The organism is Streptomyces sp. WM6386 (assembly GCF_000972385.1).
Lineage (GTDB): Bacteria > Actinomycetota > Actinomycetes > Streptomycetales > Streptomycetaceae > Streptomyces.
Genome location: NZ_JXTE01000050.1, coordinates 1 through 55,956, shown reverse-complemented (window position 1 = coordinate 55,956; position 55,956 = coordinate 1). Strand labels below are relative to the sequence as shown.

At 69.4% G+C, this 55,956-nt stretch carries 53 protein-coding genes, 1 tRNA gene and 2 pseudogenes (1 of these 56 only partly in view); 30 read left to right on the top strand and 26 right to left on the bottom strand.

Annotation, left to right across the window (positions count from 1 at the left end; all coding sequences use genetic code 11):
- The 3 genes in view from TN53_RS27295 to TN53_RS27285 are tightly spaced (each overlapping or abutting the next) and all read right to left on the bottom strand, a layout consistent with a single transcriptional unit that may run on beyond the window.
- Positions 1-783 carry the 5' portion of a DUF2637 domain-containing protein gene (locus TN53_RS27295; protein ID WP_063776277.1) on the bottom strand. The gene continues 108 nt to the left of window position 1, outside the view, so 783 of the gene's 891 nt are visible here — the first part of the coding sequence; it begins with the start codon at positions 781-783; its stop codon lies beyond the left edge, outside the window.
- Entirely contained in the window at positions 780-1,112 is a 333-nt protein-coding gene (locus TN53_RS27290) for a hypothetical protein (RefSeq protein ID WP_046261325.1), read from the bottom strand. Before TN53_RS27290 ends, TN53_RS27295 begins: the two co-directional genes overlap by 4 nt.
- Positions 1,109-1,399: a hypothetical protein gene (locus TN53_RS27285; protein WP_046261324.1), complete on the bottom strand. Its 291-nt coding sequence runs from the start codon at positions 1,397-1,399 to the stop codon at positions 1,109-1,111. Before TN53_RS27285 ends, TN53_RS27290 begins: the two co-directional genes overlap by 4 nt.
- 568 nt (positions 1,400-1,967) lie before the next feature.
- Between TN53_RS27285 and TN53_RS27280 the strand changes: the two genes are divergently transcribed.
- Positions 1,968-2,351, top strand: a complete 384-nt coding sequence (locus TN53_RS27280; protein ID WP_046261323.1) for a GntR family transcriptional regulator — start codon at positions 1,968-1,970, stop codon at positions 2,349-2,351.
- Between the two features lie 216 nt (positions 2,352-2,567).
- Here TN53_RS27280 and TN53_RS27275 read toward each other — a convergent pair whose 3' ends face one another.
- From TN53_RS27275 to TN53_RS27265, 3 genes are all read right to left on the bottom strand, one after another.
- Positions 2,568-3,077, bottom strand: coding sequence for a flavoprotein (locus TN53_RS27275; RefSeq protein ID WP_267886565.1), 510 nt, complete (start codon positions 3,075-3,077; stop codon positions 2,568-2,570).
- Positions 3,078-3,127: 50 nt separating this feature from the next.
- The gene (locus TN53_RS27270; protein ID WP_046261321.1) at positions 3,128-4,363 is read right to left on the bottom strand and encodes a helix-turn-helix domain-containing protein; all 1,236 of its coding nucleotides are present in this window, start codon (positions 4,361-4,363) and stop codon (positions 3,128-3,130) included.
- 942 nt (positions 4,364-5,305) lie between these two features.
- Entirely contained in the window at positions 5,306-5,872 is a 567-nt protein-coding gene (locus TN53_RS27265; protein ID WP_199924657.1) for an HD domain-containing protein, read from the bottom strand.
- A gap of 290 nt (positions 5,873-6,162) precedes the next feature.
- Between TN53_RS27265 and TN53_RS47460 the strand changes: the two genes are divergently transcribed.
- Both TN53_RS47460 and TN53_RS27260 read left to right on the top strand, forming a co-directional pair.
- The gene (locus TN53_RS47460; RefSeq protein ID WP_159038207.1) at positions 6,163-6,948 is read left to right on the top strand and encodes a trypsin-like peptidase domain-containing protein; all 786 of its coding nucleotides are present in this window, start codon (positions 6,163-6,165) and stop codon (positions 6,946-6,948) included.
- Positions 6,949-7,057: 109 nt separating this feature from the next.
- Positions 7,058-7,836: pseudogene (locus tag TN53_RS27260) on the top strand (transposase).
- 62 nt (positions 7,837-7,898) lie between these two features.
- Here TN53_RS27260 and TN53_RS27255 read toward each other — a convergent pair.
- Positions 7,899-8,213 carry a hypothetical protein gene (locus TN53_RS27255; RefSeq protein WP_046261319.1) on the bottom strand — a complete coding sequence of 105 codons (315 nt, stop codon included), beginning with the start codon at positions 8,211-8,213 and terminating at the stop codon, positions 7,899-7,901.
- Between the two features lie 302 nt (positions 8,214-8,515).
- Here TN53_RS27255 and TN53_RS47455 point away from each other — a divergent pair, with 302 nt between their 5' ends.
- A complete protein-coding gene (locus TN53_RS47455; RefSeq protein WP_159038206.1) occupies positions 8,516-8,662 on the top strand; it encodes a hypothetical protein in 147 nt (48 codons plus the stop codon).
- 230 nt (positions 8,663-8,892) lie between these two features.
- Here TN53_RS47455 and TN53_RS47450 read toward each other — a convergent pair whose 3' ends face one another.
- The gene (locus TN53_RS47450) at positions 8,893-10,485 is read right to left on the bottom strand and encodes a hypothetical protein (RefSeq protein WP_159038205.1); all 1,593 of its coding nucleotides are present in this window, start codon (positions 10,483-10,485) and stop codon (positions 8,893-8,895) included.
- A 105-nt stretch (positions 10,486-10,590) separates the two neighbouring features.
- Between TN53_RS47450 and TN53_RS47445 the strand changes: the two genes are divergently transcribed.
- A tRNA-Phe gene (locus tag TN53_RS47445) sits at positions 10,591-10,681 on the top strand.
- Between the two features lie 100 nt (positions 10,682-10,781).
- On the opposite strand, the gene TN53_RS27250 is transcribed toward TN53_RS47445, so the two are convergent.
- Positions 10,782-11,165: a DUF6083 domain-containing protein gene (locus TN53_RS27250; RefSeq protein WP_046261318.1), complete on the bottom strand. Its 384-nt coding sequence runs from the start codon at positions 11,163-11,165 to the stop codon at positions 10,782-10,784.
- Between the two features lie 733 nt (positions 11,166-11,898).
- Here TN53_RS27250 and TN53_RS27240 point away from each other — a divergent pair.
- Both TN53_RS27240 and TN53_RS27235 read left to right on the top strand, forming a co-directional pair.
- A complete protein-coding gene (locus TN53_RS27240; protein ID WP_046261316.1) occupies positions 11,899-13,191 on the top strand; it encodes an acyltransferase family protein in 1,293 nt (430 codons plus the stop codon).
- A gap of 144 nt (positions 13,192-13,335) precedes the next feature.
- Positions 13,336-15,180: a beta-ketoacyl-[acyl-carrier-protein] synthase family protein gene (locus TN53_RS27235; RefSeq protein WP_095046757.1), complete on the top strand. Its 1,845-nt coding sequence runs from the start codon at positions 13,336-13,338 to the stop codon at positions 15,178-15,180.
- 46 nt (positions 15,181-15,226) lie between these two features.
- Here TN53_RS27235 and TN53_RS27230 read toward each other — a convergent pair whose 3' ends face one another.
- Positions 15,227-16,303: a Ku protein gene (locus TN53_RS27230; protein ID WP_046261315.1), complete on the bottom strand. Its 1,077-nt coding sequence runs from the start codon at positions 16,301-16,303 to the stop codon at positions 15,227-15,229.
- 60 nt (positions 16,304-16,363) lie between these two features.
- Between TN53_RS27230 and ligD the strand changes: the two genes are divergently transcribed.
- Positions 16,364-17,245 (top strand): non-homologous end-joining DNA ligase, encoded by an 882-nt coding sequence (ligD, locus tag TN53_RS27225; protein ID WP_046261314.1) that lies wholly within the window; start codon positions 16,364-16,366, stop codon positions 17,243-17,245.
- A gap of 127 nt (positions 17,246-17,372) precedes the next feature.
- Here ligD and TN53_RS27220 read toward each other — a convergent pair whose 3' ends face one another.
- Entirely contained in the window at positions 17,373-18,179 is an 807-nt protein-coding gene (locus tag TN53_RS27220; protein WP_046261313.1) for a nuclease-related domain-containing protein, read from the bottom strand.
- A gap of 100 nt (positions 18,180-18,279) precedes the next feature.
- Here TN53_RS27220 and TN53_RS27215 point away from each other — a divergent pair, with 100 nt between their 5' ends.
- The 7 genes from TN53_RS27215 (at position 18,280) to TN53_RS27185 (ending at position 24,896) form a co-directional block, all read left to right on the top strand.
- Positions 18,280-18,786: a protein-tyrosine phosphatase family protein gene (locus tag TN53_RS27215; protein WP_095046756.1), complete on the top strand. Its 507-nt coding sequence runs from the start codon at positions 18,280-18,282 to the stop codon at positions 18,784-18,786.
- 100 nt (positions 18,787-18,886) lie between these two features.
- Positions 18,887-19,576, top strand: coding sequence for a hypothetical protein (locus tag TN53_RS27210; RefSeq protein ID WP_046261311.1), 690 nt, complete (start codon positions 18,887-18,889; stop codon positions 19,574-19,576).
- Positions 19,573-20,808, top strand: a complete 1,236-nt coding sequence (locus tag TN53_RS27205) for a sensor histidine kinase (RefSeq protein WP_046261310.1) — start codon at positions 19,573-19,575, stop codon at positions 20,806-20,808. Before TN53_RS27210 ends, TN53_RS27205 begins: the two co-directional genes overlap by 4 nt.
- 175 nt (positions 20,809-20,983) lie before the next feature.
- A complete protein-coding gene (locus tag TN53_RS27200) occupies positions 20,984-21,436 on the top strand; it encodes an SH3 domain-containing protein (RefSeq protein ID WP_046261309.1) in 453 nt (150 codons plus the stop codon).
- A gap of 41 nt (positions 21,437-21,477) precedes the next feature.
- Complete coding sequence (locus TN53_RS27195) at positions 21,478-22,839, top strand: FtsW/RodA/SpoVE family cell cycle protein (protein WP_046261308.1); 1,362 nt, start codon at positions 21,478-21,480, stop codon at positions 22,837-22,839.
- 20 nt (positions 22,840-22,859) lie between these two features.
- On the top strand, positions 22,860-24,317 hold the full coding sequence (locus tag TN53_RS27190; RefSeq protein ID WP_046261342.1) for a penicillin-binding transpeptidase domain-containing protein: 1,458 nt from the start codon (positions 22,860-22,862) through the stop codon (positions 24,315-24,317).
- 72 nt (positions 24,318-24,389) lie between these two features.
- Positions 24,390-24,896 (top strand): DUF3291 domain-containing protein, encoded by a 507-nt coding sequence (locus TN53_RS27185; protein WP_046261307.1) that lies wholly within the window; start codon positions 24,390-24,392, stop codon positions 24,894-24,896.
- A 3-nt stretch (positions 24,897-24,899) separates the two neighbouring features.
- Here TN53_RS27185 and TN53_RS27180 read toward each other — a convergent pair.
- Together TN53_RS27180 and TN53_RS27175 are read right to left on the bottom strand one after the other, a co-directional pair.
- Positions 24,900-25,798: pseudogene (locus tag TN53_RS27180) on the bottom strand (ADP-ribosylglycohydrolase family protein).
- A complete protein-coding gene (locus tag TN53_RS27175; protein ID WP_046261306.1) occupies positions 25,795-26,922 on the bottom strand; it encodes a ferritin-like domain-containing protein in 1,128 nt (375 codons plus the stop codon). Before TN53_RS27175 ends, TN53_RS27180 begins: the two are co-directional and overlap by 4 nt.
- Positions 26,923-27,011: 89 nt before the next feature.
- On the opposite strand from TN53_RS27175, the gene TN53_RS27170 reads away from it, so the two are divergent.
- From TN53_RS27170 to TN53_RS27155, 4 genes are all read left to right on the top strand, one after another.
- Positions 27,012-27,950 (top strand): AurF N-oxygenase family protein, encoded by a 939-nt coding sequence (locus TN53_RS27170; protein ID WP_046261305.1) that lies wholly within the window; start codon positions 27,012-27,014, stop codon positions 27,948-27,950.
- A 157-nt stretch (positions 27,951-28,107) separates the two neighbouring features.
- A complete protein-coding gene (locus tag TN53_RS27165; protein ID WP_046261304.1) occupies positions 28,108-28,755 on the top strand; it encodes a TetR/AcrR family transcriptional regulator in 648 nt (215 codons plus the stop codon).
- 10 nt (positions 28,756-28,765) lie between these two features.
- The gene (locus tag TN53_RS27160; protein ID WP_046261303.1) at positions 28,766-29,077 is read left to right on the top strand and encodes a hypothetical protein; all 312 of its coding nucleotides are present in this window, start codon (positions 28,766-28,768) and stop codon (positions 29,075-29,077) included.
- A 103-nt stretch (positions 29,078-29,180) separates the two neighbouring features.
- Positions 29,181-30,230 carry a C40 family peptidase gene (locus tag TN53_RS27155; RefSeq protein WP_046261302.1) on the top strand — a complete coding sequence of 350 codons (1,050 nt, stop codon included), beginning with the start codon at positions 29,181-29,183 and terminating at the stop codon, positions 30,228-30,230.
- Here the strand turns inward: TN53_RS27155 and TN53_RS27150 are convergent.
- The 5 genes from TN53_RS27150 to TN53_RS27130 are packed head-to-tail and all read right to left on the bottom strand — an operon-like array spanning position 30,209 to position 35,671.
- A complete protein-coding gene (locus tag TN53_RS27150) occupies positions 30,209-31,456 on the bottom strand; it encodes a styrene monooxygenase/indole monooxygenase family protein (protein ID WP_046261301.1) in 1,248 nt (415 codons plus the stop codon). The genes TN53_RS27155 and TN53_RS27150 overlap by 22 nt on opposite strands.
- Positions 31,457-31,481: 25 nt before the next feature.
- On the bottom strand, positions 31,482-32,126 hold the full coding sequence (locus TN53_RS27145) for a GTP-binding protein (protein WP_046261300.1): 645 nt from the start codon (positions 32,124-32,126) through the stop codon (positions 31,482-31,484).
- Positions 32,107-32,514, bottom strand: coding sequence for a DUF742 domain-containing protein (locus tag TN53_RS27140; protein WP_046261299.1), 408 nt, complete (start codon positions 32,512-32,514; stop codon positions 32,107-32,109). Before TN53_RS27140 ends, TN53_RS27145 begins: the two co-directional genes overlap by 20 nt.
- Positions 32,511-33,011, bottom strand: a complete 501-nt coding sequence (locus TN53_RS27135) for a roadblock/LC7 domain-containing protein (RefSeq protein WP_046261298.1) — start codon at positions 33,009-33,011, stop codon at positions 32,511-32,513. The genes TN53_RS27140 and TN53_RS27135 overlap by 4 nt, the downstream gene beginning before the upstream one ends.
- Positions 33,008-35,671, bottom strand: a complete 2,664-nt coding sequence (locus tag TN53_RS27130; protein WP_234441719.1) for a nitrate- and nitrite sensing domain-containing protein — start codon at positions 35,669-35,671, stop codon at positions 33,008-33,010. Before TN53_RS27130 ends, TN53_RS27135 begins: the two co-directional genes overlap by 4 nt.
- A gap of 369 nt (positions 35,672-36,040) precedes the next feature.
- Between TN53_RS27130 and TN53_RS27125 the strand changes: the two genes are divergently transcribed.
- A complete protein-coding gene (locus TN53_RS27125; protein WP_046261297.1) occupies positions 36,041-36,829 on the top strand; it encodes a protein phosphatase 2C domain-containing protein in 789 nt (262 codons plus the stop codon).
- A 78-nt stretch (positions 36,830-36,907) separates the two neighbouring features.
- On the opposite strand, the gene TN53_RS27120 is transcribed toward TN53_RS27125, so the two are convergent.
- Positions 36,908-37,402 (bottom strand): MarR family winged helix-turn-helix transcriptional regulator, encoded by a 495-nt coding sequence (locus TN53_RS27120; RefSeq protein ID WP_046261296.1) that lies wholly within the window; start codon positions 37,400-37,402, stop codon positions 36,908-36,910.
- Positions 37,403-37,634: 232 nt separating this feature from the next.
- Here TN53_RS27120 and TN53_RS27115 point away from each other — a divergent pair, with 232 nt between their 5' ends.
- Positions 37,635-38,468, top strand: coding sequence for a lysozyme (locus TN53_RS27115; protein ID WP_046261295.1), 834 nt, complete (start codon positions 37,635-37,637; stop codon positions 38,466-38,468).
- Between the two features lie 96 nt (positions 38,469-38,564).
- Here the strand turns inward: TN53_RS27115 and lon are convergent, their stop codons facing one another.
- Complete coding sequence (gene lon / locus TN53_RS27110; protein WP_046261294.1) at positions 38,565-40,979, bottom strand: endopeptidase La; 2,415 nt, start codon at positions 40,977-40,979, stop codon at positions 38,565-38,567.
- A 170-nt stretch (positions 40,980-41,149) separates the two neighbouring features.
- On the opposite strand from lon, the gene TN53_RS27105 reads away from it, so the two are divergent.
- Both TN53_RS27105 and TN53_RS49200 read left to right on the top strand, forming a co-directional pair.
- Positions 41,150-41,794, top strand: a complete 645-nt coding sequence (locus TN53_RS27105; RefSeq protein WP_046261293.1) for a GNAT family N-acetyltransferase — start codon at positions 41,150-41,152, stop codon at positions 41,792-41,794.
- A 54-nt stretch (positions 41,795-41,848) separates the two neighbouring features.
- A complete protein-coding gene (locus TN53_RS49200; protein ID WP_267886561.1) occupies positions 41,849-41,980 on the top strand; it encodes a hypothetical protein in 132 nt (43 codons plus the stop codon).
- Here the strand turns inward: TN53_RS49200 and TN53_RS27100 are convergent.
- Positions 41,977-42,747, bottom strand: coding sequence for a rhomboid-like protein (locus TN53_RS27100; RefSeq protein ID WP_046261340.1), 771 nt, complete (start codon positions 42,745-42,747; stop codon positions 41,977-41,979). The genes TN53_RS49200 and TN53_RS27100 overlap by 4 nt on opposite strands.
- Before the next feature lie 338 nt (positions 42,748-43,085).
- Here TN53_RS27100 and TN53_RS27095 point away from each other — a divergent pair, with 338 nt between their 5' ends.
- The 5 genes from TN53_RS27095 to TN53_RS27075 all read left to right on the top strand — a co-directional run bounded on the left by TN53_RS27095 (position 43,086) and on the right by TN53_RS27075 (position 50,503).
- Positions 43,086-43,763, top strand: coding sequence for a spermidine synthase (locus TN53_RS27095; RefSeq protein WP_046261292.1), 678 nt, complete (start codon positions 43,086-43,088; stop codon positions 43,761-43,763).
- A gap of 134 nt (positions 43,764-43,897) precedes the next feature.
- Entirely contained in the window at positions 43,898-44,638 is a 741-nt protein-coding gene (locus tag TN53_RS27090) for a response regulator transcription factor (RefSeq protein WP_046261291.1), read from the top strand.
- The gene (locus TN53_RS27085; RefSeq protein ID WP_046261290.1) at positions 44,635-45,741 is read left to right on the top strand and encodes a HAMP domain-containing sensor histidine kinase; all 1,107 of its coding nucleotides are present in this window, start codon (positions 44,635-44,637) and stop codon (positions 45,739-45,741) included. Before TN53_RS27090 ends, TN53_RS27085 begins: the two co-directional genes overlap by 4 nt.
- 302 nt (positions 45,742-46,043) lie before the next feature.
- Positions 46,044-49,835, top strand: coding sequence for a multifunctional oxoglutarate decarboxylase/oxoglutarate dehydrogenase thiamine pyrophosphate-binding subunit/dihydrolipoyllysine-residue succinyltransferase subunit (locus TN53_RS27080; RefSeq protein ID WP_046261289.1), 3,792 nt, complete (start codon positions 46,044-46,046; stop codon positions 49,833-49,835).
- A gap of 83 nt (positions 49,836-49,918) precedes the next feature.
- Positions 49,919-50,503 (top strand): hypothetical protein, encoded by a 585-nt coding sequence (locus TN53_RS27075; RefSeq protein ID WP_159038204.1) that lies wholly within the window; start codon positions 49,919-49,921, stop codon positions 50,501-50,503.
- Here TN53_RS27075 and TN53_RS27070 read toward each other — a convergent pair whose 3' ends face one another.
- Together TN53_RS27070 and TN53_RS27065 are read right to left on the bottom strand one after the other, a co-directional pair.
- Positions 50,504-50,686 (bottom strand): DUF6104 family protein, encoded by a 183-nt coding sequence (locus tag TN53_RS27070; protein WP_046261288.1) that lies wholly within the window; start codon positions 50,684-50,686, stop codon positions 50,504-50,506.
- 62 nt (positions 50,687-50,748) lie between these two features.
- Positions 50,749-51,600 (bottom strand): hypothetical protein, encoded by an 852-nt coding sequence (locus tag TN53_RS27065; RefSeq protein ID WP_046261338.1) that lies wholly within the window; start codon positions 51,598-51,600, stop codon positions 50,749-50,751.
- 150 nt (positions 51,601-51,750) lie between these two features.
- Here TN53_RS27065 and TN53_RS27060 point away from each other — a divergent pair, with 150 nt between their 5' ends.
- Positions 51,751-52,752, top strand: coding sequence for a DUF4097 family beta strand repeat-containing protein (locus TN53_RS27060; protein ID WP_046261287.1), 1,002 nt, complete (start codon positions 51,751-51,753; stop codon positions 52,750-52,752).
- A gap of 1 nt (position 52,753) precedes the next feature.
- On the top strand, positions 52,754-53,809 hold the full coding sequence (locus TN53_RS27055) for a PadR family transcriptional regulator (RefSeq protein ID WP_046261286.1): 1,056 nt from the start codon (positions 52,754-52,756) through the stop codon (positions 53,807-53,809).
- A gap of 66 nt (positions 53,810-53,875) precedes the next feature.
- Here TN53_RS27055 and TN53_RS27050 read toward each other — a convergent pair whose 3' ends face one another.
- The 3 genes from TN53_RS27050 to TN53_RS27040 form a co-directional block, all read right to left on the bottom strand.
- Positions 53,876-54,442 (bottom strand): Clp protease N-terminal domain-containing protein, encoded by a 567-nt coding sequence (locus tag TN53_RS27050; RefSeq protein ID WP_046261285.1) that lies wholly within the window; start codon positions 54,440-54,442, stop codon positions 53,876-53,878.
- Positions 54,442-54,651, bottom strand: a complete 210-nt coding sequence (locus TN53_RS27045; protein ID WP_007384656.1) for a helix-turn-helix domain-containing protein — start codon at positions 54,649-54,651, stop codon at positions 54,442-54,444. Before TN53_RS27045 ends, TN53_RS27050 begins: the two co-directional genes overlap by 1 nt.
- Before the next feature lie 114 nt (positions 54,652-54,765).
- A complete protein-coding gene (locus TN53_RS27040) occupies positions 54,766-55,731 on the bottom strand; it encodes a zinc-binding dehydrogenase (protein ID WP_046261337.1) in 966 nt (321 codons plus the stop codon).
- Between the last annotated feature and the right edge of the window lie 225 nt (positions 55,732-55,956).

The window sequence follows — 55,956 nt, the reverse complement described above, 5'->3', positions numbered from 1 at the left end:
CATCGCCATCGTCATGCGGGTCGTGCTCGGCTGCGTGAAGTCGGTGCCGTACAGCGCCCGCACCAACTGGTCCACCCGGTTCGCGTAGATCACCGGCAGGCAGAGGTCGACGACCGTCGACGACTTGGCGACGGGGACCGGATCCGGGGTGACGGGCGTCGACACGGTCTCGATCGCCACCGGCTCCACCGGAGCCGCGGACACCGGATCCAACACTGGATTCGCCGATGCGGTCGACACGGGCGGCAGCACGTCGACGGGCACCGTGACGGGTGTCGACGGTGCTTCGACGCCCGTCGGCGGGGTGGTGACGCCCGTCATCGCCCGTCGGGCGAGGTAGGCGTGCACCTGCCGCATCAGCGCGCCGAACGCCAGCAGAGCGGCCACCGGCGGGACCGCTGCAACCACGTAGTTGAGGGCGTTGGCGTCCTGCCCGACCCCGGCCACGTTCAGCGCGATGGAGGCGCCGTCCCCTGCGGTGACCAGGGCGATTGCCCACCAGTCGACCCGATGGGCGAGCGAGGCACGCAGGATCAGCAGTTCCCCGATCACGATGAACAGATCCACCGTGGCGGGCCAGGCCCACGACCGGGCCACCGCCTCCTGCATGCCGTGCCGGGCGGCAACCTCCTGCAAGTGCTCGTACGAGAGCCAGAACGCCACCGCGGTCAGCACCACCGTGAGCACCGCCGCGAGCGCGGTAATGGCGCGGTCTACATTGACGGGCGTCGACGGCGCCTTGCCGGGCGTCAACGAGGCGTCGACGCGAGCCGGGGCGTTCATGCCGCACCCGCTTCCGCGAGCACCGGGACGGCGATGTCGCCGTAGCCGACCAACTCCAGCTCTGCACCCGCGTAGGCAGCGATCGTGCGCAGAACGCTGGTTCGGCCGTCGCCCTGTACGCGGTATTCGACGTCGCCGGGGGCGGCATCAAGCGCCTCGCGCCAGGCCTCGAAGTCAAGCAAGCCGGAGTGGAGCGCAAGCTCCAACCGGTCGGGGTAGATGGGCGAGATGCTCACGGTTGGCGCGGGCAGGTGCCCGAAGTCGATGGCCAGCAGGCGCAGTGCGCGCATCGGCGCGGCCAGGTCCTCCAGCGTCAGGTTCTGGCTCACGCGGCCACTCCCGTCCGCAGGCTGCGGCGACGGGCGGCGTTGGGCGTGGGCAGGGGCGCCAGGCGGAGCAGGCCCGCCTCGTCCAGCGTCCGCGCAGCCACCTGCACCGCGCGGTCGGGAAGCTCGGGGTAGTCGGCGAGGATGTCGCGGGCCGCGTCCAGCCGGGCGGCGCGCTCCTCCTCGGTCTCCCCCTGGACTCCGAGCCACAGGTCAACCGGGGTACCGAGGGCAAGTTCGAGGAAGTCTTCCGTTGTGTCGGCCTGGTGGCCGGAGACGTAGCTATGCATGGCTTGCTCCTGAGTCGAAGGGACGGAGAGAGCCGGGGGCCGCGAAACGTTGGCGAGAGGGCGGCCAGCCCGAGAAGCGGCCACCACCGCAGAGGCGGCGGGCCGAAGTGCCCCGGTCGGGAGTCGAACCCGAACGTGCAACCAGCGGGGCGAGGAAGGGAACCGGCTTCGCCGGCCCGCCGCTTGCGGCGGCGGACTGGCCCCGAGCCGGGAAGGCCGGGTGCGTCATCGTCACTGCTCTGACGCCAGCAGGGCGGCGCACACCAGGTGGCATCCAACGGGTTGACCTCCCGTGAGGAAGGGATGATCCCGAGGGCTGTTCTCCAGAGCCGGTGCGCGGGGAAGTGGCCGCCGGCGGCCGTCACCCGGGCCGCTGCGGGAACGGGGAATCTCACCCCGTCGGCTTGTCACGCTGTGGAGTTGTCAAGGAACGACCAGCTCAGGGCCCCTGTGGAAGCGAGCTATCCCGTACCGGAACGACTTCAGATTGACCTAGGTCAATCTGACTGTCAAGAGGCTTCGCCACGCCCGGCCTGAGATTGACCTAGGTCCGGTTACCCTCGGGGCTATGGATTCGAGTCCCGACGCACCCAAGCCGACGGCTAAGGACATCGCTGCGAGATACCGCAGAGAGATCACAGATGGCGAGCGCGAACCCGGTTCCCGCCTGCCCGCAGCACGTCAGCTTGCCAAGGACCTCGGCGTGCAGCTCATGACCGTGCAGAGCGCGTACGGCCAGCTCCGCGAAGAGGGGCTTGTGCTCACTCAGCAGGGGCGCGGGACGTTCGTCCGCGACCCGTCGGTACCCCTCGGCACGGAGCCGGGAAGCAGCCCCGCCTACGCTGCCCTCTCCGAAGAGCTCAGCACGATTCATGACGCCCTCCGCTTGCTCGGTGAGCGCCTGGAGCGTCTTGAGCAACTCGTAGGCAGCAAGCCTCCGCCCTCACAGTGAGTTCGTCCGCGCGCTGCAACAGCCGCTCGACTGTGGCGCGCGCCTTGCTCAACCCCGCTTTGATCAAAGCGAGTTCTGCGGGCGTCAGCCCTCCCGACTCGTCGTTTCGCTCGTTGATCCCTGGCATGTCTACGAGCATGTGGCCACACACGGCAGAGGACCCGGACAGACTGTCCGGGTCCTCTTTCCTTGCAGGCCAGGCAGGTTGACGATGTGTCACCCCATGGCGTCGTCTACGGCATCCAGCACGGCGCGCCACGGAAGCTCCCGCCCTGCTGGCGCCTCCCTCGGCTCGTACAGCGGCCAGGCCTCTGGCCCATACACGAGGTGGACGCCTCCTGCCCGCAGGGCGTCGATGTGTCGCTGCCAAGCCGGGTGGCGGGCGTGAGCCGCGTTCACCCGAGGGAAGACGACGACCGGCAAGCCGAGCGTGCCGATGGCTTCGCCCACCTGCGTCAGCGCCTGGTTGTCCATCACACCCGAAGCCAGCTTTGCGACCATGTTGGCTGACGCCGGCGCAACCACGTAGCAGTCAACCGGCGGGTGCGGTCGAGTCTCCCCAGGAACCCGCGGTGCATCGCGGACGGGCAGCCCAGTCAGCTTCTCCAACCGTTCAACTTCGCCGGTCATCCGCAACCACTCACCAGCGGTTGGCGTCAGGGTCACGGCCACCTGCCAACCACGGTCTATCGCAGGCTCGACAAGGCCGGTCCGGAGCGCCTCCACTCCCCCAGCTGCCGAGCCGACGACTCCGAGCACCCCGCGCTTGCCTGAACTCACTGCACCGCCCTGCACCGTTGCGCCATCACAAACACCTCGGACGAACGCGAACCTCCGGTCACGGGGGACTGCTTGATCAGATCCCGCAGCGTCTCGCGCACCCTCGGATTGTTGCGTACAAGCTGCGGCGACGTGCGCTCAGCGGTACGCAGCTCCGCGAACGCGGCGTCGCCCTGGCCGGCGAGCGACAGGGCACGCGCATAGTCGATGCGGTGCGAGACGCTGCGCTCCTGCGGCATGTGGTCAACGTTGATCCGGCCGTGTTCCACGACGTACGAGACGTTGTCGAGATCCAGCTCAACGGACAGGCGATGGAGCAGGACGTTCGTCGGCCCGAACCCGGTGTGCCAGTAATTCTCATCCGACCCGAGGTCATCCGCGAGTTCTTCGGCACGGTCCAACAGCCCCGTAGCGGTGGAGCGGTCCTGATGCCGCGCCGCCGCGACCGCGGCGCGCAGGTGGATCATCCCCAATAGGCTTAGCGCCGCCGGATCGTGCTCGGTCACTTGAGACGACAGCCATGCGGCGGCCGTGTTGCCGAGTTCGAGGGCATCGTCATAGCGCCCGTTGGCAAGCAGAGCGTGTGTGCCAGACCGTGCCGCGGACGCCAGCACGAGCGGATCGTCCGACTCGTCAGCGGCTCGCATCGCGCGCTCGGCGGCAAGCCACGAGATATCCGACTCTCCGATCTTCGCGAGTGTCGTAGCCGCGAGGTGGTGAGTCCGGGCCGATACTGCCCAGCAATCGCCCCGGTCCTCACCACGCCGGCCTGCTCGCTCCTCCAACTCCTGTGCCGTCTGAAGCAGGGCAGGGAGCGCAGCAATGACGCTGCTGAGTCGTCCGCCCTGGTAGTCGTTCCATGCCTGCTCCACACGCACGGCGGCAGGTGCAGGCGTAGGGAGCTGAGCCTCAACGGCGGGCCCGAAGAGCAGCCGTGAGAGACGACGCGGACTCATGAGCGCATCACGCACGGCGGGGACGTCGTCTTGCTGCCGTTCGTCTTCCATGAGCACGGCTTGACCGAGCAGATCCCCGAGAGGAACCCGCAGAATGCGAGCAAGATCCGTGAGCATGTCGATCCGAGGCGGCTTGCGGCGCCCGGTCTCGATCTTCGCGAGCCAGTCGGTGCTACGACCGACCAGGCCAGCCAGCACCTCTTGCGTGTAGCCGCGCCGCTTTCGGTAGAACGCGATGCGCTCGCCGATGCTGAGGTGATCTCCAAGACCACGCATGTGGTGCTGCCTCCCGGTGGAGTAGGGGCATCCTTCACGGTACCGATCAGGTGGCGGGGCGGGCAGGGCGCCTAGCGCCGCCAAGGTCAGATTGCGGCGGCCACCGCATGACAGCCCGGACAGAATGTCCGGGCTCAAGAAGCGCCGCCCGCGGCGCCTGAGAAATGCGCCCGTGTCCACAGGCAGTGGACCGATGCGCCCCCGAACGCGCCGTCTGCCCACCTGGTTGCGCCCTGCCGTAAGACCTGCTCTTTCGCAATCCTGGCGTGAGTCGACACCTGGGGGGCGTGATGAGTAAGCGTGGTGTGGTGCAGGGTGGCTTAGCAGTTGTCGTGGCGGTGCTGCTGTCTAGTTGCGGCTCTGCGACGACAAAGACACCAGCGGGGCACCAGGAGCGATTGCGTAAAGCAGCAGGAATCGAGGTGTTCTACGTCGAGTGCCGCCGGGATCTCTGGGACCTGACGTCTGCTGATACGGACAGCGACGGAAGCAGCCGCCACGGGCGAGACGGGGTGAAGGGTGCGAAGATCACCGGAGGGTCTGGAGAACTCTCCCGCGTGCGCCTGAGCGGACATCAACTCGCCGACTACATGCGCGTACTGGATTGGCGAGCGCACCCCCCGAGTGGGGACGGTCTTGCAGAGGCCGTGCGTATGTACGACGAGATTGCCCGCGTCTTGGACGGCATCAAATCCCCGCCGCCGGCGGACGCTCCTCCCCTCCTGGTTGTGGACAACGGCTTCCTCGGTTCCACGTCTCCCACGCCGTCCGGAGACCCATCTCCAGCACGAAGCTGACAAGCACGTGCTGGCCCTAGGCCGCCAATGACGGGGGCTAGCTACCCCACTCTTTGAGGAGATCACACACTCGCTTCACCAGGTCGGAGCGAGTGTTCGGGGAGACTCGCGCAGCCATCGTTCGTGCCACTGCGCAGCTGTTCAGCTACTCCCCTGGCTGGCGCTTCACCGCCGCGACCCTTTCGAGCACGCGACCGGTGCACGCCAGGATCTCGGGTTCGGCGCGGCGGATGAATGTCCCAATCAAGCTGTCGGGCCCGTAGCGACGAGTGATTTCGTTGATCCGGTCCACGGGATTCGTGGGGGTTCCGTCGGGCGTGGTGTTCATGTCGCAGTAGCACAGCGCGTCATTGAGCTGGCCGCTCTCGCGAGGGAACTCCTCCTCCAGCTCCTCGCGCAGGCCGCGAGCCTCGGCCTCCATCCACGCACAGGAATGGTGGGCGACCAAGCGCACGACCCGTTCGTCGGCGTTCGCAACGGTCCGGAGGTAGCGAGCGCCGTCAAGCGGATGGAATCCGGTCTTGGCCAAAGCGGGCGCGTAGCCGATGTCGTGCAGGACTGCGGCGACTTCCAGCAACTCGGCATCGTCGCCCAAAACGGGGCTCAAAGAGCGAGCACGCTTGGCGACCCCCAGTGAGTGCGCCCAGCGACGCGGGAGCGGATCAGACAACAGCGATTCCGAGAGCGAGTAAGCCCACTCAGTCATTCCCATAGCGGCCAAGAGTACGGCCGAACGGTGGACGTCGGGAGAGCACGCACCGTTCGCTCGTTGCCATGAACTGCGGCGGGCAGGCCGCTACCTCCCCTCTGGGGAAATCGCCGCCACCGACGACCTACGCGTCTCGCTCCCCTCACTCAGTTCCCATGCCAGACCAGCTCCCACCAAATCTGCAAAGCATCAGACTTAATCGAGGTCCATGGTGTTACATGGCGGCATGCCCACTCCGAGGCGCCGTGGATCCCGGCCCTCAACTTGTTTTTTACCGACAAAGGAGCACTCCTGTGGCTCTAGCTCCGCCATCCACGCGATCGCTACTGCTCTCCAGTAAAACCAATAACATCCCGCTAAGTTCCGCTACTGGCTTTACTGTAATGCACGACGGCCAGCCCTTCCTGGTGACAAATTGGCACGTCGCCAGCGGAAGGAACCCGATCACCGGCCAGCCAATGGCAAAATCAGGCGCAACACCGGACACCTTGACTATTAGACATTTGACTAAAGTCACCTCAGAAGAAGTCAACTGGGATGACTTCGATGAACCTTTGATCGACAGCGAAGGACGGCCTTTGTGGTTCGAGCACCCCGACTACGGCAGGAGAGTTGATGTTGTAGCGCTTCCGCTCACCAATACTAAAGGTGTCCACATTCAGCCCTACGGACCCGAGGTCATGAAATCCACGCTCCGAGCCGGCATCTCAGATTGGGTAAATATCATCGGTTTTCCCTTTGGCCAATCTGCTGGAGGGTCGCTACCGATCTGGACCAAGGGCGCAATCGCCTCCGAGCCGGAGGTTGACTACGACCTCCTCCCTTGCTTTTTGATTGACGCGCGTACGCGTCAAGGCCAATCCGGATCTCCAGTCCTCGCCTACTCCCCGGGTGGCGCAACCGAGATGGCAGACGGCAAAACCGGTTTCCTATCTGGACCAGCAGGAAACCTGCTCGGGGTCTATTCAGGACGCATCAATAGTGAATCTGACATCGGGCGCGTATGGAAATTTCATACGGTTGCAGAGCTAATTGTCGCGCGACACAGGGGAGATAATTCACTGAACGGGAATCGATAAGGGTGAGAGCGGTACATTACACCGCCCGACCGCTACACGAATTTCATTACTGACGAGTCAACTAAAGGCTGTCCCGTAATCGTTGGGCGTGCCGATCGTTAATCCCGGCGTGGAGCAAGTGATCAGAGCCGACCAGCCGTCGTGGAGCCCGGTGTTCACCGGCTTGTCCGAGTGGCAGTTCCGCGCATTGGTGGGCCTGGCGGCCGACCGCGGCGGCCAGCAGTGCGGTGCGGGTCGGCGATGGGGGTTGCCGCTGGCCGACCGGGTGCTGCTAGTGGCCGTCTACTACCGTACGAACCTGACGCTGCGACAGGTCGCGCTGCTGTTCGGGGTCTCCAAATCGGCGGCCGGGCGCATCGTGGAGCACCTGGCCGGATACCTGGTGCTGGCGCAGGTCGAGGGCCAGCACCCGAGCGACACGGTGCTGATCGTGGACGGCACGCTGGTACCCACCCACGACCGCAATCTGTCGGCCCGCTCGAAGAACTACCGCTACTCGGCCAACCTGCAGGTCGTCATCGACGCCAACACCCGCCTGACCGTGGTGGTCGGCGAGCCGCTGCCCGGCAATCGCAACGACACCCGCGCCTACACCGAGTCCGGCGTCAAGCGGCAGTGCCGGGGCGCGGCGGTGATGGCGGACGGCGGCTACCAGGGCAAACCACGAGGTGATCATGCCCTACCGCAAGCCGCGCGACGGCCAGTCGCCACTTCCGGCGTGGAAGCAGGAACTGAACACGGTGCACCGGCGAGTACGCGCCCGCGTCGAACACGCCCTGGCCCACATGAAGACCTGGAAAATCCTGCGCGACTGCCGCCGCAAAGGAAGGGGTGTGGTACGCCGCCCGCGCCATCGCGTTGATGCGCAACCTGACCATGACCATCTGAGCGGACCAGCAGCAGCGAGTCAGGGCCCACCGACACCCGTCCATTGCATTACAGGACAACCTTTAGGCGCTGCCGCCGAGTTCGTTGATGCGGGTGCGGAACTTCTCCACGTCATCACCCATCGCAATGAGCAGGAACCGGCGAGGATCTTCGACGGGCGCTTCGGCGACCGCGCTAGCGAGTTCGTCGTACCGGGCCTGCGCCTTCTCCAACTCCGGGACGAGTTTGGCCAACTGTTGCTCTGGTGGCAGCGCACGGAACTGTCGCCCGAGGTCTTCATGTAGCGCGCTCACGACTGGGTCGTCGAGCCAGGCGTCCACCGCGTCGAGGTCTGCGGGATCGAACGCGGCGGGGTCGCCGTCTGGGTCGTAGGTCACAACTTCATCCTATCAACCGTATGCGTTCGTGTCGCACCGCATGTGGTTCGTCGCGCGCGACGGCCACGATTAAACACACGTGTAGGACCCTGGAGATGGACTTCCTTGCGATGCGCTAGCGACACCGGTTGGCATAGCACGTGCGTGCGTTTCCGAAATTCCCGATCCGATTCCATAATGGAGATCTACATGCCTGAGACCCCGACGATGGCCTGGCGACAGTGTGGGCGCCCGCCTCGCTGGCGCTCATGCTGTCGGAGACCGCCAACTAGCTGCCCCTTCCCGGGCCACAGGTCGCCCGCGTGCGCCTGACGATCGACGCGCTGTACGGCGCCGAGACGTTGATCGCCACCGCCACCGCCGCCGCCGACATGAGCGACTGCGACCGCATCGCCGCCGTCGCCGGAGCCCGCGCCGCCCGCGAGATCGTGGCCGATCTGCTGGACTAACTTTGGGCCCGGCCCAGACTTGCAGATATGCGGTATGAAGATCGACTGCACGCAAGCGCGATGTCACGGACTGTCTGGCTCCGGCGGATGGTTGACGAGCCGCGTCAAGCATCAACCCGAGCACGAGACCAGCGGGACCGGCGGACGTGTTTGGAAGATTGCTAATACTTGATCCAGCATCAGCGAGTCAGGACCCACCGACACCCGTCCACTGCATTACGGGACAACCTTTAGAATCCCAACTGCCAGCGAATTCCTTCTCGCTTCATGTCAGAATATCTACCACTCGGATCATTTGGAGGCATACACTGAGCTGGCGTGACATGCACGCCCTGCAGGCTCTCAACCGGAGTCTCTTGCATGATCCTGTTCAATACGGAGACGACTCGTTCGAGCGTTTCCCCGAGGAGAGTCCCCGGCCCGGCATGCATGTGATTGTCCCAGTGTGACTCCACTCCCCACGCGTCTCGTCCACCCAGAGCATCCATAGAATTCAAGATAGCCTGCAAGTCCTCCCGAGGCAGACTGACCAGGATACGTTCAGGGTCACTCCCTTCCTTGACGGTGAGAGGACTTAGAGCTTCACCGTGTACAGAATTGCGGAATTTTCGCAGGATCTCAAGCAAGTGCTGCGCTTCCGAGCCTTCGTCAAAAATTGCTGCAAGTTTCGGGGCCGTAACCGCCACTCGTTCCAGCCAATTACGGCTCTGCCATCCCGCATTCCGCGGAGTCACGGAAATGCCGAGCACTCGATGAGCGGCGCGCGCCGATGCATCAAGAGCACCCATTAGGAAAATTAGGGCCGTGTCGAGACTGCGCAGCGCATCATCCGTAGAATCGCGATTCCCATGCATGTTGAGCGCGGCAAATAGCTCATCTCGCGATTGCAGCGCTCGCTCCACCCGCTGGACAAGCGAACTACTAAGCGCCGGAAGAGTGTCATCATTAGCCGCAAGTGCGTACTGCCCGAAAGCGGTCGACCATCGCCACATCGACGGCAGCAACTCCAAGGCGCCCGTAAAGAAATAAAGTCGCCGACTGCAGCGATATTGAAACTTCCCGTCAACGCCTCGGAAGTAGATGAAGACCCCTTGCCGCCGCAGGTACAGGCCCAATAGCGGCAGAGCTTCCTCCGGAGTGCATAGCAGCACGTTCTTAGCTTTATATTTCGCTTCACCGGAAAGGTAGTCACGGCGCGTGATATAAAGATCGGCAGAAATTTCCTCCGCAACTCTAGCGCCGAGCACGTCTGCCTCTCGTCGCTTAAGTGCCTCATCGGGCGCCAAGCTGCTGTAGGCGGGGTGATTTCTATCATTGCGGGCTATGAGTGCAGAATTTCCATAGATTGCATGCCCCGAAACACTCTGTTCATCTCCCGTGATAAATCCCCGCACCTCGCCGTCCTCATGCCTCTGATGTAGCACAGCCCATCCTGGCACGTGTTCTCCGCCCCACGGAGAGGTAATTCGCGCAGCAGAAGGAGGCGGGCCGTCATCCGCGTACCTCACCACCTGAACGTACGGATGAGTTAGCAACCCTGTCAGCAGTGCCTCTTTGGACCACGGTGAGGAATCGTCCACCAAAATCTCGTGATCCACCAGAACCACAATTTTGCGGAGTGGGGGTCGCGGTTCGAACAACTCGCGTGCATCATCGCTGGCGTCATCAGGCCATGCAAACTCTGATCTGCGGCGGCGATCGCCTGAAGAATTGAATCGCATCCCACTGACGATACGCGTCAAGATAGCTGGATGGCAGGCGATTTTGATCGTCGCACTCATGAGCCAGCGCCATGCGATCAGTCCGGCGACCACGAGCGGCATCAACGCCCGTTCGGGAAGCCGTGCCACTGGCGACACGCCACCACACAGTGCAGGCCTCCTCTCTGCACGGTATGCGATAGAGATCAGCACTTCATCGACGTCGTCGCCGAAAACGACCAGGTCAAGTTGGGTTTCGAAACGAACTGGAGCACGCCCTCCGGAGCCGTGTGCGCAGGTTCGAATCCTGCCGGGGGCACCCTGTATGAGGTGCCCAGAGACCCCGTAACCAGCAGTGATGCTGAGTGCGGGGTCTTCGCGTATGTGTGAGCCGTGGGCACCGCGGGATCGAGGCGTTCTCACCCGGCGTCCGGCAGTGTCTCCGGGGGCTGAGGCGGGTCCGGAGTCTGGTGTCGGTCTGCTCGGCGACCGTTCTCGCCCCGCAGGCTTGTCAGCCATGGCCAGAGGTCGGGTAGGGGTTGGGCCGAGCAGGCGAGTCGGTGTTCGATGCGGCAGCGCTGGAAGGGGTCCGGCGGGCACACGCCGTAGACCGTCACCCGCCCGTCGGACAACTCGATCCATCGATGCTCCGCCGGCACGGTGTGGGCCAACGGCTCCATGTCCGGCTCGAGCAGCACCCAGTCGTACTCCAGCGTCGCCACGCGATCGGCCGACAAGCCGCAGTAGAGGCAGCGTGACCGCCCGCGCTCCAACCTGCGTGGTCCCTCGTCCAAAGCCCCCATATCGCGAGGGTCGACAGCCCAGGCCCCCGTGCGAAGAGGGGATTCGGACGGAATGCCTGATGCGTGCACCCATTGTTGAAACGACGCACAACGCGGAAGGTGCGCCCCGCAACTGACGACCGACAGTGCGCGGCCGAGACCTCACTGAGCACCCCGGTCCAGGTGAGGCTTTGCCTACGCGGCGGCAAGCGTGTGGACCTCAAGTCGGGGAGCTGGTCGCCCATTTGAAGCCGGGATTGCGGGGAGGTTGCCGTGGGGGCCAGTGGCGTTCTGATCGACCAGACGACGTCGTGTGAGGCGGCGGCGAGGCTGCTCGAGGGCGGGCGTCTGCACGCCCGTGGAGCGTCGGTCGATGGGGGCTGTGACGCCCGGCACGGCGGAGCGGCCGGCGCATCTGTCGACGTTGCTCGACGCACTGCTCCTGTATGAAGAGGTGTGGGCGCTGGAGGCTCAACTGTCCTCTGACGCCGAGAAATTGACGATGCGTCAGGTGCTGTTCGACCGTCGCGCCTGCTCGAGGAGGCGACGGTCCACCGTCGCGATCCGGCCGGGGTCGAAACCCTGCGCCGCACGGACGGACGGGACTTGGAGCTTTACGGCGGTGACAGCCGGCTCCCGAGCGTGCCTGCGGTGACGGCCGCCGCTGAGACGTCGGAGCAGGGACCGGCCCAGTCTCCGGGCGGCTTCGCCAAGTCGGGGGCTGGGTGAAGTAGTTGATGGCAGCATCACCGGCATGGGCAGAGATCGGTACGTCGACTTCCTGCGTGCCTGGGCGATCGTGTCGGTCGTCGTCGGGCACTGGCTCATCACCGCGCTCGTGCGGGAGCCCGACGGGGCGATCCGTGCGCCGGAGTTGCTCGCCGAGATTCCGTGGACGCAGTGGCTGACGCTCGGGTTTCAGATCATGCCGCTGTTCTTTCTGGCTGGAGGGTACGCGGCGGGTGGGTCCTGGGCCGCCGCGAGCGGTGGCGTCTCGGGGTGGGTGCGGCGGCGGGCGCTGCGGCTGCTGGTGCCGGCCGGGATCTACAGCGGCCTCGTGCTGGTCGCCGTAGCGGTGTGTCAGGCCGTCGGGGTGGATTCCGGCACGCTCGAGCTCGTCGGGTGGGCCATGGCGATGCAGTTCTGGTTTCTGCCGGTGTATCTGGTGCTCGGCGCGCTGACGCCGCTGCTGTATGCGGCGCATCTGCGGTGGGGGCTGCTCGTGCCGGCCGGGATGGGGGTGGTCGCCGGAGTGGTGGCGTACGTGCCGTACGGAGGGCTTCTCGGCTACGTCCTCGTGTGGGGTGTCGCCTATCAGCTCGGCTTCTGCTGGCGGGACGGTCTGCTGCGGGGGAAGGGCCTCGCGCTGGTGGGCTGTGGTGGGGCGGCCTTTGTCGGGCTCGTCGCCCTCGGGCCCTATCCCGTCAGTCTCATCCGGGTCACCGGGCAGGAACCCAGCAACACCGATCCGCCTTCGCTCGCCATGCTCGCCTGGGTGGTGGCCCAGGTGGGCGGGTGCCTTCTGCTCGCCCCGCTCCTCAGGAGGGTGCTCGCGCGGGAGCGGGTGTGGCGGGTGGTCCGGAGTGTCGGGGGTGCCAGCATGACGCTCTATCTGTGGCACATGCTGCCCGTGCTCATCGTGGCCGCCGGCTTCTATCTGACCGGGCTCGCGCCCCAGCCCGCGCTCGGATCGCTCGGCTGGTGGGGGCTGCGGGTGCCATGGCTGGTGGTGCTCGGGGTCGTCATGGCCGGGGTGGTGGCGGGGGTACGGCCGTTGACGGGGATCCATGGGCGGGCTCGGCTCCCGGCACAGGGTCGCTCCTGGACACTCTGGCTCGGGCTGGCGTTCGCCGTCGTGTCTCTCGCTCGTTTCGCCGTGCACGGCTTCGCTCCTGACGGGCGGTTTCCCCTGCTGTCGGCGCTCGGGCTGGCGGTGGGTACCGCGCTGGTGATGCCGGGCGGTGATCGGCCTGTGTGCGACCGTGACCTTCCACACAGATCATCCACAGTCGCGTCCGGCAACTCATCGGCGACTGAGGTGAGTTGACGACGGGTCCGTTTCGCGGCCTGTTTGCGGAGTGCAAGCAACCGGGCATGTTTCCCTTTCAACTATGGCCTTTCCGGCTTTCGTCCAGTTCACTCGGGACGGCCTGCCGCAAGGCAGTTCGGACCACAGGAAGCATGTACGGATATGTCCAAATCGTCCGAGAATCCGCAAGTACCGATAAATCCCCATCCCGTTAGCGCCGCCGAGGTCATCCCCGGGGATCTCCTCGCCCTGGCGCCGGAGGATGTCGAGGGGCCGCGCTGGTACGTCGTCACGCACACGCTGCCCGAGTCGCCGGAGACGATCCGGCTGACGTTGCGGCCCCCGTTGGGTGGTGTGGACCGCGACGAGGTGCTCGGGCGGGAACGGCCGGTGACCGTCGCCTGCCGGCGGATGGATGTCGCCGCTGTGCCCCGGCTGTCCTCGCCCCCTCTCGACGACGTCGAGTTCCGGGACGGGGACCGGGTGGGGTCCCTGCGGGCCGTCGATCCGGGTGCCGTCGAGGTGACCTTCGTACGGCGGTGGGGGGTCTGGCATCGGGATCTCGATCACTGTGCCGAGTCGCCCGTGTCCGACCGTGACGTGCGGCGGTGGGCCGCCGACGCGGACCGGGAGGGGTTCGTCGTACGGCATCACCCTCGGCCCGCGCGCGAGGCCGCCGCCGCCGGACCTCGACGGGTCGTCGTCACCGGGCTCGGGGCCGTCACTCCGCTCGGTGTCGGGGTCGACGAGCTGTGGCGGGGGCTGCTCGACGGACGGCACGGGATACGGGAGTTGGACGACGAGGAGTTCCGTGAGCTGCCGGTGCGGGTGGCCGGGACCGTACCCGTCGATCCCGTCACGCTGCTGCCCCGCGCTGCCGCTCGGCGGATGAACCGTGCCGCCCAGTTCGCCGTGCTGGCCGCGCGGGAGGCCTGGGGGGATGCCGGGTTCACGGACGGCGGGACGGTCGAGAGCGGGCTCGACCCGGCGCGAGTGGGGGTGAGTCTCGGGGCGATCCTCGGGGACGCGTCCGTGCTCGTGGGCGGGGACCGGAAGCTGCGGGACAAGGGGCCCCGTGGGGTCTCACCGCTCACCACACCCATGACCGTGCCCTCTCAGGCCGCCTCCCAGGTCTCCCTCGACCTGCATATCACCGGCGAGGCCCGGACCGTCACCAGCGCCTGCGCCTCCGGGACCGAGGCGATCGGGCAGGCCATCGACCGCATACGGTACGGCCGGGTCGACCTCGCTCTCGCGGGTGGCGCGGAGGCTGTCGTCACGCCGGCGATCATGGCCTCGTTCGCCTCCATGCGGGCGCTGTCCCAGGCGGGGCTCGCTGAGGGGTCGCCCTCGCGGCCGTTCGCCAAGGATCGGGACGGGTTCGTGAACGGAGAGGGCGCGGGGGTGCTCGTACTCGAGGCCGAGGAGCATGCCCGGGCCCGCGGTGCGCGGATCTACTGCGAGGCCGCCGGGTGGGGGCTCTCCGCCGACGCGCATCACATGGCCGCGCCCGATCCCTCCGGGAGCGGGGTCGCGCTGGCCGTGCGGCGGGCGGTGCGGGATGCGGGTGGGTACGTCGTGGACGTCGTCCATGTGAACGCGCATGCGACGGCGACCGTGGAGGGGGACCTTGCCGAGGCGGGTGCTCTGCGAGCCGTGCTGGGGCGACGCTCGGTGCCGGTGACCGCGTTGAAGGGGCACCTCGGGCATCTGCAGGGGGCCGCGGGTGGGGTCGAGGCGGTTGCTGCCGTGCTGACGTTGCATCACGGAGTGGTGCCGCCGACCGTGGGGTGCCGGGAGGTCGACGACGCGGTCGGGCTGGATGTGGTGCTCGGGGAGCCGCGGGAGTTGCCGACCGACGGCGACCTGGCGCTCAGCAACTCGTTCGGGTTCGGGGGGCACAACGCGGTACTGGCCTTGCGGCGGCTCGGACTCGGGCTCGGGCTCGGGCTCGGGCTCGGGCTCGGGCTCGGGCTCGGGCTCGGGCTCGGGCTCGGGCCCGGGTAGTTCGGCACCGCCGGGCCGCGGTGTGGGAAGGGACAGCCGGCTCGTCTCAGGCCGAGCGCTTGCGGGGTGTTGCCCTCTTTGCTGTCGTCTTCTTCGCCGAAGCCGTGGACTTCGACGCCGTGGACTTCGACGCCGTGGACTTCGACGCCGTCTTCTTCGCCGCCGTCTTCTTCGTCGCCGTCGACTTCTTCGCCGACGCCGCCGTCTTCTTCGCGGAAGCAGTCGTCTTCTTCGCAGCCGCGGTCGCCGTCGCCGTCGACTTCTTGCCCCCCGCCTGCTTCGGTGTGGCGCGTGCCGACTTGCGCTGGGGCAGGTGGCGGACCTCCGCGGGCTCCTCGCCCCGGGACTCCTTCGCGTCGCGGACGCTCTTCTCCAGGGCGGCCATGAGGTCGAGGACCTTGCCGCCCTTCGCGGGCTCCGGAGCCTCGGGCACGGTCTCGCCGGCCGCCTTGGCGGCGACGACCTCCTCCAGGGCCTCGCGGTACTCGTCGTGGAGGTCGTCCAGGTCGATCTCGCCCAGGGTGTCCATCAGCGCGTCCGCGAGGTCCAACTCCTTGTCGTTCACCGTGACCTTGGTGTCGGGTGCGACGCCCTGCGGGGCCCGGACCTCGTCCGGCCACAGCAGCCCGTGCATGGCGATCGCGTCCTCCACGACCCGCAGCATGCCCAGTCGCTCCCGGCCTCGTAGCGCGAACTTGGCGATGGCGACCTTGTTGCTGCGCTTGAGCGCCTCCCGTAGCAGCGTGTACGGCTTCGCCGCCGGGGCGCCGCCCGCCGCGAGGTAGTACGCGGCGTCCATCTGGAGCGGGTCGATACGGTCGGCCGGTACGAAGGCGACGATCTCGATCGTCTTGGCCGTGGGGAGGGGGAGGTGGGCGAGATCGTCGTCGGTGATCGGGATGATCGTGCCGTCGGCGTCCTCGTAGCCCTTGCCGATCTCGGCCGAGCCGACCTCCTTCTCCTCCAGCTCGCAGACCTTGCGGTAGCGGATGCGGCCGCCGTCCTCCAGATGGATCTGGCGGAAGGAGATCGAGTGGCTCTCGGTGGCGTTGACCAGCTTGATGGGGATGCTGACCAGGCCGAACGAGATGGCGCCGTTCCATATGGATCGCACGATCAGCACCTTTCAGGAACATAAAGGCTATTAGGGCGTTATCCGACCATTCCGTGGGATTCTCATCGTATGACGCCGATCACCGAGGTGGACGGGCACCGGCTCGCGCTCAGCAATCTGGACAAGGTGCTGTATCCCGCGACCGGGTTCACCAAGGGCGAGGTGCTGCACTACTACGCGACCATCGCCGACGTCCTGCTCCCCCACCTGCGGGACCGGCCGCTGTCCTTCCTGCGGTATCCGGACGGCCCCGAGGGTCAGGTGTTCTTCGCCAAGAACGTGCCACCGGGTACGCCCGACTGGGTCACCACCGCCGAGGTGCCCAGGTCGGAGGGGCCGGCGCGGATGGTGCTGGTCCAGGACCTGGCGAGCCTGATGTGGGCCGCGAACCTCGTCACGGAGTTCCATACGCACCAGTGGCTGATCCAGCGGCCCAGCCATGCCGACCGGCTCGTCTTCGATCTCGACCCCGGTTCTCCGGCCACCGTCGTCGACTGCTGCGAGGTCGCGCTCTGGCTGCGGGAGCGGCTCGCCGAGGACGGGATCGAGGCGTACGCCAAGACGTCCGGGTCCAAGGGGCTGCATCTGCTGGGCGCCGTGCACCCCACCCCCTCCGAACGGGTGAGCGAGTACGCCAAGGAACTGGCGGTCGCCGCGGAGCGCGCCCTCCCCCGCCTCGCCGTGCACCGGATGACCAAGAGCCTGCGGCCCGGAAAGGTCTTCGTCGACTGGAGCCAGAACGCGGCCCGGAAGACGACCGCCACGCCCTACACCCTGCGGGCCCGCCAGGAGCCCACCGTCTCCGCCCCCGTGACCTGGGACGAGGTCGAGGCGTGCCGGTCACCCGGCCACCTCACCTTCCTCGCCACGGACATCCCGCCCCGCCTCCAGGACCACGGCGACCTGCTCTCCCCGCTCTTCGATACCGCCGACGCCGCTCGACTGCCCTAAGCGGGTCGGGTGAAGTCCTCCACGGTTCGGCAGCGCCCTGAAGGGGCGCGGGGAACTGCGCGACCAGCCACGACGGCGCCGCGGACGGCCGACGGCAGGACGTCGTCGAGCCGCACCGGACGTCGGCTCAGCCGCCGGAGGTCCACGTGTGCCGGTCGCGCGCCATCGCGTGCAGGGCCTCCACGTCCGCCGGCTTGAGCATCCCGCCGAGCCGGGCCAGGCTCTCCACCTCCGTGTCCGCGATGATCCGGACCTCCCTCGGCGGGGCGGTGATCCGGACGTCCGTCGGTCCGACGAGGGCGAGGACGGGGTGGACCTCGGCGGTCAGGGCGTAGGAGGCGCGGTCGGCGTCGGCGCGGACGCGGCGCAGCAGCGGGTGGGGCTCGCGGCGGCCCAGGGAGACCATGGGGTCGGCGACCGTCACCCGTTGCTTGCGGGCGTACACCGAATGGATCGCGAAGAGGCCGCCCGGACCGATCGCCAGATGGTGGACGCGATCGCCGCCGGGCAGCGGGACCGAGTGCAGGACGTGCCAGCCCGCCCCGTCCAGCCGGTCCAGCGCCTCCCCCACCGCCTGCTCGGCCAGCAGCGCCCTGCGGCGCGGGTCCGGGCGCAGCCGGTGCGGTGGTCCCGGGTCGCGGTCGAGGGCGATCTGGAGGGCCTCACCGGGGCGGTTGGGCGCCAGGTCGTCGTCCGGGTGGAGGGTGAGCCGGGCGAGCTCCGCCGGTGTCGGCACCGGGGGCGGACCCACCGCCACCGGGCCGGTCAGGAAGGGACCGAGGACTTCGAGTACGTCGTCCCTGCGGTCCTCGCTCAACAGGTTCACCCGGGCCGCCTCACGGTCGTACCAGGCGACGTTCCGCCCGTCCGTCAGGCACACGTAGAGCCGCTCCTGGCCGTGTCGCCAGGTCGGTATGACGCGCAGTCCGCTCATGCACCATCACCCCTTGACCATGGGAACAGGCGGGGTGCTCCAGGGGCAAGAAGGCGGTTACCTTTGGGAGTAGTTGGGTGGGGGAGTTGGGGAGGCGTTGTTGCGTACCCGCAGGAAGCAGCCCGACGTACCGGCCCCGGACAGTCCATGGAGCGAGATAGTGCCCGGCCTGTGGATGGGCGGGCACGAGTTCAGGGGGCACTCGGGGCAACTGGAATTCGCCGTCGTACAGGACGAGTTCGATCTCGTCCAGACCTTGCTGAGGCTGCCGGGGCACGGGCCCGACCCGGGAGTGGAACACCATGTCTGGCCGATTCCTGACGGGCCACTGGACGGAACCCAGCTCGCGGGCGTGATACGCCTCGCGCAGGCCGCGAGCGACGCACTGGACGAGGGCCGCAAGGTCCTCGTCCGATGTCACCACGGCTACAACCGCTCGGGACTGGTCATCGCACACGCGCTGATCCGGAGCGGACGCTCCGCGGAGGAGGCGATCCGGACGATCCGGTCCCGCCGCTCGCCGTGGGCGCTGCACAACGACCTGTTCGTCGACTATCTGCGGGCGGGGCTGCCGACCGCGCGGCTGCTGGAGGAGCTGGCAGAGTAGGCCCACGTCCCGCCCATCAGGTGCGCAAAAAGGACTTCCGTACGAATAAGGTGTACGGGCCGGTCACACCCCACCGCCCGCCCGTCCCGCCAGGAGCACAGTGCCACGCCCCGTCCGTTCCCTCGTCACCGCAGCCCTGGTGCTGGCCACCGCCGCGGGCTGCGGTGACGCGGGCGGACTGCACGGCGCGGGCCCCACCTCGACGGCGACCAGCCCGGCCCGGCTGTGGCCGAATCTGACCCCGGCCGCCAGTCCCGCCTGGAACTACGACGACGGCGAGTCCGAGGCCATGAAGGGCATCACGGCGCCGGGCGACGACGTCCACAAGGTGGATCCGGTGGCCGTCGTGAAGGCGGAGATCGCCCAGCATCCCGACGAGTACTCCGGCGCGAAGGCGCCGTACCGGGAGACGGCCCGCCGCATGGCGTACTGCGGGAAGAAGCCGGCCGGCAGCCGGTGCCCACTGCTCAAGGCGTACTACCGCGACCTCACCGGCGACGGGCACGCCGACCTGACGCTGGGCTTCCGGCTGCTGCCGGGCAACCAGACCGCGGTGCGCGTCTACACCTTCGAGGGCGGCCGGCTGGTCCAGGTCATGGCCAACGAGGACGCCGTGAGCGGGGTCGAGCTGGCCGGGCGCTCGGTGATCATCCACGCGCCGTCCGACCTCGCGGACTACGAGTACCGCTTCCAGTGGACCTGGGACCCGGAGCAGCACGTCATGCTGCTGACCCACGACGAGATGCTGCACCTCGGCAAGAGCCAGTCCCCGCCGGCGGGCTCACGGTGAGGCTCGCGCTCCCCCGGCGGGCCGGCACCCTCGCCGTGAAGGCCGCCGCCTTCATCACGGTGATGTGCTGTGCGCTCGCCGCGTTGCTCGGCGTCCTCGTGCATGTCTCGGTGACCAACCAGACCGTCGGCCAGGCCCGCGACCTCGCGCTGCAGCGACTCGAGGACGCGACCTCGGCGTACGAGGCCGGGGACACCCTCGGCCCCTTCGCGGGCGTCGATCCGCCGGGGCTGCCGGACTCCCTGCGGGACCTGGCCGTGGCGGGCGACCGCGGCACGATGGTCGCCACCCGGGACGGGGACCCCGCGATGTGGGCGGCCGGCCCCGCCGACGGGAACCGGGCCCTCGCGGTCCGTGTCGACTACCGCCAGCAGGCCCGCACCATCGCCGCCCTCGACCGGTCGATCCTGTGGTCCTCGGTGCTGGCGATCGGGGCGACGCTGCTGGTGGGGGCGTTCGCGGTGACACGGGTGACCCGGCGGCTGCACGCCACGGCCCGGGTGGCCCGGCGGATCAGCGCGGGCGATCTGGACGCACGGGTCGACGATCCCCGGACGAGGGATCCCTCGCGGCCCCAGGACGAGGTCGCCGCGGTCGCTTCGGCACTGGACTCCATGGCGGCCTCGCTGCAGGGCAAGCTGCTGAGCGAGCAGCGGTTCACGGCGGACGTGGCGCATGAGCTGCGGACGCCGTTGACCGGGTTGCACGCGGCGGCGGAGTTGCTGCCTCCGGGACGGCCCACGGAGTTGGTGCGGGATCGGGTGGGGACGCTACGGACGCTGACGGAGGATCTGCTGGAGATCTCGCGGCTGGACACCGGGCGGGAGCGGGTGGAGCTGGACACCGAACCGTTGGGGGCGCTGGCCGAGCGGGTGGTGCGGGCGTCCGGGACCGACACCGAGGTCGTCGTCGTACGGGATGTTGCCGTGGAGACGGATCGGCGGCGGCTGGAGCGGGTGCTGGGGAATCTGGTGGCCAATGCGCATCGGCATGGGCGGGGGCCGGTGTCTCTGACCGTCGACGGGCCGGTCGTGATCGTTCGTGATCACGGGGACGGGTTTCCGGAGTATTTGGTCGAGCATGGGCCGCAGCGGTTCCGTACGGAGGGGGGTTCGAAGGGGCATGGGCTGGGGTTGACCATTGCGCTTGGGCAGGCGGAAGTGCTCGGGGCTCGGCTGGCTTTTGAGAATGCCGTTGATGGTGGGGCGGTTGCGACGTTGGTGCTGCGGTAGTTCGCGGTCTGGCGGTTGTGTGTGGCTGGTCGCGCCCACGCGGCGGAGCCGCATATCGATACAGCCCCGCGCCCCTGGCGGCGTTCTCCTATGGCCCAGTTTGGAAGGCGGCCTGCGGACGGTGCTCCTAATGTGGCGAATAGTCAGCTTCGCCCCATACGTGGAGGTCTCCCCCATGTCCCTGCGCTCCCGTCTCTCCATAACCGTCGTCGCCGGCGCCCTTCTCGCCGCGTCCGCCGTCACCCCCGCCGTCGCGGACGACGACTGGGGCAGCCATCAAAGCGACTCCCAGAGCGACTCCCAGAGCGACTCCCGCGACGACTGGAGCGGCTCCCAAGGTGACTCGCAGAGCGACTCCCGCGACGACTGGGGTCAGCACCACCAGAGCAACCAGCGCCTCTACAAGGGCGTCGTGACGGCCAGCACACTGCGGCTGCGCAGCAAGCCGACGACCGGCTCGCAGGTCATCCGCTACGCCTACCAGGGCGAGATCGTGTCGATCTTCTGCAAGACCGGTGGCCAGAACATCGACGGCAACCACCTCTGGTACCTCCTCACGGACGGCACCTGGGCCTGGGGCGCCGCCCGGTACATCGACAACATCGGGCCCGCGCCACGCTGGTGCTGAGGCTAGGAAGACAACCTGCACCATTTGGGTAAGTTCCGGACATGACCAAGGCCGGAACCACCGTGGCTCAAGCGGATCCCCCCGCTCCCGCTGTACGCCTCCCCCGGCGCCGTGGCATCGAACTCGCCCTCATCGTCGTCGCCGTACTGCTCTCCGTGTACGGCTACTGCGACGTCGGCCTCGCCACCTACGGCACCGTCCCGCCCGGCGCCGCCGGCTACGGCGCCGGGCTCGGTGTGCTGGCGCTGGTCGCGCATCTCGTGGTGCGTTACCGGGCGCCGTACGCCGATCCGCTGCTTCTGCCCATCGGCGTCCTGCTCAACGGGCTCGGCCTGGTCCTCATCTACCGGCTCGACCTGGAGACGCCCGGCGACCGGGCGGCCCCCACCCAACTCGTGTGGTCCACGGTCGGCGTCGCCCTGTTCATCGTGACCGTGCTGCTGCTGCGCGACTACCGCGTGCTCCAGCGGTATGCGTACGTCTGCGTGGCGGCCGCCCTCGTGCTGCTCACCCTGCCGATCTTCTTCCCCGCCGTGAACGGGGCCCGGATCTGGATCCGGATCGCCGGATTCTCCATCCAGCCGGGCGAGTTCGCGAAGGTGCTGCTCGCGGTCTTCTTCGCGGCCTACCTCGCCGCCAACCGCAACGCGCTCGCATACGCGGGGCGTCGGGTGTGGCGGCTCCAACTGCCGACCGGGCGCGTGCTCGGGCCGATCGTCGCGATCTGGCTGCTGAGCGTCTGCGTGCTGGTGCTGGAGCGGGACCTGGGGACCTCGCTGCTGTTCTTCGGACTGTTCGTGGTCCTCCTCTACGTCGCCACCGGGCGCACCGGCTGGATCGCCGTGGGCCTGCTGCTGGCCTCCTTCGGCGCGGTCGCCGTCGGATGGCTGGAGCCGCATGTGCACAGCAGGGTGGAGGACTGGCTGCATCCGTTCGCCACGATCGAGGCGGGCCAGGGGCCCAACCAGCTCGCGCAGTCCCTGTTCGCCTTCGCCGCCGGCGGCATGCTCGGCACCGGGCTGGGTCTCGGCCACTCGATCCTCATCGGGTTCGCGGCGAAGTCGGACTTCATCCTGGCCACGGCGGGCGAGGAGTTGGGCCTGGCCGGGCTGTCGGCGATCTTCCTGCTCTACGCCCTGCTGGTGGAGCGCGGGATCCGGGCCGGGCTGGCGTTGCGCGACCCCTTCGGGCGGCTGCTCGCCGTCGGGCTCGCCTCGATCGTGGCGCTGCAGGTGTTCGTCATCGCGGGCGGGGTGACCGGGCTGATCCCGCTGACCGGGATGGCGATGCCGTTCCTGGCGCAGGGCGGCTCGTCGGTCGTCACCAACTGGGCGATCGTGGCGCTGCTGATCCGGGTGAGCGACTCGGCCCGCAGCCAGTACGACGGGGAGTTGGCCCCATGACCCAGGACAGGACCCGGCACATGACCCGCTACATCCGGCACGCCTCCTGCTTCTGTGCCCTGCTGCTCGTGGCGCTGCTCGTCAACGCCACCCGCGTCCAGGTCTTCGAGGCCCGGTCCTACGACGACAACCCCGCCAACCGCCGTTCGTCCATCGCCCGTTACGGCCAGCCGCGCGGCGACATCCTGGTCGGCAAGGAGCCGGTCACCGGCTCCCAGGACACCGACGGGCGGCTGCGCTTCGAACGGACGTATCCGAAGGGCCCGTTGTACGCGCCGGTCACCGGGTTCGCCTCGCAGATCTACGGTACGACGTTCCTGGAGCACGCCGAGGACGGCATCCTGTCCGGGACCGACCCGATGCTCTCGGGGTTCCCGCTGTGGAACGACTTCACCCGCGCCCAGAGCCCCGGCGGGAACGTGGTCACCACCATCAACGGGGCCGCCCAGGAGGCCGCTTACGCGGGGCTCGCGGGGCGGAAGGGCGCGGTGGCGGCGGTCGAGCCGTCGAGCGGGCGGATCCTGGCGCTGGTGTCGAGTCCGTCGTACGACCCCGGGGTGCTGTCCGGGAACGACGCGGCCGTGGAGCGGTCCTGGGCCGGGCTGAACGAGGACCCGGACAAGCCGATGCTCAACCGGGCGATCCGGCAGACCTATCCGCCGGGTTCGACCTTCAAGGTGGTGACCGCGGCGGCCGCGCTGGACGCGGGGGTGGTGACGGACGTGGAGGAGCCGACCGACTCGCCGGACCCGTACCGCCTGCCGGGCACCTCGACCTCGCTGGTGAACGAGGCGACAGGCTGCGAGGACGCCTCGCTGCACGCGGCCTTCGTGTGGTCGTGCAACACGGTGTTCGCCAAGCTGGGTGTGCGGGTCGGGGTAGCGGACATGGCGGCCACGGCGGCGGGGTTCGGCTTCAACGACCAGGGGCTCGGCATCCCGTTCTCCGTCGCCGAGAGCACCTTCGACGTCTCCGTCGACAAGGCGCAGCTCGCGTTGTCGTCGATCGGGCAGTACAACACACGGGCCACGCCTCTGCAGATGGCGATGGTGTCGGCGGCTGTCGCGAACGGGGGTCAGGTGCGGCCGCCGTATCTGGTGGAGCGTACGACCCGCTCGGGCGGCGCCACCGTGGCGACGTCCGGCGCCCGGACGGTACGGCAGGCGATGTACCCGTCGACCGCCGTACGTCTGAAGGAGCTGATGGGGGACGTGGTGCGGGAGGGCACCGGCACCAACGCCGCGATCCCCGGCGCGACCGTCGGCGGCAAGACCGGCACCGCGCAGCACGGGGTGGGCAACTCCGGGACGCCGTACGCCTGGTTCATCTCCTGGGCGCAGGGCGAGCGCGACATGGAACCGAAGGTCGCGGTCGCCGTGGTGGTGGAGGACGCGGAGGCGGACCGGGGGGAGATCAGCGGGGGCGGGGACGCGGCGCCGATCGCCCGGGCCGTGATGGAGGCGGTGCTCAACTCGTAGGCAGGCGGCATCTGTTCACGTGGTGAGACGGGGTCTGTACTTCCGGCAGAGGACCGACCTACCGTTCGGTACATGACTTCAGCCGTCGCGTACGAACTCGCCCAGGTCAATATCTCCCGCCTCAAGTTCCCGTTGGACTCACCGGAGTTGAAGGACTTCGTCGACGCGCTCGACCCGGTCAACGCCTCCGCGGAAGCGGCCGACGGCTACGTCTGGCGTCTGCAGTCCGAGGGGGGCGACGCGACCGACATCAAGGTCTTCGGCGACGACTGGCTGATCATCAACCTGACGGCGTGGCGGGACACCGACGCCCTGACGGCCTTCATGTACCAGGGGCAGCACCGCGAGATGCTGGCCCGGCGCCGCGAGTGGTTCGAGAAGGTCGCGGAGGCGATGACGGCCCTGTGGTGGGTCCCGGCCGGCCATCGCCCGACGGTCGCGGAGGCCGAGTCCCGGCTCCTGCACCTGCGGGCGAACGGCCCGACACCGTACGCCTTCACGCTGCGGACGTCGTTCCCGGCCCAGGGCGCGGAGCCGGTGTCGTTCGCGGTGCCGGAGGACCTGGGCTGCGGGGTCTAGGCCCTAGCCGGCTCCGCCGGGTAGCGCCTCCCGACGTCGCAGCCACCCCTCCGGCACGGCCTCCACGCCGGTGCGGGCGGCGACGACGCCGCCCGTGATGGCGCAGGTGGTGTCGACGTCGCCGAAACCCTCGGCGGTGGACCAGAGGGCGGAGACGAGGTCGTCGGGGTGGCGGGCGGCGGTCCAGAGGGCGAAGGGGACGGTGTCGTCGGCGCGGATGCGCTGTCCGTGGCCGAGGAGGTCGGAGGCCTTCCAGGGTTCCGTGGAGAAGGGGACCTCCGCGGCCCGGACCAGACCCTCCTGGACCGCGCTCCGGGGCGTCAGCGACGCCACCGCGTCCAGCGTCAGCTCGTGCCCGGCCGACAGCGCCGCCGCCACCGCCACGGCGACCGCACCCGCGACCCCCTCCGGATGGGCGTGCGTGACCTCGGCCGACAGGGTGGCCTGCTCGACCACCCGGGAGAGATCCGTGTGGAACCACGCGCCCAACGGCGCCACCCGCATCGCCGCACCGTTGCCGAGGCTGCCCTCGCCGCCGAAGAGCTCTCCCGGGCGAACTCGGGCCAGCGGCCGGGCTCGTGAAGGAGACGGGGCAGCAACTGGTGCATGCCATGGCCGTACCCGCGGGCGGGATCCGCGTCGTAGCCGAGCGCGAACGCGTGGGCCAGCTCGGTCCGGCGTACCTCACCGAACTCGTCGAGCACCCGGAAGATCCCGAGCGCCATGGCCGTGTCGTCGGTCCAGTGCCACTCGGGCTCCTGCGGCATACGACGGTCACGGACCTCGTTGTACGCCTGCCGGGGCTCCCGGAAGAGCGGGAACCAGCGCTCGCCGAACGCGTCACCGAGGGCGAGGCCCTCGAGGCTGCGCCGCGCGACGGCACGGTCCGAGACGATGGTCACTCACTGGCCCCCAGTTCGATCGACTGCCGCACTTCGGCGACCCGATCATGCTCCTCCGCCGCGAACCGTTCCGCATCCAGTTTCTCGGCGATCTCCTCGTCCTGGGCCATCAGCAGATCGAGGTTGGAGTCCCCCATCCCGAAGACCCCCATGTCGACATAGGCCTGCTGGAGCCGCTTGCCCCACAGTCCGATGTCCTTGACGCACGGCACGATGCGCGAGAACAGCAACTGCCGGAACAGGGCGAGGAATTCGGACCGCTCGCTGTACTCCTCGGCCTCGGCGGTCGGGATCCCGAAGTTCTCCAGGACCTCGACACCCCGCAGCCGGTCCCGCATCAGATAGCAGCCCTCGATGACGAACTCCTCCCGCTCCTTCAGTTCGGCATCGCTGAGCTGCTTGTAGTAGTCCCGCAGCGCCATCCGCCCGAAGGCCACGTGCCGGGCCTCGTCCTGCATGACGTAGGCGAGGATCTGCTTGGGCAGCGGCTTGTCGGTCGTGTCGCGGATCATCCCGAAGGCGGCGAGGGCAAGCCCCTCGATGAGGACCTGCATCCCCAGATAGGGCATGTCCCACCGGCTGTCCCGCAGTGTGTCGCCGAGCAGGGACTGGAGGTTGTCGTTGATCGGGTAGAGCATCCCGATCTTCTCGTGCAGGAACCGGCCGTAGATCTCCGCGTGCCGGGCCTCGTCCATCACCTGGGTCGCGGAGTAGAGCTTGGCGTCGAGATCGGGCACGGACTCGACGATCCGCGCCGCGCAGACCATCGCGCCCTGCTCACCGTGCAGGAACTGGCTGAACTGCCAGGAGGCGTAGTGCTGCCGCAGCTCCCCCTTGTCCTTCTCCGTCAGCTTCGCCCAGTGCTTGGTGCCGTACAGGGACATGGACTCGTCGGGCGTGCCGAGCGGGTCGTTGGGATCGACCTCCACCGCCCAGTCGATGCGCTTCTGCCCGTCCCACTGCTTGTCCTTGCCCTTCTGGTAGAGGGCCAGCAGACGGTCCCGCCCAGAGCCGTTCTTTTGGCCAACAAACATGGCCTCCCAGCTGAAGCGCGCCGCGCCGGTCGCCGGCACCTGCCAGTGGGGGTCTCCCGGATCTGTGGCGTACAGGTCGAAAGTCGGCATGTCCCGCAGGCTCACACGCGGTAGACGCGGGGTCAACAAGTCGCACGCGAGGGATTGACGAGCTTGCTGACAAGCAGTCTCATAAGGGCATGACGACGTTGACGGACGCCGACGCGCTCGCGGGGCTGCGTGATGCGCTCGGCCTGCTCAAGGACCGGGAGCAGGTGGCCCAGCGACTCCTCGACTCCTCCGCGAAGCACTCCTTCGACCCGGACAAGGAACTGGACTGGGAGGCGCCCTTCGAGGAGGGCAAGTGGTTCTGGCCCCCGGAACTGGTCTCCCTCTACGACACCCCGATGTGGCAGCGGATGAGCGAGGAGCAGCGGATCCTGCTCTCGCGCCACGAGGCGGCGGCGCTGGCCTCGCTGGGCATCTGGTTCGAGATCATCCTGATGCAGCTGCTCGTCCGGCACATCTACGACAAGGCGGCGACGAGTGCGCACGTGCGCTACGCGTTGACCGAGATCGAGGACGAGTGCCGGCACTCGAAGATGTTCGCCCGCCTGATCTCGCGCGGCGGCACTCCCTGGTACCCGGTCAGCCGGGCCCACCAGAACCTGGGCCGCCTCTTCAAGACCGTCTCCACCACCCCCGGCTCCTTCACGGCCACCCTGCTCGGCGAGGAGGTCCTCGACTGGATGCAGCGGCTGACGTTCCCGGACGAGCGGGTGCAGCCGTTGATCCGGGGCGTGACCCGCATCCACGTCGTGGAGGAGGCCCGCCATGTGCGCTACGCCCGTGAGGAGCTGCGCCGCCAGATGATGACGGCGCCCCGGTGGTCGCAGGAGTTCACTCGGGTGACGTCCGGGGAGTTCGCTCGGGTGTTCTCGGTGGCGTTCGTGAATCCGGAGGTCTACACGAATGTGGGACTGGACAGCCGGGAGGCGATGGCTCAGGTGAAGGCCAGTGGCCACCGTCGGGAGGTCATGCAGACGGGCTCGAAGAAGCTGACGGACTTCCTGGACGACATCGGGGTGCTGCGGGGTGTCGGGCGACGGCTGTGGAGGTCTTCGGGGCTGCTGGCCTGATGGTCGGGTGCGGGCCGGTGGGGGCTGGTCGCGCAGTTCCCCGCGCCCCTGGGTGGGTGCAGTCGAGGACGTGCCTGGCTGTCCCGACCTTCAGGGGCTCGGGGAACTGCGCGACCAGCCACAACGGACCCGCGGACGGCCGACTACCCTTCGAGGCATGACCCCTGCCGCGCCCGCCTATCGCCGTCTGAGTGTCGAGGAGCGCCGCACCCAGCTTCTCCAGTCCGCCCTCGGCCTCTTCGCGCACCGCGCACCCGAGGACGTGTCTCTCGACGACGTGGCGGAGGCGGCCGGAGTCTCGCGGCCCCTGGTGTACCGGTACTTCCCCGGCGGCAAACAGCAGCTGTACGAGGCCGCCCTCAGATCCGCCGCCGATGAACTCCAGCAGTGCTTCGACGAGCCCCGCGAGGGCCCGCTCCTCATCCGTCTCTCCCGTGCCCTCGACCGCTACCTCGCCTTCGTCGACCAGCACGACACCGGGTTCAGCGCCCTGCTCCAGGGCGGCAGCGTGGTCGAGACGTCCCGCACCACCGCCATCGTGGACGGCGTACGCCGAGCCGCGGCCGAGCACATCCTCAGCCATCTCGGGGTCAGCGAACCCGGCCTGAGGCTCCGCATGACCGTACGCATGTGGATCACCGCCGTGGAGGCGGCGTCCCTGATCTGGCTCGACGAGGGCAAGCAACCCCCCGTCGACGAGCTCCGCGACTGGCTGGTCGAGCAGTTCGTCGCCGTACTCACCGTCACCGCCGCCCGCGACCCGCAGACGGCGACGCTGGCGCAGAACCTCACGTCGCCTATCTGAGACTGGTCCCGTGAAGAGCGAAGACACCCCCTTCGAGGGCGGACCGATGGACGGCCGCGTACTGCCCGTCCTCCTGGGCCCCACCGGCCACCCGCCCAAGCAGTACCGCATCCCGGTCCCGGACGCCGCCGGCGGCCCGCCCACCGTGCTGGTCTACCGCCGCGTCCCACGGGGCCAGAGCAAACGGCTCGGCCTCCAGCAGGGGTGGAAGTACGAGTACGAGCCCGAGGGCACGCCCTCCCGTCCGCGCTGGCCATGGTCGAAACCCGCCACCAAGCCCGACGCCACGCCGGGCGGCAAGCGGGAGGACACCGACGGGTGACGTGATTGGGCCGAACCGCGCACGCTCGACGCGCGCGCCCTCCCGACCCGTCCCATGCTCGCCGTGCGGAACAGAGTGGCTGTCCCGCACCGGAGGTGATGACGTGTCAGGAAGGCTTCTGCGCCTGGCGTGTACGGCGGCGATCGCGGCCGGTACAGCCCTGGCGCCCGTGCCCGCGAACGCCGTACCGGAACCCGGTGAGCGCACCGTCGCCGAACTGCTGACGGACCTTCAGCGCCTGTACCGGGAGGCGGAGCAGGCCACGGAGACGTACAACGCGACCGAGGAGAAGCTGAAGAAGCAGAAGGCGCAGGTGCTCCGCCTGGACACCGCGCTGTCGCGGGCCCGGCTCTCGCTCCACGACAGCCGGGGCGCGGCCGGCCGCCTGGCCCGCCAGCAGTACCAGAACAGCACCAACATCTCCCCGTACGTCCGGCTGCTCCTGGCCCGCGACCCCCAGCACGCCCTCGACCAGGGCCATGTCATCGGCCAGTTGGCCCGGGAACGCGCCGAGACGGTCGGCCGCCTGACCGGCAGCGAGAAGAAGGCCGACGGCGTGGCGCGCGAGGCCCGCAAGGCGTTGGACGCCCAACTCACGCTGGCCGCACGCCAGAAGAGGGACCGGGACGGCGTACGGAAGAAGCTGCGCGACGTCGAGGAGCTGCTCTCCTCCTTGAGCGAGGAGCAGTTGCGGGAGCTCGCCAGGTTCGAGGAGGACGAGATCACCGAGGCCCAGGACGACCTCATCGCGTCGGGTGCCCTGAGCGACAAGGACCGCAAGCCGTCGGACCGGGGCGACAAGGCGGTGCGCTACGCCATGGACCAGCTGGGGAAGCCGTACAAGTGGGGTGCGGAGGGGCCGAAGGAGTACGACTGCTCAGGTCTGACCTCACAGGCGTGGGGTCATGCGGGGACGCCCATCCCCCGGACCAGCGAGGAGCAGTGGGCGCGGCTCCCTCGTATCCCTCTGAAGGAACTGCGCCCCGGCGACCTGGTGATCTACTTCGCCGACGCCACGCACGTGGCGATGTACCTGGGCAAGGGCGAGATCGTCCAGGCTCCGAGGACCGGCGAGAAGGTCAAGGTGTCGCCGATCGCGTCGAACCCGATCCTCGGAGCCGTACGCCCTGATCAGGACAGCGAGGCGAGGTAGGCCGCGGTCTTGTCGGGCTCGTAGAAGAAGTTCTCGAAGTCGGCCGGGTCGTCGAAGGCGTTGGCGAACCGGTCGGCGGCGGGCTGCAACTGCCCTGCCGCACCGATGAGGTTCAGGATGTGCTCCGGCGGCGGGGCCAGCATCGCGTTCGTCCACTTGGTGACGTGCTGGGCCGTGTCCCAGTAGCGGTCGAACGTCCCCCGCATCCACTCCTCGTCGAACTCCTTCTCCCCGCGCTCCAGGATCGACGCGAGGTACGAAGCGGCGCACTTGGCGGCGGAGTTGGAGCCCTGGCCGGTGATCGGGTCGTTCGCGACGACCACGTCGGCGACACCGAGGACGAGGCCGCCACCGGGAAGACGGCCGATGGGGTTACGGACGGTGGGCGCGTACCGGCCCGCCAACGTGCCGCCGGCGTCGGTCAGTTCGACCTTCGTGGCCCGCGCGTACTCCCACGGCGTGAACGTCTCCATGAGTTCCAGGGTCAGGGAGAGGTGTTCCGCGGGGTCCTTGACGCCGTTGAAGACGTCGAGCGGGCCGCCGGGTATGCCCTCCCAGAACAGGATGTCCGCGCGGCCGGAGGTCGTGAGGGTCGGCATGATGAAGAGCTCGCCGACGCCGGGGACCAGGTTGCAGCGGACCGCGTCGTACTCCGGGTGCTCGGGCCGGGGGCCCAGGCCGTGGACGTACGACACGGCCAGCGCGCGCTGCGGCTCGGTGTAAGGCGAACGGGAGGCGTCCCGGCCGAACATCGACACCAGCTCGCCCTTGCCCGCCGACACCAGCACCAGGTCGTACGTACGGGAGAAGTAGTCGAGGTCGGAGACCGCCGTGCCGTGGATGACGAGCTGTCCGCCACGCTGGGCGAACGTCTCCATCCAGCCGGCCATCTTCACGCGCTGGTCGACCGACTGCGCGTACCCGTCGAGCTTGCCCACCCAGTCGATCGCACGGGCCGCGGGGCCCTCGGCCCACGAGCCGGGGGCCGCGACCGAGACGCCGAGTCCTTCGATCTTCGGGGCCTGGGACTCCCAGAAGTTCAGCTGGAGATCGCGCTCGTGCTGCAGTGCCGTGTGGAACATGCACTGCGTCGACATGACCCGGCCGGAGCGGATCTCGTCCGCCGTCCGGTTCGACATCAGGGTGACCTCGTACCCGTGCGACTGGAGTCCGAGGGCGAGCTGGAGACCGGACTGGCCGGCTCCTACGACGAGTATCTTCCGCATACGGGTGGTGGCTCCTAGGTCGCGACTACTCAGGTGTTTCGTCCAGCGCGTGGCGGACGAGGGCCAGGAGGCTCTCGATCACCGAGATCCTGCGGCGCGCATCCGTGATCATTACAGGGATGTGCGCGGGGATCGTCAACGCCTCCCGCACGTCCTCCGGTTCGAACAGCTCGCTTTCGTCGAAGTGGTTGACCGCGACGACGTACGGCAGCCCGCAGCTCTCGAAGTAGTCGAGCGCCGGGAAGCAGTCCTTCAGACGGCGGGTGTCGGCCAGGACGACCGCGCCGATCGCGCCGCGCACCAGGTCGTCCCACATGAACCAGAACCGCTGCTGGCCCGGCGTGCCGAACAGATAGAGCACCAGGTCGTCGTCGAGCGTGAGGCGGCCGAAGTCCATGGCCACGGTGGTGGTGAGCTTGCCGGGCGTGGCGGTGAGGTCGTCGGTCTCCTCGCTCGCCTCGGTCATCAGCGCCTCGGTCTGCAGGGGCGTGATCTCCGAGACGGCGGTGACGAGCGTGGTCTTGCCGACGCCGAAGCCGCCGGCCACGACTATCTTCGTCGCGATCGGGGCCCGGGCGCGGTCCGTCTGCCAGGACCTGAGGTTGTCGTCGCTTTCGACGTCGACGAGTGGGGCGACGCCACGAGCGGCGTCAGAGACGACGGAGTCCACTCAGCACCCTTTCGAGCAGAGCGCGGTCCGGGCGGCCGGTGCCGTGACCGGTGCCGGTGCCGTACACACGGATCTTTCCCTGGTCCGCGAGGTCGCTCAGGAGCACGCGGACCACGCCGAGCGGCATCTTCAGCAGCGCGGCGATCTCGGCCACCGTGCGCATACGGCGGCAGAGTTCGACGATGGCCCGCATCTCCGGCATGACGCGGGAGTTGAGTGAACCTTTCGTCAGTTCCTTGCGTTCCTCGGGGGCTTCCAGTGCCGCGACGAACGTCTCCACGAGGAGGACGTGGCCGAATCGGGTGCGGCCGCCGGTGAGCGAGTACGGGCGGACACGGGCGGGCTTGCGGTCGCCGCCGCGGACGGGGAGGTTCGGATGGCCGGTCATCGCGCGCCCCCCGTGGTCTCGGACTCCAGCGACTGCCGTAGCTCGCTGCGGAGTTCGGGGGTCAGCACATGCCCGGCACGGCCGACGAACAAGGCCATGTGGTACGCCACGACGCTCATGTCACTGTCCGCGGAGCCGTGCACACCGAGCAGCGAGCCGTCGCTGATCGACATCACGAACAGACTGCCCTCGTCCATCGCGACCATGGTGTGCTTCACCCCGCCCGACTCCATGAGCTTGGCGGCGCCGATGGTGAGGCTGCCGATGCCGGACACGATGGTCGCGAGGTCGGCGGAGGAGCCTCGTGGGCCCTTCGGGGTGGTGCGGGTCTGACGGGCCTCGTCGTTGGTTCCGGGGTCGGAGGAGAGCAGGAGCAGGCCGTCCGATGAGACCACCGCTACTGACTGGATGCCCGGCACCTCCTCGACCAGGTTCGTCAGCAGCCAGTGCAGGTTGCGGGCTTCACTGCTCAGTCCGAAGGTACTGGGCGCGGTCAACTGCTTGCCTCCTCGGGAGTTCCCCCCGTGGATTCTTCGCTGTGTGCGGGTGTCCTCGTCTGACCCGTCTGTTCGGCGATCTCTGCTTCCACGTCGCGGTAGCCGGCCTCCGCCCCCCGGCGGAAGCCGCCGAGCCTCCGGCGGAGGGCTTCGGCGTCCACGGAACTGTTTCGCGGGCGCGGTGTGGTCGCGGGCGCGGTGATCTTGGGTGTGCGCTTGGGGAGGCCCTTCGCGGTGAGCTGGTCCTCGTCCGGGGTGCGCTCGTGTTCGGTCTCGTCGTCGGATGCGGGTGGCCCCTGTGGGGGTTCCTCACCGTCGGCGGCCACGGGTTCAGGGGTTGCCTCGGGCTCCGCCGGAATCGGTACCAGCAGCTCCATCGTCGTCTCGGCAGGGCTCTCCTCCCCTGCCCGCTCCGACGTCCGTACCGCCTTCTCCGCCAGGGCCACCAGCACGTCGCCGGTGCCCGAACGGGTGGGCAGGACGTTGGAGTTGGCCTCCGCGTCGGCGCCCGGGAGGGAGAAGGTGTGGGTGGTGCCGGACAGCGGGGCGGTGGAGGGGACCGCGGCGGACGGTTCCGGTGCCAGCAGGCCCTTCGGGAGGACGACCACGGCGGCGATGCCGCCCTGCTTCTGCTCGCGGAGCTGAACGCGGACACCGTGGCGGTGGGCGAGGCGGGCGACGACGTACAGACCGAGGCCGAGGCCCTCCTCGCCCTCCTGGTCGTACGGGGAGTCCGGGTCGAAGTCGGCGAGGCGGGAGTTGAGGCGGGTCAGCCGCTCGTCGGTCACGCCGATGCCCTCGTCCTGGACGGAGAGCATGACCTCGCCGCTCTCCAGCAGCCAGCCGGAGACCTCGACGGGCATGTCCGGCGGGGAGGACGACGTGGCGTTCTCCATCAGTTCGGCCAGGAGGTGGGACAGGTCGTCGGCCGCGAAGCCCGCGACATGCGCGTGCGGGGGCAGGGCCGCGATACGGACCCGCTCGTAGCGCTCGATCTCGCTCACCGCCGCCCGTACGACATCCACCAGCGGGACCGGACCGGCGTGCTGCTGGACGTGTTCCGTGCCGGCGAGGACGAGGAGGTTCTCGCTGTGGCGGCGCATGACCGTGGCGAAGTGGTCGAGCTTGAAGAGCGTGGCGAGACGGTCGGGGTCCTGTTCGCGCTCCTCCAGGCCCTCGATGACGGCGAGTTGGCGTTCCACCAGGCCGAGGGTGCGCAGGGCCAGGTTGACGAAGGTGCCGCCGATGCTCTCGCGAAGACGCGTCAACCGGGCGGCGGACTCGGCGAGTTCAGTGCGCAGCTCCTCGCGGGCGTCGGCCATCTTCTGACGCTGGCCGACGAGGTGCTTGCGGTCGGACTCCAGGGTGGCGACGCGCTCCTGGACGGCGGCGGCGTGCGCGTGCAGGGCGTTGACGGAGCGGACGACCTGGGCGAACTCGTCGTTGCGGCCGGTGAACTTGACCGGCTCCTCGGCGGTCGGCTCCTCGGACTGCGCCAGGCGGGCGGATCCCAGGCGCAGGACGGCGAGGGGGCGGGTCAGGGTGCGGGCCATGGCGGTGGCGATGCCGACGGCGAGCAGCATGAGGGCGCCGAGGATCGCGACGCGCAGCTCCAGCGCGGTGACGTCGTCGTCGCGGAGCTGGGCGAGGTCCTTGGTGCGCTGGTTGTAGAGGGCGGACTCCACACCGCGCATGAGGTCCACGCGGGCGGAGAGGGCGGCGTCGGCCTTCTTGGTGCTGGTGTCGAGTTCGCCGTCGGAGAGCGTGGCCTGGTCGGTGAGGCCGGCCAGGTACTTCTCGGCGGAGTTGACCTCGGGGCCTGTGACCGTGGACTGGTAGCTGTTCTTCGCTGCCTCGGGAGCCGTGTCGTGGAAGTCGGCGAGCGCGGCGTCGGAGCGCAGCCTGGCCTGCTGGGCGGCGGCGCTGAGGGCGTCGCGCTGCTTGGTGTCGGCGGCCGAGGAGGTGACGACGGTGGAGGCGATGCCGGTGATCGGGTCGGTGACCGTCTGGGTGGTGCGGGGCACGTTGAGCGCCGCGAGGAGCAGGCCGCGGGTGGCGGCCGCCTGTTGTACGGCGGAGTCGAGCTCGGCGAGCGCGTAGGCGCCGGAGCCCGCGCGGGGCGGCATCTGCTCGGCCAGGTGCTCGGCGAGACGGTGCAGCTCGTTGATGGCCGCGGAGTAGGTCCGGTGCACCTCGAGGGCGGTGCTCCTGCCGGTGAGCGAGGCGCGGCGCAGGGCGGCGATGCCCTCGAGATCCGTACGGAGGTCGGCGGGGGTGTCGGTGTCGGCGCGCAACTCCTCGACCTGCCGGTCGACGCGGGCGCCGCGCTGCTCGGAGGGCGCCTTGGACTTGGCGCGTCCGGCGGCGACGTACGACGTGACCTCGTCCCGCTCGTCGGCGAGGGAGTGCGCGAGGATCAGGGCGTCCTGGGTCTGCTCGGCGAGCGTCACCAGGTCCTGGGAGTCGCTCAGTTCACCCGAGCCGGCGAGGATCGAGGGGGTGCCGGCTCCGGCGATGGCGGCGGCCACGACGGCCGCGGCGACGATCAGCCGGTTGCGTACGTGGGTGGGGCGGCCCTTGCCGACGGGGGAACCGTCGGCGGTGGTGGGATCGGCGGGGGCCGTCTGCTTGCTCGTACGACGAGGCCGCGTCTTCTGCACCGGTGCTCGCATTCCTGACTCGTGTACCCATGGGCCCGGGTGACGCTCCGTCAACTGGAGTCACACACCGGGTACGTTTCCCGACCCTCCCAGTGCCGCTGGGCAGCGGGCGCGCATCACCCGACCCGCCACCCGAAGGAGTGAACCCCGGACGGGAGTTGGCGAGCAAGTTCCGGTGGCATGGTCAGCGACCTTGATCGGCGGGCCGGTTGGACGTCGCCGCCGACCGATGGCATTATCCGCCACCACGCCTTCCCGGAGCGAACCATTCCCTCCCAAAACAGGCGCCTGACCTGCGCGACTGCGCCCGTCCGGCGACCATTGCCAGCCTTTTGTGAACACCGTGAAGGGCTCGTGCAGACTGGCCGAATGCGTACGGAACTTATCTCGGAGCCCGGCGACCGGACCCGCCCCAACGAGGACTTCGCGAGCGTCGCCCTTCCGGCCTCCGGACAGGGCGGGGCGCTCGTGATCCTGGACGGCGTCACGCCGCCGACGGGCGAGACGGGGTGTCTGCATTCCGTCCCCTGGTTCACGGCACGACTGGGTGGCGCACTGACCGAACTGACCGTTTCCCTCCCCGATGTTCCGCTGGCCGAGGCATTGAGCCTCGCCATCTCCCGTACCTCCGAGTCACACGGTCACACCTGTGACCTTTCTCACCCACGCACACCACAGGCCACGGTGGTTGTCGCACGCTGGTCGGCGCGGACGGTGGAGTACCTGGTCCTCTCGGACTCGGCCCTGCTGCTGGAGTCGGAGGACGGCACGGTGACAGCCGTCCTCGACGACCGTCTCTCCCGCCTCCCCCGCTCCTCCCTGGCCACGGACGCCCTCATCGACTCGACCCTCCGCAACATGGAGGGCGGCTTCTTCACCGCCGCGGCCGATCCGTCGGTGGCGGGACGGGCGGTGACGGGGGTGCTGCCTCGGTCCTCGGTGCGTTCTCTGGCCGCGTTGACGGACGGGGCGACGCGGTGGGTGGAGAAGTTCCGCGAGGGGGACTGGGCGGACTGCTTCACCTTCGTACGAAAGGAGGGGGCGGGCGCGCTGGTGGCGCGGGTGCGGGAGCTGGAGGGCGCGGATGCGGAGGGGCGGGTGTATCTGGGGCGGAGCAAGACGCATGACGATGCGACGGTGGTGTACGCGGAGTTGTGAGGCGGCCGTACGCGGCGAGAGCGGTGGCCGCCCCGCAGATGCCGAGCCCGCTGGCCTGGCCACCGATCGCCGGCCAGGTCAGCGCTCCGTACCCCGGTTCAGCTCATGCAGAAGCCGTGCGAGTTCGGCCACCTCGCGGGGGTTCCAGTCCGCCAGCCGTCCCGCGTACCGCGCCCGGCGCGCGTTGCGTACCCGCCCCACCCGGGACCGCCCCTCCGCCGTGAGTTCGACGAGCCAGGCGCGGCCGTCCGCGGGGTCCGGGGCGCGGGTGACGAGGCCGAGGGTCTCCAGGGCGCGCAGCTGGCGGGACATGGTGGCCTTGCCCACGCCGATGTATGCGGCGAGTTCCGTGGCGCGCTGCTGACCGGACTCCTCGAGCCGCACCAGCAACCCGTACGCGGCGGACTCCAGGTCGGGGTGGACCTCGCGGGCCATCTCGCCCTGGTTGGCCCGGGCGCGCCGCAGGAGCACGGTCAACTCGCGTTCCAACGCCAGGAATTCGGGCTGGTCGAGACCAGTCCTGGACCCGTCGGAGCCATCTCCGCGTCCGCCGCCGTTCCCGTCTTCGTGCACGTCAGTCCCTGCCTCGGTCTTCCCGGTCCTGAAAGTTTCCGCCAAATTGCGCCGTCACCGCAGCTCGGTAAGTATTTCGCAGGGCTAGACCAACGGCAGCCGCCGGTCCCTCTTCCCACCAGTCCGTCGACGTGCGTAGCTTCTCGACCAGGCGATGCCTGGCATGCCCACGCCATACACCCCCGGCCGGGTGTTCCCCCACCGAGCATCACCGAGCCCTCGGAGGCACGCCATGCCCGCCCACAGACCCGGATCGCCCCGCCCGCGCCACCTGTTCCTCGCCGGCCTCCTCACAGCCGTATACGCGCTGCTGTCCATAGCCCCGGCGTCGGCCTCCGAGTCGCCCGACGCCACCGCCACGCCGACCCGCGGCACCGCCCGCATGGGCATGGGCGTCGTCGCCCACGACGGACAGGGCGGTCTGCCCGCCCGCACCCGCGCCGCCCAGACCGAGGGCGTCGACGTGGCCAGCTACCAGGGCAACGTCGCCTGGACGGCCCTCTGGAACAGCGGGGTCCGGTGGGCCTACACCAAGGGGAGCGAGGGGACGTACTACACGAACCCCTACTTCTCCCAGCAGTACAGCGGCTCCTACGGCGTCGGCATAATCCGCGGCGCGTACCACTTCGCGACCCCGGACACCACGACCGGCGCAACGCAGGCCAACTATTTCGTCGACCACGGAGGCGGCTGGTCCGCCGACGGCAGGACCCTGCCCGGCACCCTCGACATCGAGTGGAACCCGTACGGCGACTCCTGCTACGGCAAGACCCGGAGCGGGATGGTGAGCTGGATCCGTGACTTCCTGAACCGGTACAAGGCCCGCACCGGCCGCGACGCCGTCATCTACACCTCCACCAGCTGGTGGACCCAGTGCACCGGCGACTACGCCGGCTTCGCCGCCAACCCGCTGTGGATCGCCCGCTACGCCTCGACCGTGGGGACACTGCCGGCCGGGTGGAGCAGCTACACGATGTGGCAGTACACCTCGTCCGGGCCGACGGTCGGCGACCACGACCGGTTCAACGGGGCGCTCGACAGGGTGCGGGCGCTCGCCAACGGCTGATCCCCCACCCACGCGTACGGCGAAGGCCCGGGCCTCCCTCACGAGAACCCGGGCCTTCACCTCATCCGATGACGTCCGTCACGCCGCCATCGGAAGTCACGCCGCCACCGGAACCTCCGACGTCGCCCCGTTCACGGCCGGCGACAACGCCAGTTCCAGGACCTGGCGGACGTCCGTCACGGCGTGGACGTCGAGCTTGTCCAGCACCTCGGCGGGGACGTCGTCCAGGTCGGGCTCGTTGCGCTTGGGGATGATGACGGTCGTGACACCCGCCCGGTGCGCGGCCAGCAGCTTCTGCTTCACGCCGCCGATGGGCAGGACGCGCCCCGTCAGCGAGACCTCGCCCGTCATGGCGACATCGGTCCTCACCAGCCGCCCGCTCAGCAGCGACGCCAGTGCCGTCGTCATCGTGACGCCCGCGCTCGGGCCGTCCTTCGGCACCGCGCCCGCCGGGAAGTGGATGTGCACGCCCCGGTCCTTCAGATCGCCCACCGGCAGCTCCAGTTCGGCGCCGTGCGAGCGCAGGAAGCTCAACGCGATCTGCGCGCTCTCCTTCATCACGTCGCCCAGCTGGCCCGTCAGGGTCAGACCCGCCGCACCCGTCTCCGGGTCCGCCAGGGACGCCTCCACGAAGAGCACGTCACCGCCCGCTCCCGTGACCGCGAGGCCCGTCGCCACACCCGGCACCGCGGTACGGCGCTCCGCCGGGTCCTGCGCCGACTCCGGCACGTGGTGCGGCCGCCCGATCAGGCCCCGCAGTTCCTCGTCCGTCACCGTGAACGGCAGCTTCCGCTCGCCCAGTTCGTGCTGGGCCGCGACCTTGCGCAGCAGCCGTGCGATGGACCGCTCCAGGGTGCGGACGCCCGCCTCGCGTGTGTACTCACCGGCGAGCCTGCGCAGGGCGCTCTCGTCCAGGGTCACCTCGTCCTTGTCGAGACCGGCCCGCTCCAGCTGGCGCGGGAGCAGATGGTCACGGGCGATGACGACCTTCTCGTCCTCGGTGTAGCCGTCGAGGCGGACCAGTTCCATACGGTCGAGCAGGGCCTCGGGGATCGCCTCCAGGACGTTGGCGGTGGCGAGGAACACCACATCGCTCAGGTCCAGTTCCACCTCCAGGTAGTGGTCCCGGAAGGTGTGGTTCTGCGCGGGGTCGAGGACCTCCAGCAGGGCCGCCGCCGGGTCACCCCGGTAGTCGGACCCCACCTTGTCGATCTCGTCGAGCAGGACCACCGGGTTCATGGACCCGGCCTCCTTGACGGCACGGACGATCCGGCCGGGCAGCGCGCCGACGTACGTACGCCGGTGACCGCGGATCTCGGCCTCGTCCCGCACACCGCCGAGGGCGACGCGGACGAACTTGCGGCCCATGGCGTGCGCGACGGACTCGCCCAGGGACGTCTTGCCGACGCCGGGCGGGCCGACCAGTGCCAGGACGGCGCCGCCGCGGCGGCCGCCCACCACACCCAGCCCCCGGTCGTTGCGCCGCTTGCGCACCGCGAGGTACTCGGTGATCCGTTCCTTCACGTCCTCCAGGCCCGCGTGCTCGGCGTCCAGGATCGCCTTGGCGCCCTGGATGTCGTAGGCGTCCTCGGTCCGCTCGTTCCACGGGAGTTCGAGCACGGTGTCCAGCCAGGTCCGGATCCACGATCCCTCGGGCGACTGGTCGCTGGACCGCTCCAGCTTGTCGACCTCCTTGAGGGCCGCCTCACGGACGTTCTCCGGCAGGTCGGCGGCCTCCACGCGGGCGCGGTAGTCGTCGGACTCCTCGTCGTCCTTCTCGCCGTTGAGGTCGCGCAGTTCCTTGCGGACGGCCTCCAGCTGGCGGCGGAGCAGGAACTCGCGCTGCTGCTTGTCGACGCCTTCCTGGACGTCCTTGGCGATGGTCTCGGCGACGTCCTGCTCGGCGAGGTGGTCGCGCAGCTGCTGGGTGGCGAGCTTCAGCCGGGCCACCGGGTCGGCGGTCTCCAGGAGCTCGATCCTCTGCTCGGTGGTGAGGAAGGGCACGTAACCGGAGTTGTCGGCGAGCGCGGAGACGTCCTCGATGGCCTGGACGCGGTCCACGATCTGCCAGGCGCCGCGCTTGCGCAGCCAGGCGGTGGCGAGGGCCTTGTACTCCTTGACCAGTTCGGTGACATGACCCGGCAGCGGCTCGGGCAGGGTCTCGTCGATACGGGTGCCCTCGACCCAGAGGGCGGCACCCGGCCCCGTGGTCCCGGCACCGATCCTCACCCGGCCCCGGCCGCGGATCAGCGCACCCGGGTCGCCGTCGGCCAGCCGGCCGACCTGCTCGACGGTGCCGAGGACGCCGGTACCGGGGTAGGTGCCGTCGATGCGTGGCACCAGCAGGACCTTGGGCTTGCCCGGCTCCGACCGGGCGGCGGCCTGGGCGGCCTCCACCGCGGCGCGTACGTCGGGGTCGTTCAGGTCGAGCGGGACCACCATTCCGGGCAGCACGACCTCGTCGTCGAGCGGCAGCACGGGCAGTGTGAGCGGTGTGGACGTCGAAGCCATGATCTCCCCTTCGGCACTCAAGTTGAGCTATGCCGACTCAATGCACCTGAGCCTTCGAATGTTCCCCAAGGGGCGTTCGCTGTGAGCGATCACCTCTGCCGGGCCGGGTGACGCTGCTGATGTAATAACCATCAGCAGCTTTCGATCGTTACCAACAAGGGGGCCTCGACGTGGATCGGATCGTGCGGGCGTGGGTGGACGGATGGGCCGTCTCGCGCGGGGCGGCCCCGCCGGTGCTCGAACCCTGGGGCTGCACGATCGACATGGGGATGGACGGCCATGTCACCCGGCACGTGCTGGGCGCGACCGGGGGCGACGCCGAGGAGACCGTCGTCCGCAAGGTCGCCGGGACGGTCACCGGCGCCGGTGTGTGGCTCAAGGTGTTCCGGGATCCGGCCGTGGTCGGCGGCTGGCTGGGCGAGGGCTGGTGGATCGACCCCGAGCCCGGGTACCTGATGACACTCCCCCTGACCACGGCTCCCGACGAGCCGACGGCCCCCGACGGCTACCGTCTGCGCACCTGGTCCCGCGGCGGCGTCACGCGCACCATGCTCGCCGCCCCCGACGGCTCCTGGGCGGCCCGCGGCCAGCTCGCCCCGACCGGCGCGACCGCGGTCGTCGACCAGATCGAGACGTCGCCGCAGCACCGCCGCAAGGGCCTCGGCACGGTCGTCATGCACACCCTCCAGCGGGCCGCCTCCGAACAGGGCGCGGAGACCTGCGTCCTGGCGGGGACCCCCGCGGGGCGGGGGCTGTACGAGTCGCTGGGCTGGACGGTCACCGCACCGCTGACCAGCGCGAAGTTCACCGGCTGAGGGCGCCGCACGAAAACCGGTCGCACCCGGCGGCGGGCGCCGCACGGTCGCGCCGTGGCCGACACCGAGATCTTCCTGGCCGCCTACCAGCTCAGGAACCGCCTGCACGGAACGGGCCCGGAGGACGAACAGCGGCTCGGGGTGCCGGGGTTGGCGAGGGCACTGGCCGCCGCGAGCGAGACCTAGGCAGAGGGGCGGCCGTGGGTCTTCGCCCAGCGCCGGACCACCGGCCAGGTCGCAACACCGATCGCCAGCGCCATCAGGTGCCCCCACTCGGTCATCGGGTCGGTGAAGGCCAGCAGATCCTGCACCAGCATCCCCCCGTACAACCCCAGCAACGGCCACCGCAGCCACGGCGAGAGCAGCCCGGCCAGGGCGCCCGTGCCCGCGGCCACGCCGAAGCTGATGCCGTAGTCGAGGCGGTGCAGGGAGGTGTCGGGGAGGTGGCCGACCAGGACGGCCAGGCCCACCGGGAGCTCGGTGGCCAACGTCGCCAGAACGTGGCCCAGCAGAAAGACACTTGCCGACCGCAGACCGCCGATCCGCCGCTCCAGCGCGGTCATGACCAGCAGGAAGCCGAGCACGTACGGCGACGCGATCCCGCCCGCGATCCACAGCGCGCTGGCCGGCAGGACGAGCACGGGCGTGCGCACGAGGTGGGCCACGTCGGTGCTGGAGCCCTGGAGCAGGGAGTGGACGAGGGCCGGGTCGGCGTACTCCGTGACGAGCGAGGTGACGGCCAGGACGGCGGCGTAACCGAAAGTGAACGGCGTCCCGGTGGGGGTGGGGAGAAGGCGCCAGAGGCGGATACGGAGGCGGGCCGCGGGGGCGGCGACCGGGAGAGCGGCCGGCACGGGGACCGGACCGCGCTGCTTCGGCAGCCCGTCCAGCAGGCCCGGTACGCCGGGGAAATGGGCGTCGGGCGAAGGAAGCGCCGCAGCCGCGGACTCCACGGACGCGGTCCCGCCCTCGGCCACAGCCCCGGAGCCCGGTTCGGACGCCGGCCCGGCCGTGTCCTCAGAAGCCCGCCCAGTCACCTCGGTCCGTTTCACCGTGAGGCGCTCCTTCCGTCTCACCCCCAGCCTTCGCGCCCTCCTGCCCCCGTGTCTGTGACCGGCGCCACGCGGACCCCTATTCACAGGCACTTCTCAAGAACCGTCCGTCCCCTCCCGTCCACGGTGATCGGCCCTGACCTGGCCCGCCCTGACCGCAGTTCACGCTTTTCCCCGACCGGGGGGCCGGGCCCCCGGTAATCCCTGTGCACCCCCCACCGAACTGCCAGGATGGGCCGATGCCCATCTCGTACGACATCCCCGAAGTCCTGGACCGTCGTGAGGGCCCGCACGGTGAGGTCGTGCTGCGCCGGCACGGTGAGTTGCTGCAGATCATCGTCAACGGGTGGTTCCTGATGGACACCTCCGACGGGCGCTCGGAGCGGCTGCTGATGGACATGGCACTCGACGCGCTGGACGGGCGGCCCGAGCCGGGCGTGCTGATCGGCGGGCTGGGGGTCGGGTTCTCGCTCGCACATGCGGCCACGGATCCGCGCTGGGGCCGGATCGCGGTCGTGGAGCGCGAAACGGCCATCATCGACTGGCACCGGTACGGCCCGCTGGCCGCGCTCTCGGCGCCGGCGCTCGCCGATCCACGGACCGAGATTCTGGAAAGGGATCTTGTCACATATGTGAATGAGACATCGGACACGTATGACGCGCTGTGCCTGGACATCGACAACGGGCCCGACTGGACCGTCACCGAGGGCAACGACGGGCTGTACTCGGCGAGCGGACTGGCCAGCTGCGCAAGGGTGTTGAGGCCCGGTGGGGTACTGGCCGTATGGTCGGCGCAGCCATCGCCGGAATTCGAGGGATCCCTACGGAATGCCGGGTTCCAGCAGGTGCGTACCGAAGAGGTGCCGGTTGCCCGGGGCGTTCCGGACGTCGTGCACCTCGGGGTCCGACCTGGATAGCCGAGGCGTGGTGACTCCCCGTACTCTGCTTCCCTGGCGCAGATCATTCAAGCGTCAATCGCAAGCATGCGCAGGCATAAGCCAGTAAGCGGGATCACCCCACTGATTCCGGAAAGCAACCCTTGGGGCGGGCGATGGAGCAGACACACACCTCCCACAACGGCACGGCTACGGCCACTCCTGGCGCACAGCGCCGGGTGCTGGTGGTCGAGGACGATCCGACGATCGTGGAGGCCATCGCGACCCGCCTGCGTGCCGAGGGATTCCTCGTGCAAACCGCGGGCGACGGTCCGGCGGCGGTCGACACGGCCGAGGCCTGGCAGCCCGATCTGCTGATCCTCGACATCATGCTGCCCGGCTTCGACGGTCTGGAGGTCTGCCGTCGCGTGCAGGCGGCCCGGCCGGTGCCGGTGCTGATGCTGACCGCGCGCGACGACGAGACCGACATGCTGGTCGGACTCGGGGTCGGCGCCGACGACTACATGACCAAGCCGTTCTCCATGCGTGAGCTGGCCGCACGCGTGCATGTGCTGCTGCGCCGGGTGGAGCGGGCCGCACTGGCCGCCGCGACGCCCAGAAGCGGCATCCTGCGCCTGGGCGAGCTGGAGATCGACCACGCGCAGCGCCGGGTGCGGGTCCGGAGTGAGGATGTTCACCTCACCCCGACCGAGTTCGACCTGCTGGTGTGTCTGGCGAACACCCCGCGCGCGGTCCTCTCCCGCGAGCAGCTGCTCGCGGAGGTGTGGGACTGGGCGGACGCCTCCGGCACCCGCACGGTCGACAGCCACATCAAGGCGCTGCGCCGGAAGATCGGTGCCGAGCGGATCCGCACGGTGCACGGCGTGGGCTACGCCCTGGAGACGCCGACGCCATGAGCGGCGGTCCGTCCGGACGGAGAGGTCCCTGGGAGCCCTGGGGCGGCGTGCGCCCGTTCTCGATCAAGACCAAGCTGGGTGCGCTCGTCGTCACCTCGGTCCTGATCACCACGGGTCTGTCGATGATCGCGGTTCGCACCAAGACGGAGCTGCGCTTCATCACGGTGTTCTCGATGATCGCCACACTGCTCATTACGCAGTTCGTGGCGCATTCGCTCACGGCTCCACTGGACGAGATGAACGCGGTGGCCCGGTCCATCTCGCACGGCGACTACACCCGCCGGGTGCGGGAGAACCGCCGGGACGAGCTGGGCGACCTCGCCGAGACCATCAACCGGATGGCCGACGACCTGGAGGCCCAGGAACAGCAGCGCAAGGAGCTCGTGGCGAATGTCTCCCATGAGCTGCGCACCCCCATCGCGGGGCTGCGGGCGGTGCTGGAGAACATCGTGGACGGGGTCTCGCCCGCGGATCCCGAGACGATGCGGACGGCGCTGAAACAGACGGAGCGGCTCGGACGGCTGGTCGAGACGCTGCTGGACCTCTCCCGCCTCGACAACGGCGTCGTACCTCTGAAGACGCGTCGCTTCGAGGTGTGGCCGTATCTGTCGGGCGTGCTGAAGGAGGCCAACATGGTCGCTTCGGCGCGTGCGGGCATCGCTTCCGGATCGGGCAGTCACACGCGGACGGACGTGCATCTGCACCTGGACGTGTCCCCGCCCGAGCTGACCGCGAACGCGGACCCGGAGCGGATCCACCAGGTCGTGGCCAACCTGATCGACAACGCGGTCAAGCACAGCCCGCCGCACGGGCGCGTGACGGTGAAGGCCCGGCGCGGGCCGCTGCCGGACTCCCTTGAGCTGGAGGTTCTCGACGAGGGCCCCGGCATCCCGCGCTCGGAGTGGCATCGCGTCTTCGAGCGGTTCAACCGGGGGGCCGTGAACCGGCCGCACGGTCCGGGCAGCGACGGCGGTACGGGGCTCGGTCTGGCGATCGCCCGCTGGGCGGTGGATCTGCACGGCGGCCGGATCGGAGTGGCCGAATCCAAGCGGGGTTGCCGGATTCTTGTCACCCTTCCGGGACTTCCATCTCTGCCAAGTTGACGTAAAGTTCGAACCGGAGCCACAAGATCCACCGCGGTCCGCGCTGACGGACACGTGTGATCACGGGTGATCCGCCACAGGCCCGCGCCATCGGCGTCCAGAGGCCGTGCTCACCCCTTCCCAGCTCACGCCGTGAGAACCGGAACCACGCTTGTTTCCCGCCATTTCTGGCCCCGAAACACACTTTCCGATGTGACTTACGCGACGATGACCTTGCCCGGCCTGACCTTCCCGGCCATGGGGGCGTAGCCTTTATTCCCGCTGTCCATCACCTTGTGAAGCGGAAGAGGGCGGTTGCCGCCGTGTCGCCACAGTCCCCCAGTAACTCGAGCATCTCGACCGACGCAGACCAAGCGGGGAAGAACCCCGCTGCGGCGTTCGGTCCCAATGAGTGGCTCGTCGACGAGATCTATCAGCAGTACCTCCAGGACCCGAACTCGGTAGACCGAGCCTGGTGGGACTTCTTCGCCGACTACAAGCCGGGCGCCGCTGCCGCCCCGGCGGCTGCGGCCCCGGCCCCTGCTGCCGCGCCGGCCCCGGCCGCGCCCGCCGCCCCGGCCGCTCCCGCGGCTCCTGCGGTGCCCGCGCCGGCTCCCGCCGCGCCTGCGGCCGCGAAGCCCGCGGCCGCCGCTCCGGCGCCCGTGAAGGCCGCCGCCCCGGCTCCGGCCGCTGCGAAGCCCGCCGCGGCCAAGCCGCAGGCCGAGCCCGCCGCCGCGGCCGCGGGCGGCCCTGAGCTGGTCACGCTGCGCGGCCCCGCCGCCGCGGTCGCGAAGAACATGAACGCCTCGATCGAGGTGCCCACGGCCACGTCCGTGCGCGCGGTCCCGGTGAAGCTGCTCTTCGACAACCGCATCGTCATCAACAACCACCTGAAGCGCGCCCGGGGCGGGAAGATCTCCTTCACCCACCTCATCGGCTACGCGATGGTGCAGGCCATCAAGGCCATGCCGTCGATGAACTACTCCTTCACGGAGAAGGACGGCAAGCCGACCCTGGTCAAGCCGGAGCACGTCAACTTCGGCCTCGCCATCGACCTGGTGAAGCCCAACGGCGACCGCCAGCTGGTCGTCGCGGGCATCAAGAAGGCCGAGACGCTGAACTTCTTCGAGTTCTGGCAGGCCTACGAGGACATCGTCCGCCGCGCCCGTGACGGCAAGCTGACGATGGACGACTTCACCGGTGTCACGGTCTCCCTGACCAACCCCGGCGGCCTCGGCACCGTCCACTCGGTCCCGCGTCTGATGCCCGGACAGTCGGTCATCATGGGCGTCGGCTCCATGGACTACCCGGCGGAGTTCCAGGGCACCTCCCAGGACACCCTGAACAAGCTCGGCATCTCGAAGGTCATGACGCTCACGTCGACCTACGACCACCGGGTCATCCAGGGCGCCGCCTCCGGCGAGTTCCTGCGCGTCGTCGCGAACTACCTGCTCGGCGAGAACGGCTTCTACGACGACATCTTCGAGGCCCTGCGCATCCCCTACGAGCCGGTCCGCTGGCTCAAGGACATCGACGCCTCGCACGACGACGACGTCACCAAGGCCGCTCGCGTCTTCGAGCTGATCCACTCCTACCGGGTCCGCGGCCACGTCATGGCCGACACCGACCCGCTGGAGTACCGCCAGCGCAAGCACCCCGACCTGGACATCACCGAGCACGGCCTCACCCTGTGGGACCTGGAGCGCGAGTTCGCGGTCGGCGGTTTCGCGGGCAAGTCCCTGATGAAGCTGCGCGACATCCTCGGCGTGCTGCGCGACTCGTACTGCCGCACCACCGGCGTCGAGTTCATGCACATCCAGGACCCCAAGCAGCGCAAGTGGATCCAGGACCGCATCGAGCGCGCGCACTCCAAGCCGGAGCGCGAGGAGCAGCTGCGCATCCTGCGCCGGCTGAACGCGGCGGAGGCCTTCGAGACCTTCCTGCAGACGAAGTACGTCGGCCAGAAGCGCTTCTCCCTGGAGGGCGGCGAGTCCGTCATCCCGCTCCTGGACGCGGTCATCGACAGCGCGGCCGAGTCGCGCCTGGACGAGGTCGTCATCGGCATGGCCCACCGCGGCCGGCTGAACGTCCTGGCGAACATCGTCGGCAAGTCGTACGCCCAGATCTTCCGCGAGTTCGAGGGCAACCTCGACCCGAAGTCGATGCACGGCTCCGGCGACGTGAAGTACCACCTGGGCGCCCAGGGCACCTTCACCGGCCTGGACGGCGAGCAGATCACCGTCTCGCTGGCCGCGAACCCCTCCCACCTGGAGACGGTCGACCCGGTCATCGAGGGCATCGCCCGCGCCAAGCAGGACATCATCAACAAGGGCGGCACGGACTTCACGGTCCTGCCGGTCGCCCTGCACGGTGACGCGGCCTTCGCGGGCCAGGGCGTGGTGGCCGAGACCCTGAACATGTCGCAGCTGCGCGGCTACCGCACCGGCGGCACGGTCCACATCGTCATCAACAACCAGGTCGGCTTCACGGCGGCTCCCGAGTCGTCGCGTTCCTCGATGTACGCCACCGACGTGGCCCGCATGATCGAGGCGCCGATCTTCCACGTGAACGGCGACGACCCCGAGGCCGTCGTCCGCGTGGCCCGGCTGGCCTTCGAGTTCCGTCAGGCGTTCAACAAGGACGTCGTGATCGACCTCATCTGCTACCGCCGCCGCGGTCACAACGAGTCGGACAACCCGGCCTTCACCCAGCCGCTGATGTACGACCTGATCGACAAGAAGCGCTCGGTGCGCAAGCTCTACACCGAGTCCCTCATCGGTCGCGGCGACATCACCCTGGAAGAGGCCGAGCAGGCCCTGCAGGACTACCAGGGCCAGCTGGAGAAGGTCTTCACCGAGGTCCGCGAGGCCATCACGGCCCAGCCGGCCGCGGGACCGATCTCGGACCCGCAGGCGGACTTCCCGGTCGCCGTGAACACCGCGATCACCTCGGAGACCGTGAAGCGGATCGCCGAGTCCCAGGTCAACATCCCCGACACCTTCCACGTCCACCCGCGTCTGCTGCCGCAGCTGCAGCGCCGGGCGACGATGGTCGAGGACGGCACGATCGACTGGGGCATGGGCGAGACGCTGGCCGTCGGCTCCCTCCTGCTGGAGGGCACCCCGGTCCGTCTCTCCGGCCAGGACTCCCAGCGCGGCACCTTCGGCCAGCGCCACGCGGTCCTCATCAACCGTGAGACGGGCGAGGAGCACACCCCGCTCCAGTACCTCGCCGAGGACCAGGCCCGCTACAACGTCTACAACTCCCTGCTCTCCGAGTACGCGGTCATGGGCTTCGAGTACGGCTACTCGCTGGCCCGCCCCGACGCGCTCGTGCTGTGGGAGGCGCAGTTCGGCGACTTCGTCAACGGCGCGCAGACGATCGTCGACGAGTACATCTCGGCGGCCGAGCAGAAGTGGGGCCAGACGAGCGGTGTCACGCTCCTGCTCCCCCACGGCTACGAGGGCCAGGGCCCGGACCACTCCTCGGCCCGTGTCGAGCGGTTCCTCCAGCTCTGCGCCCAGAACAACATGACGGTCGCGATGCCGACCCTGCCGTCGAACTACTTCCACCTCCTGCGGTGGCAGGTGCACAACCCGCACCACAAGCCGCTGGTGGTCTTCACCCCGAAGTCGATGCTGCGCCTCAAGGCCGCCGCGTCGAAGGCGGAGGAGTTCACGTCGGGTCAGTTCCGCCCGGTCATCGGCGACGCGTCGGTGGACGCGGCAGCGGTCAAGAAGGTCGTCTTCTGCGCCGGCAAGGTCTACTACGACCTCGACGCCGAGCGTCAGAAGCGCGGTATCACGGACACGGCGATCATCCGCGTCGAGCGCCTGTACCCCCTCCCGGGTGCCGAGCTCCAGGCCGAGATCGCCAAGTACCCGAACGCCGAGAAGTACCTGTGGGCCCAGGAGGAGCCGGCGAACCAGGGCGCATGGCCCTTCATCGCCCTCAACCTGATCGACCACCTCGACCTGGCGGTCGGCGCGGACATCCCGCACGGCGAGCGCCTGCGGCGCATCTCGCGTCCGCACGGCTCGTCGCCGGCGGTGGGTTCGGCCAAGCGTCACCAGGCCGAGCAGGAGCAGCTGGTGCGTGAGGTGTTCGAGGCGTAGGTCTCGGAGCAGTTGATCGATTGATCGCAGAAGGGCCCGACCCCGTCCGGGGGCCGGGCCCTTCCCGCTACGGGGGTGTGTTGATGGGCAAGCGCCATATACGGAAGATGCTGCGCCGGATGGGCGGTGGTGGCCCCGTCCAGTCCACCACCGGCCTGGGGACCACCAAGGGGCTCGCTCGACTGGCCTTCTACGCCGAGCAGTTCGGGTACGAGTACGACAGCGCGCATCAACTCAACAAGAAGTACGTGATCCGGGTCGTGCCCGCCCACGATCCCAAGGCCCGCGCGCGGGCGGCGGAGAACTGGGTGAGATACCCCGGCGCCGCCTCGGGAGGCGCGCTGCCGCCGCTGGACGACGACGCGGTCTCGGTGCTCAACGCGCGCATCAGTTACGAGTTGGCCACCCAATTCACCGAGAAGCAGCTGTTCGGGATCACAGCGTTCGGCTTCACCGGGCTGGCCATCGGACCCTGGATCAAGTTCGGCCTCGTCGTCGGCGGCACCGTCTGGGTCGCCCTGATGGCCCTCGTCCCGCTCCTGCTCGTCGCCAACCGGCGCTACCGGGCCAAGAACGCCGCTCTGCTGGAGGGCGCGGGGTTCACCGCGGTGACCGACCCGGAAGGGCGGCCGCGGTATCTGCCGCCGGCCGCCGACCCGCTGGACTGACTACTCGTCGTCCTCGTCGTCGTCCAGCCGCGCCAGCCACGTGGCCAGCCGCTCCACCGGCACCTCGAAGTCCGGGTTGAGATCGACGAACGTCCGCAGCTGCTCGGCGAGCCACTCGAAGGTGACCTCCTCCTGGCCGCGCCGCTTCTCCAGTTCTTCGATGCCACGGTCGGTGAAGTACAACTCTCGCTCCTGATACGGACGGGCACTGCCCTGGGACCTACTCCCTCAGGGTATGCCGTACGTCAGTCGCGGGGACGAGCAAGGTCGTACGCCAGCCCCAGCGCCCCGTGCGCCAGCAGCAGGGTGCCCGCCGTGATCCAGCCGCCGCTGCGGCGGCGCAGCCCGAAGGCCGTGAGCGGGACGCCCGCGGCCACCTGGGCCAGGGCGAGAACGCGCGCCCCGGGGGTGCCTGCCCAGGGCAGCCAGGGGCCCAGGCGGCTGCTCTCGACGACGTCGAGCTCCGCGCGGACCGCGTCCCGCCAGCCCGACCACTCGACCGGGCGGGCGTCCGGCTGGACGCGGGCGACCTCGCGGAGGCGGTCGGCGGCTTCGCCGGGGGTGAGCCCGGTGGGGAGGGTCAGGCCCGCGCGGGTGAGGACGGCGAGGAGGCCGCGGAGGCGGGCGCGGGCGTCGGCTGCCGGGTCCGGTTCCATGAGGGCGTTCAGGGACTGCACGTCCAGGACCGGGTCCAGGCCCAGGCGGGTGGCGAAGGTGCGCATGGCCTCGTCCTCGCCGGCCGGGGTGCCGTTGGCGAGCCAGACGTAGCCGACGGGGCGGCGGAAGCCGGAGGCGAGGGTGTAGCCGCTGCGGTCGGCGTCCCACCACAGGGCGAGGACGGGCCAGGGGGCGCCGACGGCCAGTGCCGTGGCCCAGCCGGTGAGCACCCGGTCGACCGGCTCGCCGCCCTGCTGCCAGGGCTTGCCCTCGGGGACGAGGACGCTCCACTGCGCGCCCGCGCCCGTGAGCAGCATGCGCTCACGCAGCAGCTGGGCAGCTGAAGCGACGGACTCGGGCTCCGCGCGGCAGAGCAGCAGGGCGCCCGGGGCGGGACCGGCACGAGGGGTACCGGGGCGGGGGGCTTCCGTCGGGGACATGCTCACACGCTAGGCATATTCGTATGGTTTGGGCATTTTTGGGCCGCAACTGTCCCCAGAACGAGTGTCTTGACTTTCCGTGTCCGCGATATATCGTGAGTAGCAAAAGACGCGATATGGCGTGTGCGGTGTCACGGGGAGGTCTGCACCATGTCCGAGTGGTCCGTATCGGAGCCGAGGAAACTCACGTTCGACGAGCCGGTGAGCCAGCTCCATGTGCGCATCGTCAATGGAACGGTGAACGTCGTGGGCACGGACGAAGGTTCCGCCCGTCTGGAGGTCTCCGAGCTGGAGGGACCGCCCCTGGCGGTGACCCAGGAGGGCGGCACCCTCACGGTGGCCTACGACGATCTGCCCTGGAAGGGCTTCCTCAAGTGGCTGGACCGCAAGGGCTGGCGGCGCCGTGCCGTCGTCTCGCTGGCGGTGCCGGCCGGCACCCGGGTCGAGGTGGGCGTGGTGGGCGCCGCGGCCGTGGTCTCGGGGATCGACGGACGCGCGGAGGTCAAGGGGGTCACCGGCGACACCACGCTGGTGGGGCTCACCGGCCCCGTCCGCGCCGACACCGTCTCGGGCAACCTGGAGGCCCAGGCCCTCCGCGGAGACCTCCGCTTCAACTCCGTCTCCGGCGACCTGACCGTGGTCGAGGCGGGTTCCTCGGTCAAGGCGGACTCGGTGAGCGGTTCGATGATCGTCGACCTCGATCCGACGAGCCGCCCGACCGACATCAACCTGACGAGCGTCTCCGGCGAGATCGCCATCCGGCTCCCCCACCCGGCCGACGCGGAGGTGGAGGCGAACACCGCGAGCGGAAAGGTCTCCAACGCCTTCGAGGACCTGCGGGTCGGCGGCCAGTGGGGCGCCAAGCGGATCACCGGCCGGCTCGGCGCGGGCAACGGCAGCCTGAAGGCGACCACCGTCTCGGGCTCGATCGCCCTGCTGCGGCGACCGCCGGCCGAGGACGTGCCGTGGGACGTGGACCCGGCGGACATGGGCCCGGCGCCCGAGGAGGCGGGCACAGGCCCGGTGGCCGATCCCCAGGGCGACTCGGGGGACAATTCCGTTTCCGGCCCGGGTGAGGGCGCTGACGCCGCGGACGCGGCCGACGCCGACGACACCCCGGCCGACGGCACGACCGACAAGAAGGTGCTCTGACATGCCTCCCGTCTTCGCCCACGGCCGCCTCCGCCTCTACCTCCTGAAGCTGCTCGACGAGGCCCCTCGCCACGGCTACGAGGTGATCCGGCTGCTGGAGGAGCGGTTCCAGGGGCTCTACGCACCCTCGGCCGGCACCGTCTATCCCCGCCTCGCCAAGCTGGAGGCCGAGGGCCTGGTCACCCACACCACCGAGGGCGGCCGCAAGGTGTACGCCATCACGGACGCGGGCCGCGCCGAACTGGCCGACCGCAGCGGTGAGCTGGCCGATCTGGAGCTGGAGATCCGGGAGTCGGTCGCCGAGCTCGCCGCCGAGATCCGGGCCGATGTGCGCGGCGCGGCGGGCGACCTGCGGCGCGAGATGCGGGCAGCCGCCTCACAGGCCCGCAGTGGCGGCGAACAGGACGGCTCCCCAGGGGAGTCCGGGGACCACACCGACAGCGAGTCGTGGCGCGCGGCCAAGGAGGAGATGCGCCGCGTCAAGCAGGAGTGGAAGGAGCAGGCCCGGCGCGCCAAGGACGAGAGCCGGCGGGCCCGCGAGGAGGCCCAGCGAGCCCGGCGTCAGGCCAAGGAGGCGCAGGAGCGGGCGCGGGTCCAGGCGCAGGAGGAGGTGCAGCGCATCGCACGGCGGGTCCAGGAGCAGGTGCAGGACCACTTCGCGCGGGGCGACTGGCCGACGGGGGTGCGCGAGGGGCTGACCGAACTGGCCAAGGAGTTCGGCGAGTTCGGGCGGGACTACGGCAGGGAGTTCGGCAAGGACTTCGGCTTCGGGCACGGGCACGCGGAGAAGAGCGCCGCGAAGTCGGCGCCGGGCGCGCCCGAGTACTCGCAGACCCCGGAGGACTTCCCCGCCGAGTACGAACCGACCTGGGCCCATGAGGACGGCACCGGGGACTCGGCCCGCGATCTGGACCGCCTCCTCGACCGCTTCCGGGACGACATCCGCGACGCGGCCCGGGACCACGGCGTCACCTCGGACCAGCTCCGCGACGCCCGCCGGCACCTGTCGACGGCGGCGGCGCACATCGGGGCGCTGCTGCGGACACCGAAGGCCTGAGTCCCCTCGGGCCCCACCTCAGGGCCCGGCGCCGACCGACCGCCCCGGGCCCGCCCCCGCCCTGCCTCAGCCCGCCTTCGCCTCCCCGTCGCCGTAGAGCACACGGACCAGCGACTCGTATGTCACCCCATGGTCCGCGAGCACCTCGCCCGGGACGCCGGGGCGGATCGTGAGGGCGAGCAGCATGTGTTCGTCGCCGATCCGGCGGTCATGGCGGGCGACGGCGGTGCGCAGGGAGCGCTCCAGGACGTTCCTGGCGCCCCGGCTGAAGGGGCGGCGCCCGGACAGGCCGCTCTTGCCCTTGCGGTCGCCTGACATCGCGCCGACGCCGTGCACCTCCTCGACGCGGGCGACGATCTGTGCGACGTCGATGCCGAGTCCGGCGAGGGCGTCGGACTCGGCCTGGGAGAGGCCGGCGTGGCGCCGGGACTCGGCCAGGGACTGCCGAACCGACTCCTTGCGTTCCTCCGCGACGCCCAGCGAGGCCAGGGCGAAGGAGGCGCGGCTCGCCTCGCGGTCGAGCAGCGCGAGCAGGATGTGCTCGGCGTCGACGGTGGCCGCGCCCGTCCGTTCGGCCTGTGCCACCGCCGACTCCACCACGGCGCGGGCGTCCTTCGTGAACCGCTCGAACATCAATGCCTCCCGTACTTCTTGTGCACGGCCTGCCTGCTCACACCGAGTTCGGCGGCGATCTCCTGCCACGACCAGCCCTGGTTGCGCGCGCTGCGCACCTGCACCGACTCCAGCTGTTCGAGGAGCCGGCGCAGGGCGGCGACGGCCCGCAGGCCGACCCGTGGATCGCGGTCGCCCGCCCGCTCGGCGAGATCCGTTGCTTCGGTCATGTCGTCAACTTACGTTGACGCAAGCCGCATGTCAACCAAAGTTGACACCCAGGGCGCAGGAAAGGCGGGCCCGGCACCCCGGACCCGCCTCACACCACGTCACGTGACATCACATCAGGAATGCGTGAGCACGATCTTCCCGAACTGCTCGCCCGACGCCAGCCGTTCGAAGCCTTCCCGGGCCCGGTCCATCGGAAGCACCTCGTCGATCACCGGACGCACCCCGGTGGCCGCGCAGAAGGACAGCAGGTCCTCCAGCTCGTCCTTGGTGCCCATGGTCGAGCCCACGACCTTGAGCTCCAGGAAGAAGATCCGGGTGAGTTCGGCGTGCGAGGGCCGGTCGCCACTCGTCGCACCGGAGATGACCAGCGTGCCGCCCGGCCGCAGGGACTTCACCGAGTGGGACCAGGTGGCGGCGCCGACGGTCTCGATGACGGCGTCCACCCGCTGCGGCAGCCGCGCCCCCGACTCCAGCGCCTCCACGGCGCCCAGCTCGATCGCCCGCTTGCGCTTGGCCTCGTCCCGGCTGGTGGCGAAGACCCGCAGACCGGCGGCCTTGCCGAGCACGATCGCGGCCGTGGCGACACCACCGCCGGCCCCCTGGACGAGAAGCGAGTCCCCGGGGCGTACGCCCGCGTTGGTGAAGAGCATCCGGTACGCCGTCAGCCAAGCCGTGGGCAGACAGGCGGCCTCGGCGAAGGAGAGCTCCTTGGGCTTGGGCAGGACGTTCCAGGTCGGCACGGCGACCTGCTCGGCGAAGGTGCCCTGGTAGTGCTCGGTGAGGATGGAGCGGGGCTCCCTGGGGCCGACGCCGTGTCCGGTCTGGCCGATCACGGAGTGCAGGACGACCTCGTTGCCGTCCTCGTCGACACCGGCGGCGTCACAGCCGAGGATCATCGGCAGCTTGTCCTCGGACAGGCCGACGCCCTTGAGGGACCAGAGGTCGTGGTGGTTGAGGGAGGCGGCCCTGACGTCGATCACGCTCCAGCCGGGTCGGGCCTCGGGGGCCGGACGCTCCCCCAACTCGAGTCCGGAGAGCGGCTGGTCACGGTCGATGCGGGCGGCATAGGCGGCGAACATGACCTTGACGATAGGGTCCACCGGCGACACGGGGAACCGGGAGGCGGTGTGACACACACCCTCTTGCGCGACAGATCCAGCCCGTCCGGCGTCCGAGGACGAGGGTCGGCCGTCCCCATCCCCCACCCACCCGCAACTTTCAGCCCGCCCGGCGTCCGAGGACGAGGCCTGGTGGCTGCGCCTGTCGATGCCGGTCCAGGTGTTTCAGCCCGTCCGGCGTTCGAG

What these genes read in the sequence shown, in the direction of transcription:
- TN53_RS27285 (WP_046261324.1), bottom strand. Translation starts at nt 1,399, where the DNA reads ATGCATAGCTACGTCTCCGGCCACCAGGCCGACACAACGGAAGACTTC.
- TN53_RS27280 (WP_046261323.1), top strand. Translation starts at nt 1,968, where the DNA reads ATGGATTCGAGTCCCGACGCACCCAAGCCGACGGCTAAGGACATCGCT.
- TN53_RS27270 (WP_046261321.1), bottom strand. Translation starts at nt 4,363, where the DNA reads ATGCGTGGTCTTGGAGATCACCTCAGCATCGGCGAGCGCATCGCGTTC.
- TN53_RS27265 (WP_199924657.1), bottom strand. Translation starts at nt 5,872, where the DNA reads ATGGGAATGACTGAGTGGGCTTACTCGCTCTCGGAATCGCTGTTGTCT.
- TN53_RS47450 (WP_159038205.1), bottom strand. Translation starts at nt 10,485, where the DNA reads ATGCCGCTCGTGGTCGCCGGACTGATCGCATGGCGCTGGCTCATGAGT.
- TN53_RS27250 (WP_046261318.1), bottom strand. Translation starts at nt 11,165, where the DNA reads ATGGGGGCTTTGGACGAGGGACCACGCAGGTTGGAGCGCGGGCGGTCA.
- TN53_RS27240 (WP_046261316.1), top strand. Translation starts at nt 11,899, where the DNA reads ATGGGCAGAGATCGGTACGTCGACTTCCTGCGTGCCTGGGCGATCGTG.
- TN53_RS27235 (WP_095046757.1), top strand. Translation starts at nt 13,336, where the DNA reads ATGTCCAAATCGTCCGAGAATCCGCAAGTACCGATAAATCCCCATCCC.
- ligD (WP_046261314.1), top strand. Translation starts at nt 16,364, where the DNA reads ATGACGCCGATCACCGAGGTGGACGGGCACCGGCTCGCGCTCAGCAAT.
- TN53_RS27220 (WP_046261313.1), bottom strand. Translation starts at nt 18,179, where the DNA reads ATGAGCGGACTGCGCGTCATACCGACCTGGCGACACGGCCAGGAGCGG.
- TN53_RS27200 (WP_046261309.1), top strand. Translation starts at nt 20,984, where the DNA reads ATGTCCCTGCGCTCCCGTCTCTCCATAACCGTCGTCGCCGGCGCCCTT.
- TN53_RS27195 (WP_046261308.1), top strand. Translation starts at nt 21,478, where the DNA reads ATGACCAAGGCCGGAACCACCGTGGCTCAAGCGGATCCCCCCGCTCCC.
- TN53_RS27190 (WP_046261342.1), top strand. Translation starts at nt 22,860, where the DNA reads ATGACCCGCTACATCCGGCACGCCTCCTGCTTCTGTGCCCTGCTGCTC.
- TN53_RS27185 (WP_046261307.1), top strand. Translation starts at nt 24,390, where the DNA reads ATGACTTCAGCCGTCGCGTACGAACTCGCCCAGGTCAATATCTCCCGC.
- TN53_RS27175 (WP_046261306.1), bottom strand. Translation starts at nt 26,922, where the DNA reads ATGCCGACTTTCGACCTGTACGCCACAGATCCGGGAGACCCCCACTGG.
- TN53_RS27170 (WP_046261305.1), top strand. Translation starts at nt 27,012, where the DNA reads ATGACGACGTTGACGGACGCCGACGCGCTCGCGGGGCTGCGTGATGCG.
- TN53_RS27165 (WP_046261304.1), top strand. Translation starts at nt 28,108, where the DNA reads ATGACCCCTGCCGCGCCCGCCTATCGCCGTCTGAGTGTCGAGGAGCGC.
- TN53_RS27150 (WP_046261301.1), bottom strand. Translation starts at nt 31,456, where the DNA reads ATGCGGAAGATACTCGTCGTAGGAGCCGGCCAGTCCGGTCTCCAGCTC.
- TN53_RS27140 (WP_046261299.1), bottom strand. Translation starts at nt 32,514, where the DNA reads ATGACCGGCCATCCGAACCTCCCCGTCCGCGGCGGCGACCGCAAGCCC.
- TN53_RS27125 (WP_046261297.1), top strand. Translation starts at nt 36,041, where the DNA reads ATGCGTACGGAACTTATCTCGGAGCCCGGCGACCGGACCCGCCCCAAC.
- TN53_RS27115 (WP_046261295.1), top strand. Translation starts at nt 37,635, where the DNA reads ATGCCCGCCCACAGACCCGGATCGCCCCGCCCGCGCCACCTGTTCCTC.
- lon (WP_046261294.1), bottom strand. Translation starts at nt 40,979, where the DNA reads ATGGCTTCGACGTCCACACCGCTCACACTGCCCGTGCTGCCGCTCGAC.
- TN53_RS27095 (WP_046261292.1), top strand. Translation starts at nt 43,086, where the DNA reads ATGCCCATCTCGTACGACATCCCCGAAGTCCTGGACCGTCGTGAGGGC.
- TN53_RS27090 (WP_046261291.1), top strand. Translation starts at nt 43,898, where the DNA reads ATGGAGCAGACACACACCTCCCACAACGGCACGGCTACGGCCACTCCT.
- TN53_RS27085 (WP_046261290.1), top strand. Translation starts at nt 44,635, where the DNA reads ATGAGCGGCGGTCCGTCCGGACGGAGAGGTCCCTGGGAGCCCTGGGGC.
- TN53_RS27075 (WP_159038204.1), top strand. Translation starts at nt 49,919, where the DNA reads ATGGGCAAGCGCCATATACGGAAGATGCTGCGCCGGATGGGCGGTGGT.
- TN53_RS27065 (WP_046261338.1), bottom strand. Translation starts at nt 51,600, where the DNA reads ATGTCCCCGACGGAAGCCCCCCGCCCCGGTACCCCTCGTGCCGGTCCC.
- TN53_RS27060 (WP_046261287.1), top strand. Translation starts at nt 51,751, where the DNA reads ATGTCCGAGTGGTCCGTATCGGAGCCGAGGAAACTCACGTTCGACGAG.
- TN53_RS27055 (WP_046261286.1), top strand. Translation starts at nt 52,754, where the DNA reads ATGCCTCCCGTCTTCGCCCACGGCCGCCTCCGCCTCTACCTCCTGAAG.
- TN53_RS27050 (WP_046261285.1), bottom strand. Translation starts at nt 54,442, where the DNA reads ATGTTCGAGCGGTTCACGAAGGACGCCCGCGCCGTGGTGGAGTCGGCG.
- TN53_RS27045 (WP_007384656.1), bottom strand. Translation starts at nt 54,651, where the DNA reads ATGACCGAAGCAACGGATCTCGCCGAGCGGGCGGGCGACCGCGATCCA.
- TN53_RS27040 (WP_046261337.1), bottom strand. Translation starts at nt 55,731, where the DNA reads ATGTTCGCCGCCTATGCCGCCCGCATCGACCGTGACCAGCCGCTCTCC.